General features: G+C 72.2%; 56 protein-coding genes (2 of these 56 cut by a window edge). 24 read left to right on the top strand and 32 right to left on the bottom strand.

Annotated elements, in window-relative coordinates; all coding sequences use genetic code 11:
• The 4 genes from ACGFJ7_RS21475 to ACGFJ7_RS21460 all read left to right on the top strand — a co-directional run.
• Positions 1–79: the 3' portion of a sensor histidine kinase gene (locus ACGFJ7_RS21475; protein WP_392643338.1), read on the top strand. It extends 1,037 nt beyond the left edge of the window; only the last 79 of its 1,116 coding nucleotides appear in the window; the start codon falls outside the window, past its left edge; the stop codon is at positions 77–79.
• On the top strand, positions 76–729 hold the full coding sequence (locus ACGFJ7_RS21470) for a response regulator (protein WP_392643336.1): 654 nt from the start codon (positions 76–78) through the stop codon (positions 727–729). Before ACGFJ7_RS21475 ends, ACGFJ7_RS21470 begins: the two co-directional genes overlap by 4 nt.
• A 96-nt stretch (positions 730–825) precedes the next feature.
• Positions 826–2,940, top strand: a complete 2,115-nt coding sequence (locus ACGFJ7_RS21465; RefSeq protein WP_392643335.1) for a DUF4153 domain-containing protein — start codon at positions 826–828, stop codon at positions 2,938–2,940.
• Between the two features lie 67 nt (positions 2,941–3,007).
• Complete coding sequence (locus tag ACGFJ7_RS21460; protein WP_392643333.1) at positions 3,008–3,679, top strand: DUF5701 family protein; 672 nt, start codon at positions 3,008–3,010, stop codon at positions 3,677–3,679.
• Here ACGFJ7_RS21460 and ACGFJ7_RS21455 read toward each other — a convergent pair.
• Together ACGFJ7_RS21455 and ACGFJ7_RS21450 are read right to left on the bottom strand one after the other, a co-directional pair.
• Positions 3,607–4,977 carry a permease prefix domain 1-containing protein gene (locus ACGFJ7_RS21455; RefSeq protein ID WP_360256235.1) on the bottom strand — a complete coding sequence of 457 codons (1,371 nt, stop codon included), beginning with the start codon at positions 4,975–4,977 and terminating at the stop codon, positions 3,607–3,609. The two genes, ACGFJ7_RS21460 and ACGFJ7_RS21455, sit on opposite strands and share 73 nt — an antisense overlap.
• On the bottom strand, positions 4,974–5,324 hold the full coding sequence (locus ACGFJ7_RS21450) for a helix-turn-helix transcriptional regulator (RefSeq protein WP_360256232.1): 351 nt from the start codon (positions 5,322–5,324) through the stop codon (positions 4,974–4,976). Before ACGFJ7_RS21450 ends, ACGFJ7_RS21455 begins: the two co-directional genes overlap by 4 nt.
• A 142-nt stretch (positions 5,325–5,466) precedes the next feature.
• Between ACGFJ7_RS21450 and ACGFJ7_RS21445 the strand changes: the two genes are divergently transcribed.
• From ACGFJ7_RS21445 to ACGFJ7_RS21420, 6 genes are all read left to right on the top strand, one after another.
• On the top strand, positions 5,467–6,048 hold the full coding sequence (locus tag ACGFJ7_RS21445) for a sigma-70 family RNA polymerase sigma factor (RefSeq protein WP_360256230.1): 582 nt from the start codon (positions 5,467–5,469) through the stop codon (positions 6,046–6,048).
• Complete coding sequence (locus ACGFJ7_RS21440) at positions 6,002–6,730, top strand: anti-sigma factor (RefSeq protein ID WP_360256228.1); 729 nt, start codon at positions 6,002–6,004, stop codon at positions 6,728–6,730. The genes ACGFJ7_RS21445 and ACGFJ7_RS21440 overlap by 47 nt, the downstream gene beginning before the upstream one ends.
• Before the next feature lie 80 nt (positions 6,731–6,810).
• Positions 6,811–7,452 carry a fasciclin domain-containing protein gene (locus ACGFJ7_RS21435; protein ID WP_360256226.1) on the top strand — a complete coding sequence of 214 codons (642 nt, stop codon included), beginning with the start codon at positions 6,811–6,813 and terminating at the stop codon, positions 7,450–7,452.
• Positions 7,453–7,599: 147 nt separating this feature from the next.
• Positions 7,600–8,079: an AAA family ATPase gene (locus tag ACGFJ7_RS21430; protein WP_392643632.1), complete on the top strand. Its 480-nt coding sequence runs from the start codon at positions 7,600–7,602 to the stop codon at positions 8,077–8,079.
• Positions 8,013–8,384, top strand: a complete 372-nt coding sequence (locus ACGFJ7_RS21425; RefSeq protein WP_392643331.1) for a hypothetical protein — start codon at positions 8,013–8,015, stop codon at positions 8,382–8,384. The genes ACGFJ7_RS21430 and ACGFJ7_RS21425 overlap by 67 nt, the downstream gene beginning before the upstream one ends.
• Positions 8,324–10,279, top strand: coding sequence for a LuxR C-terminal-related transcriptional regulator (locus tag ACGFJ7_RS21420; RefSeq protein ID WP_392643330.1), 1,956 nt, complete (start codon positions 8,324–8,326; stop codon positions 10,277–10,279). The genes ACGFJ7_RS21425 and ACGFJ7_RS21420 overlap by 61 nt, the downstream gene beginning before the upstream one ends.
• Here the strand turns inward: ACGFJ7_RS21420 and ACGFJ7_RS21415 are convergent.
• Positions 10,190–10,759, bottom strand: a complete 570-nt coding sequence (locus tag ACGFJ7_RS21415) for a TetR/AcrR family transcriptional regulator (protein WP_392643328.1) — start codon at positions 10,757–10,759, stop codon at positions 10,190–10,192. The two genes, ACGFJ7_RS21420 and ACGFJ7_RS21415, sit on opposite strands and share 90 nt — an antisense overlap.
• Before the next feature lie 146 nt (positions 10,760–10,905).
• Between ACGFJ7_RS21415 and ACGFJ7_RS21410 the strand changes: the two genes are divergently transcribed.
• Genes ACGFJ7_RS21410 through ACGFJ7_RS21390 form a run of 5 tightly spaced genes read left to right on the top strand, consistent with a single transcriptional unit; the run spans position 10,906 to position 15,287 of the window.
• Positions 10,906–11,709 (top strand): alpha/beta hydrolase, encoded by an 804-nt coding sequence (locus tag ACGFJ7_RS21410; RefSeq protein WP_360256222.1) that lies wholly within the window; start codon positions 10,906–10,908, stop codon positions 11,707–11,709.
• Positions 11,706–12,485, top strand: a complete 780-nt coding sequence (locus tag ACGFJ7_RS21405) for an alpha/beta fold hydrolase (protein ID WP_360256220.1) — start codon at positions 11,706–11,708, stop codon at positions 12,483–12,485. Before ACGFJ7_RS21410 ends, ACGFJ7_RS21405 begins: the two co-directional genes overlap by 4 nt.
• Positions 12,482–13,438, top strand: a complete 957-nt coding sequence (locus tag ACGFJ7_RS21400; protein ID WP_360256218.1) for an alpha/beta hydrolase — start codon at positions 12,482–12,484, stop codon at positions 13,436–13,438. Before ACGFJ7_RS21405 ends, ACGFJ7_RS21400 begins: the two co-directional genes overlap by 4 nt.
• Positions 13,435–14,235 (top strand): NAD(P)H-binding protein, encoded by an 801-nt coding sequence (locus ACGFJ7_RS21395; RefSeq protein ID WP_392643327.1) that lies wholly within the window; start codon positions 13,435–13,437, stop codon positions 14,233–14,235. Before ACGFJ7_RS21400 ends, ACGFJ7_RS21395 begins: the two co-directional genes overlap by 4 nt.
• Complete coding sequence (locus ACGFJ7_RS21390) at positions 14,235–15,287, top strand: aldo/keto reductase (RefSeq protein WP_392643325.1); 1,053 nt, start codon at positions 14,235–14,237, stop codon at positions 15,285–15,287. The genes ACGFJ7_RS21395 and ACGFJ7_RS21390 overlap by 1 nt, the downstream gene beginning before the upstream one ends.
• Positions 15,288–15,503: 216 nt before the next feature.
• Here ACGFJ7_RS21390 and ACGFJ7_RS21385 read toward each other — a convergent pair whose 3' ends face one another.
• The 13 genes from ACGFJ7_RS21385 to ACGFJ7_RS21325 all read right to left on the bottom strand — a co-directional run bounded on the left by ACGFJ7_RS21385 (position 15,504) and on the right by ACGFJ7_RS21325 (position 28,331).
• A complete protein-coding gene (locus ACGFJ7_RS21385; RefSeq protein WP_392643323.1) occupies positions 15,504–15,812 on the bottom strand; it encodes a hypothetical protein in 309 nt (102 codons plus the stop codon).
• 167 nt (positions 15,813–15,979) lie between these two features.
• Positions 15,980–16,144, bottom strand: a complete 165-nt coding sequence (locus ACGFJ7_RS21380; RefSeq protein WP_392643322.1) for a hypothetical protein — start codon at positions 16,142–16,144, stop codon at positions 15,980–15,982.
• A gap of 30 nt (positions 16,145–16,174) precedes the next feature.
• On the bottom strand, positions 16,175–16,618 hold the full coding sequence (locus ACGFJ7_RS21375) for a hypothetical protein (RefSeq protein ID WP_360256205.1): 444 nt from the start codon (positions 16,616–16,618) through the stop codon (positions 16,175–16,177).
• Between the two features lie 18 nt (positions 16,619–16,636).
• Positions 16,637–17,107: an EndoU domain-containing protein gene (locus ACGFJ7_RS21370; protein WP_392643321.1), complete on the bottom strand. Its 471-nt coding sequence runs from the start codon at positions 17,105–17,107 to the stop codon at positions 16,637–16,639.
• A gap of 30 nt (positions 17,108–17,137) precedes the next feature.
• Positions 17,138–17,632, bottom strand: a complete 495-nt coding sequence (locus tag ACGFJ7_RS21365) for a hypothetical protein (protein ID WP_392643320.1) — start codon at positions 17,630–17,632, stop codon at positions 17,138–17,140.
• 3 nt (positions 17,633–17,635) lie between these two features.
• The gene (locus tag ACGFJ7_RS21360) at positions 17,636–17,962 is read right to left on the bottom strand and encodes a hypothetical protein (protein WP_360256197.1); all 327 of its coding nucleotides are present in this window, start codon (positions 17,960–17,962) and stop codon (positions 17,636–17,638) included.
• Positions 17,959–18,387 carry a YbaB/EbfC family DNA-binding protein gene (locus tag ACGFJ7_RS21355; RefSeq protein WP_360256195.1) on the bottom strand — a complete coding sequence of 143 codons (429 nt, stop codon included), beginning with the start codon at positions 18,385–18,387 and terminating at the stop codon, positions 17,959–17,961. The genes ACGFJ7_RS21360 and ACGFJ7_RS21355 overlap by 4 nt, the downstream gene beginning before the upstream one ends.
• A gap of 85 nt (positions 18,388–18,472) precedes the next feature.
• Positions 18,473–21,670, bottom strand: coding sequence for a S8 family serine peptidase (locus ACGFJ7_RS21350; RefSeq protein ID WP_392643318.1), 3,198 nt, complete (start codon positions 21,668–21,670; stop codon positions 18,473–18,475).
• 66 nt (positions 21,671–21,736) lie between these two features.
• A complete protein-coding gene (locus ACGFJ7_RS21345) occupies positions 21,737–22,378 on the bottom strand; it encodes a hypothetical protein (protein WP_360256189.1) in 642 nt (213 codons plus the stop codon).
• On the bottom strand, positions 22,375–22,872 hold the full coding sequence (locus ACGFJ7_RS21340) for a SigE family RNA polymerase sigma factor (protein WP_360256187.1): 498 nt from the start codon (positions 22,870–22,872) through the stop codon (positions 22,375–22,377). The genes ACGFJ7_RS21345 and ACGFJ7_RS21340 overlap by 4 nt, the downstream gene beginning before the upstream one ends.
• Positions 22,873–22,930: 58 nt before the next feature.
• The gene (locus ACGFJ7_RS21335; RefSeq protein WP_360256185.1) at positions 22,931–24,394 is read right to left on the bottom strand and encodes a glycosyl hydrolase; all 1,464 of its coding nucleotides are present in this window, start codon (positions 24,392–24,394) and stop codon (positions 22,931–22,933) included.
• Between the two features lie 145 nt (positions 24,395–24,539).
• Positions 24,540–24,839, bottom strand: a complete 300-nt coding sequence (locus tag ACGFJ7_RS21330; protein ID WP_360256182.1) for a hypothetical protein — start codon at positions 24,837–24,839, stop codon at positions 24,540–24,542.
• A gap of 18 nt (positions 24,840–24,857) precedes the next feature.
• The gene (locus ACGFJ7_RS21325) at positions 24,858–28,331 is read right to left on the bottom strand and encodes a fibronectin type III domain-containing protein (protein WP_360256178.1); all 3,474 of its coding nucleotides are present in this window, start codon (positions 28,329–28,331) and stop codon (positions 24,858–24,860) included.
• A gap of 133 nt (positions 28,332–28,464) precedes the next feature.
• On the opposite strand from ACGFJ7_RS21325, the gene ACGFJ7_RS21320 reads away from it, so the two are divergent.
• Complete coding sequence (locus tag ACGFJ7_RS21320) at positions 28,465–30,108, top strand: serine/threonine-protein kinase (RefSeq protein ID WP_360256615.1); 1,644 nt, start codon at positions 28,465–28,467, stop codon at positions 30,106–30,108.
• 31 nt (positions 30,109–30,139) lie between these two features.
• Here the strand turns inward: ACGFJ7_RS21320 and ACGFJ7_RS21315 are convergent, their stop codons facing one another.
• On the bottom strand, positions 30,140–31,018 hold the full coding sequence (locus ACGFJ7_RS21315; protein WP_360256176.1) for an EamA family transporter: 879 nt from the start codon (positions 31,016–31,018) through the stop codon (positions 30,140–30,142).
• A gap of 69 nt (positions 31,019–31,087) precedes the next feature.
• On the opposite strand from ACGFJ7_RS21315, the gene ACGFJ7_RS21310 reads away from it, so the two are divergent.
• Positions 31,088–31,993: a LysR family transcriptional regulator gene (locus ACGFJ7_RS21310; protein ID WP_360256173.1), complete on the top strand. Its 906-nt coding sequence runs from the start codon at positions 31,088–31,090 to the stop codon at positions 31,991–31,993.
• Positions 31,994–32,153: 160 nt separating this feature from the next.
• Here ACGFJ7_RS21310 and ACGFJ7_RS21305 read toward each other — a convergent pair whose 3' ends face one another.
• Positions 32,154–33,155 (bottom strand): VTT domain-containing protein, encoded by a 1,002-nt coding sequence (locus ACGFJ7_RS21305; protein ID WP_360256171.1) that lies wholly within the window; start codon positions 33,153–33,155, stop codon positions 32,154–32,156.
• 109 nt (positions 33,156–33,264) lie between these two features.
• On the opposite strand from ACGFJ7_RS21305, the gene ACGFJ7_RS21300 reads away from it, so the two are divergent.
• Both ACGFJ7_RS21300 and ACGFJ7_RS21295 read left to right on the top strand, forming a co-directional pair.
• On the top strand, positions 33,265–34,452 hold the full coding sequence (locus tag ACGFJ7_RS21300; RefSeq protein WP_360256169.1) for a histidine kinase: 1,188 nt from the start codon (positions 33,265–33,267) through the stop codon (positions 34,450–34,452).
• A complete protein-coding gene (locus ACGFJ7_RS21295) occupies positions 34,449–35,138 on the top strand; it encodes a response regulator transcription factor (protein WP_360256167.1) in 690 nt (229 codons plus the stop codon). The genes ACGFJ7_RS21300 and ACGFJ7_RS21295 overlap by 4 nt, the downstream gene beginning before the upstream one ends.
• Here the strand turns inward: ACGFJ7_RS21295 and ACGFJ7_RS21290 are convergent.
• Positions 35,101–36,225 carry an acyltransferase gene (locus tag ACGFJ7_RS21290; protein WP_392643314.1) on the bottom strand — a complete coding sequence of 375 codons (1,125 nt, stop codon included), beginning with the start codon at positions 36,223–36,225 and terminating at the stop codon, positions 35,101–35,103. The genes ACGFJ7_RS21295 and ACGFJ7_RS21290 overlap by 38 nt on opposite strands.
• A gap of 133 nt (positions 36,226–36,358) precedes the next feature.
• Here ACGFJ7_RS21290 and ACGFJ7_RS21285 point away from each other — a divergent pair, with 133 nt between their 5' ends.
• Both ACGFJ7_RS21285 and ACGFJ7_RS21280 read left to right on the top strand, forming a co-directional pair.
• On the top strand, positions 36,359–37,129 hold the full coding sequence (locus tag ACGFJ7_RS21285) for an ABC transporter ATP-binding protein (RefSeq protein ID WP_392643312.1): 771 nt from the start codon (positions 36,359–36,361) through the stop codon (positions 37,127–37,129).
• Positions 37,126–39,594: an FtsX-like permease family protein gene (locus ACGFJ7_RS21280; protein ID WP_392643310.1), complete on the top strand. Its 2,469-nt coding sequence runs from the start codon at positions 37,126–37,128 to the stop codon at positions 39,592–39,594. The genes ACGFJ7_RS21285 and ACGFJ7_RS21280 overlap by 4 nt, the downstream gene beginning before the upstream one ends.
• Here the strand turns inward: ACGFJ7_RS21280 and ACGFJ7_RS21275 are convergent.
• Positions 39,586–40,599, bottom strand: a complete 1,014-nt coding sequence (locus ACGFJ7_RS21275) for a helix-turn-helix transcriptional regulator (RefSeq protein ID WP_360256160.1) — start codon at positions 40,597–40,599, stop codon at positions 39,586–39,588. The genes ACGFJ7_RS21280 and ACGFJ7_RS21275 overlap by 9 nt on opposite strands.
• A 178-nt stretch (positions 40,600–40,777) precedes the next feature.
• Between ACGFJ7_RS21275 and ACGFJ7_RS21270 the strand changes: the two genes are divergently transcribed.
• Positions 40,778–43,639 (top strand): M4 family metallopeptidase, encoded by a 2,862-nt coding sequence (locus ACGFJ7_RS21270; protein WP_392643308.1) that lies wholly within the window; start codon positions 40,778–40,780, stop codon positions 43,637–43,639.
• A gap of 70 nt (positions 43,640–43,709) precedes the next feature.
• Here ACGFJ7_RS21270 and ACGFJ7_RS21265 read toward each other — a convergent pair whose 3' ends face one another.
• The 6 genes from ACGFJ7_RS21265 to ACGFJ7_RS21240 all read right to left on the bottom strand — a co-directional run bounded on the left by ACGFJ7_RS21265 (position 43,710) and on the right by ACGFJ7_RS21240 (position 49,491).
• Complete coding sequence (locus ACGFJ7_RS21265; RefSeq protein ID WP_360256155.1) at positions 43,710–44,159, bottom strand: hypothetical protein; 450 nt, start codon at positions 44,157–44,159, stop codon at positions 43,710–43,712.
• A gap of 28 nt (positions 44,160–44,187) precedes the next feature.
• Complete coding sequence (locus ACGFJ7_RS21260; RefSeq protein ID WP_392643306.1) at positions 44,188–44,934, bottom strand: BTAD domain-containing putative transcriptional regulator; 747 nt, start codon at positions 44,932–44,934, stop codon at positions 44,188–44,190.
• Positions 44,935–45,144: 210 nt separating this feature from the next.
• Positions 45,145–45,627, bottom strand: a complete 483-nt coding sequence (locus ACGFJ7_RS21255) for a peptidoglycan-binding domain-containing protein (protein WP_360256150.1) — start codon at positions 45,625–45,627, stop codon at positions 45,145–45,147.
• 150 nt (positions 45,628–45,777) lie between these two features.
• The gene (locus ACGFJ7_RS21250; protein WP_392643304.1) at positions 45,778–48,102 is read right to left on the bottom strand and encodes a glycoside hydrolase family 9 protein; all 2,325 of its coding nucleotides are present in this window, start codon (positions 48,100–48,102) and stop codon (positions 45,778–45,780) included.
• Between the two features lie 85 nt (positions 48,103–48,187).
• Positions 48,188–48,649, bottom strand: a complete 462-nt coding sequence (locus ACGFJ7_RS21245; protein ID WP_360256146.1) for a DUF427 domain-containing protein — start codon at positions 48,647–48,649, stop codon at positions 48,188–48,190.
• 110 nt (positions 48,650–48,759) lie between these two features.
• Entirely contained in the window at positions 48,760–49,491 is a 732-nt protein-coding gene (locus ACGFJ7_RS21240) for a type II CAAX endopeptidase family protein (RefSeq protein ID WP_360256144.1), read from the bottom strand.
• Positions 49,492–49,626: 135 nt separating this feature from the next.
• On the opposite strand from ACGFJ7_RS21240, the gene ACGFJ7_RS21235 reads away from it, so the two are divergent.
• Together ACGFJ7_RS21235 and ACGFJ7_RS21230 are read left to right on the top strand one after the other, a co-directional pair.
• Positions 49,627–49,977 carry a YciI family protein gene (locus ACGFJ7_RS21235; protein ID WP_392643302.1) on the top strand — a complete coding sequence of 117 codons (351 nt, stop codon included), beginning with the start codon at positions 49,627–49,629 and terminating at the stop codon, positions 49,975–49,977.
• Complete coding sequence (locus tag ACGFJ7_RS21230; protein WP_392643300.1) at positions 49,974–51,200, top strand: RNA polymerase sigma factor; 1,227 nt, start codon at positions 49,974–49,976, stop codon at positions 51,198–51,200. Before ACGFJ7_RS21235 ends, ACGFJ7_RS21230 begins: the two co-directional genes overlap by 4 nt.
• Here ACGFJ7_RS21230 and ACGFJ7_RS21225 read toward each other — a convergent pair.
• The 6 genes from ACGFJ7_RS21225 to ACGFJ7_RS21200 all read right to left on the bottom strand — a co-directional run.
• Positions 51,195–51,992: a nitroreductase family protein gene (locus ACGFJ7_RS21225; RefSeq protein WP_392643298.1), complete on the bottom strand. Its 798-nt coding sequence runs from the start codon at positions 51,990–51,992 to the stop codon at positions 51,195–51,197. The two genes, ACGFJ7_RS21230 and ACGFJ7_RS21225, sit on opposite strands and share 6 nt — an antisense overlap.
• Positions 51,992–52,318: a hypothetical protein gene (locus tag ACGFJ7_RS21220; protein ID WP_360256135.1), complete on the bottom strand. Its 327-nt coding sequence runs from the start codon at positions 52,316–52,318 to the stop codon at positions 51,992–51,994. Before ACGFJ7_RS21220 ends, ACGFJ7_RS21225 begins: the two co-directional genes overlap by 1 nt.
• Positions 52,315–53,016 (bottom strand): class I SAM-dependent methyltransferase, encoded by a 702-nt coding sequence (locus ACGFJ7_RS21215; protein ID WP_392643296.1) that lies wholly within the window; start codon positions 53,014–53,016, stop codon positions 52,315–52,317. The genes ACGFJ7_RS21220 and ACGFJ7_RS21215 overlap by 4 nt, the downstream gene beginning before the upstream one ends.
• 108 nt (positions 53,017–53,124) lie before the next feature.
• Positions 53,125–54,240 (bottom strand): AI-2E family transporter, encoded by a 1,116-nt coding sequence (locus ACGFJ7_RS21210; RefSeq protein ID WP_360256129.1) that lies wholly within the window; start codon positions 54,238–54,240, stop codon positions 53,125–53,127.
• A gap of 50 nt (positions 54,241–54,290) precedes the next feature.
• Positions 54,291–54,815 (bottom strand): hypothetical protein, encoded by a 525-nt coding sequence (locus tag ACGFJ7_RS21205; protein WP_392643294.1) that lies wholly within the window; start codon positions 54,813–54,815, stop codon positions 54,291–54,293.
• Positions 54,812–55,206 carry the 3' portion of a LuxR C-terminal-related transcriptional regulator gene (locus ACGFJ7_RS21200; protein WP_360256125.1) on the bottom strand. 592 nt of this gene lie beyond the right edge of the window, so only the last 395 of its 987 coding nucleotides appear in the window; its start codon lies beyond the right edge, outside the window; its stop codon occupies positions 54,812–54,814. Before ACGFJ7_RS21200 ends, ACGFJ7_RS21205 begins: the two co-directional genes overlap by 4 nt.

Genomic DNA, 55,206 nt, shown 5'->3' with positions numbered 1-55,206 from the left:
GGTCACCGCGGGCCCCGATCCGCGCGGCGGCTGGCGCGTGCACGCCGACCTGGCCCTCCCGGCCGAGGCTCCGGGATGACGATCCGCCTGCTGCTGGTCGACGACCAGGCCCTCATCCGGGCCGGGTTCCGGATGATCCTCGAGGAGACCGACGGCATCGAGGTGGCCGGTGAGGCGCCGGACGGGGCCGAGGCGGTGCGGTTGACCGCCGAGGTACGCCCGGACGTGATCCTGATGGACGTCCGGATGCCCGGCGTCGACGGGATCGAGGCCACTCGCCGGATCATGGCCCGGGATCCGGCGGCCCGGGTGCTCATCCTGACCACTTTCGACCTGGACGAGTACGCCTTCGCGGCGTTGCGCGCCGGCGCGAGCGGCTTCGTCCTCAAGGACGTGCCGGTCGACGAGCTGACCCGGGCCGTCCGGGCGGTGGCCGCCGGCGACGCGGTCGTCTCCCCGCGGATCACCCGGAGCCTGATCACCGCCTACACCTCTCATCGGCCCGTGCCGGCCGGCCGCGCCCGGACGGTCCTCGACCAGCTGACCCCTCGCGAACGCGAGGTGCTCCGGGCGGTGGCGGCCGGCCTGTCCAACACCGAGATCGCCGGCCGGCTGGTGGTTTCCGAGGCGACGGTCAAGACGCACGTGGGCAGCGTTCTGTCCAAGTTGAACCTGCGTAACCGCGTCCAGGCCGTCATCCTCGCCTACGACATCGGCCTCGTGGGGTAGGCGGGGTTGTTTCTATGGTTTACGCTCCTGGCGTCGCGGCGATACGGACCCGTCCTCACGTAGATGTCGCCGCTCCGATCAACTCAGGAGGGTGCAATGGCGGACCTGCCACCGAAGCAGCCCGGTCCACCGGACCAGGCCGAAGACGTTCCCGCGCCGGCGCCCCAGCTGCTGGTCATGCCGCCGACCGACGCCATCCCGTCGATCGTCTGGCCCGGCGCCGACGGGGAGACGGCCTGGGCCATCCCGGTCCAGATCCCGTCGGGCACCCGGGGATTCGCGGTGTTCCTCCCGATGGTCCAGGTCGAGACCACGCCCTCACAGCCGGCCGCCCCCAAGCCGGTCACCCAGCCCACGCCCACACAGGCCGCGCCGCAGCCGACGCCCGCACAGGCCGCGCCGCACCCAACGCCCGGGCAGCCCGCGCCGCAGCCGACGCCCGCACAGGCCGCGCCGCACCCAACGCCCGGGCAGGCCGCGCCGCAGCCAACGCCCGCAAAACACACGCCCGCACCGCAGGCGGCGCCCGTGCAAGCGGCGCCCGTGCAGGCGGCGCCCGTGCAGCCCGTGGCGGCGCCAGCCGGCGCGGCTCAGGAGCCCCGGGTGGTTCCGCCGCCGAACCCGCAGGCGGTGCTCGCCCAGCGCCCGCAACCCCAGCCCTACCCGCAGCCGTTGCGCCCGTTCGGCACCTACGAGAGGCAGCCGAGCGCCTGGTCGACCTTCCGCAAGAAGCACTGGCCCGGCCCCAAGCAGGCCCGCGGCAAGGCCGTACCGGCCGGTGTCCTCGCCGGCGCCGTCGGCTTCCTGGCCTTCCTGCCGCTGAACCGGGTCGGCATCGGCTGGTTCCTCGGCTGGCTGGCGCTCACGCTGGGCGTCGGCTTCGCGGTCCGCCAGGCCAAGGATCTGTCCCGCCAGGAGCGGCTGATCCGTTCCGGCTGGGCCGCGGCCGCGCTCGCCCTGCTGCTCGTCCCGGCCTTCCGCAACGCGTGGTGGCTGGTCACATTCAGCGTGCTGGGCGCGATCGGCTGCACCGCGCTGGCCATCGTCGGCGGCCGGCAGGTCCGGTCGATCCTGTTCAGCCTGGTCGCCGCCCCGTACGCCGCGCTCGCCGGCATCCCCTGGGTCCGCCGGCATCTGACCGCCGGCCGCAACCCGGGGATCACCCGGCGGATCTTCTTCTCGGTCGCCCTCACCGTCGTCGTGCTGCTCGTCTTCGGCGCGCTGCTCTCGTCGGCTGACGTCGCGTTCTCGCAGCTGCTGGACGACGCCGTGCCCGATTTCAACGTCGGCGCGATCTTCAAGTGGATCTTCCTGGCCGCGGCCGGCGGCCTGCTCGCCGTGTCCGGGATCTACATGCTCACCGCTCCCCCGGCGACCTCCAGCCTGGACACCGGCGGCCGGGGCCGGTTCGGCCTGATCGAGTGGGCCCCGGCCGGCGCCGCGCTGGTGCTGCTCTTCGCCGGTTTCGTGGCGGTGCAGTTCACCGTGCTGTTCGGCGGGAGCCGGCACGTGCTGAAGACGGCCGGGCTCAGCTATTCGCAGTACGCCCGCAGCGGCTTCTGGCAGCTGGTCGCGGTCACCCTGCTGTCGCTGGCCCTGATCGCGGCCCTGGCCCGCTGGTCGAAACGGGACACCCGGGCGGAACGGCTGCTGTTGCGCGTACTGCTGGGCCTGCTCTGTGCCCTGAGTGTCGTCATCGTGGCCTCGGCACTGTCGCGCATGTGGGAGTACCAGCGCGTCTACAGCTTCACCGGCGAGCGGATCTTCGTGATGGCGTCCGAGATGTTGCTCGGCGTCATCTTCGTGATGATCGCCGTGGCCGGTGTCAAGTGGCAGGGCCGCTGGATCCCGGCCTCCACCGTCGGCCTGGCCGTCCTGATGCTGCTCGGCCTGGCTGCCCTGGACCCCGAGGGCTATGTGGCCAGCCGTAACGCGGCCCGCTACGAGGGCTCGGGCAAGATCGACGCCTGGTACCTGCGTGCCCTCTCGGCCGACGCGACTCCCGCTCTGACCAAATTGCCCGACCCGGTACGCCGGTGCACGCTGAGCTGGATCGCCGAGGATCTGAAGGAGCCCGATCCCTGGTACGCCTGGAACCTCGGCCGCCAGCGGGCCCGCGAAGCCCTCGACAAGCTGGGCCCGGCCGCCATCGGAAGCCAGAAGGACTGCAAGGCGGCCGACCAGTTCGACCTGCCCAAGACGCGCCGCTGAAGGAGGTGCTCCGGCTTTCGGGCCGGAGCACCGGAATAACTCCGTGTGGCGTACGTTGTATTGCCCTATGAGCCTGAGCCATCAGCTGAACCGCCTGATCGAAGCCGGTCTGACCGACGTCACCGGCGTAAGCCCGGCCGAACTCGCCGCCCACGTCGCCGAGCTGCCCGACGAACCCCACGGCGTGCTGGCCGTGCACGCCACGCTGGCCACCGCCCGGCAACTGGCGCCGCTGCTGCGCCACCGCGACAAGCCCGGCTTCGTCGTCGAGGACCTGACCGACCTGGAGGATTTCGTTCCCCTGGACGGCCTCGACGTGCCCGCCGGGCCGCTCTACGTCATCCATGATCCCGACCGCGGCGACGACATGCGCAACTGGAGCCCGAACGAGGCGCTACCGGCGATCCTCCAGCGGGGACGGACGCCGCTGACCGTCAACGAGGGCATCAGCTGGCTGCTGCAGGAGCCGAAGGTGCTCGAGCCCAACCACTGCTTCATGACCATCGGCTCCCGCAAACCGAAGGGCGGCGCCCTCGACGCCCGAACCCCCGCCATCTGGATCAGCAACGGGACCGGCCGCGACGGCGCCACCCACCGCCGGGCCCCGAAGGTCGGCTGGTGCTGGGCCGGCAACCGGCACACGTGGCTCGGTTTCGCGTCCGCTGGTCAGCGGAAGCCGAACACCGGGGGCAGGATCAGCACGACGGTCCAGAACCACACGGCGTACACCGGCAAGTAAAGGGTCTGCCATCGTTCGATGGCGGCGAATCCGCCGCGCCGGCGGACGAATCTCAGCAGCAGCCACGCCGACCAGGCGAGGTTCACCAGCAGCACGATGTTCTGGCCGATCGCCGTCACGTTGTTGGGGGTGGTGCCGTACTCGGCGATCCGGCCGGCCATCGTGTAGAGCACCAGAGCGTCGATGAGCAGGGCGCTGAGCACGAGGGCGAGCTGCATCACGTCGAACGGCCCGCGCGGGGCCAGCGGGTCACGGGCCGACTGGGAGTACAGCAGCAGGCCGAGGACCACCGCCAGCAGCAGGTCGAACATGACCAGCGCGCTGCGGTCGACGTCGATGCCGCGGCCGTTCCAGCCGATGACCACGAGGTAGCCCAGCAGGGCGGCGGTGAACAGCGGGGTGAACAGCCGGGTGAGCACCGGCGCGATGTTCTCGATGACGCCCTGTTTGACCTCGACCAGCCATCCGCCGACGACGACCGCGGCCACCATGCCGCACGGCACCACCCAGTCCTCGATGAGGGGGTCGGCCTGGACGCCGATCGCCTCGAAGATGCCGTACAGGAAGGCGATGAGGACCCCCCCGCCGAGCATCATCAGGACGACGTAGACGAACCATTCGCCGGTGAAGCGGATGAAGTCCATCCGCCGGCGTGTCGAGCGCGGGTCGTCGGAGACGTAGGCCAGGCCCAGCACCAGCCACAGCGCGGCCGGCAGATGTGTCATGATCAGGCCGACCGTTTGGGAGTCGCCCTCGGGCGGGTAGACGTTGGCCACGACCGCGCCCAGCGCGAACAGGGCCACCAGCACCCCGTACACCCAAGGGGCGGGCCGGCGCCGCCAGAGCAGGAAGCCGGCCAGCCACGGGAAGGCGAACAGGCTCAGGTTGGCGCCGTAGAAGACGCCGAAGTCGGTGAACGAGCGCCCGAACAGCGCCGGCACCTTGATCGAGACGATGGCGCCGGCCACGCAGATCAGCATCGCGTACAGGTCGCGCCGCTTGGCCGGGTCGCCGGAGCGGCCGGACTCGCCGGTGAACATCAGCTGCTTCCACAGCCGTTCGGAATGCTCGCGGGCGAACTCCCGGGACAGGTCGTCGAGCCCGCCCATCCGCTTGACCGCGACCAGGAACGCCTCGTCGCGGCTCAGCCCGAGCGTGACCAGCTCGTCGACCGAGTCGCGGAGGTGGTCCTCGAGCTCGTCGGCGTCGGACTCCACCAGCTCGGGCCGTCGGCGCACGTACTGCCGCCACTGCACGAACTGGTCCTCCAGCTCGTCCTTGCCGTTCGTGACCGTCACGCGGTGCCCTCCAGAGAAATGAACAGTGGCCAGACCTGCTTGAGCGTGCCGACCACCGCCTGCCATTGACGTTGTTGCTCGGCCAGTTCGGCCCGGCCCTGCGGGGTGATCCGGTAGTACTTGCGGCGGCGCTCCCCGGCGACCGCCTGCCAGCTCGCCTCGACGTGGCCGAGGCGCTCGAGCCGGTGCAGCAGGGGATAGAGGAAACCCTCGGTCCAGTCCAGCTCACCGCCGGACAGGTCGTTGATACGCCGCAGGATGGCGTACCCGTAGCTCTCGCCTTCGGCGAGAATGCCCAGCACGATGGGTGTCGCCGAGGCGGCCACGAGGTCCTTCGTCACACGCACGGGCACCTCCCTGATACCTAGAAGTACGAGGCATAGTAGTTCTAGGCGTCAAGGAACGGAATACTTTTCCGCCGGCGGGTGCAACCGCGGCGGGCCTGCCGAGCGAACTGACAGGTGAACCCTTATCGGAGGAAGGAGGTCGATGAGCTCCGACGACGAGCTCGCCGAGCGGTTACGCGACGGCGACGAGACGGCATTACGTACGGCGTACGACAGACATGGCTCAGCCGTGCTGTACCTGGCGCAACGGCTGCTGGGCAACCGGGCCGACGCCGAGGACGTCACCCAGCTGACGTTCGTGGCGGCCTGGACCGGCCGGGACAGCTTCGATCCCCAACGCGGGAGCCTGCTGGGCTGGCTGCTCGGCATCGCCCGGCGCAAGGCGGTCGACCGGCTGCGGTCGGCGGCGCGCGAACAGCGTACGGCCGAAGTGGTCCAGGCTCAGCAACCGCCGCCGCCGGATCCCGAGCACACACCGGAGCAGACTGTCGACCGGCTCGTGGTCGCCGACGAACTGTCCCGGTTGCCGGCCGAACAGCGGCGCACACTGGAACTGGCGTTCTTCGACGATCTCACTCATCCACAGATAGCGGCGGTCACCGGACTGCCGCTCGGTACGGTCAAGAGCCATATCCGCCGGGGAATGGCCAACCTGCGACGTCGTTGGGAGGTGGACGGTGCAACATTTGGATCCCGATCGGCTGGTCCTACTCGCGCTCTCTGAAGAACTCGAGGAACTGAACGAAGCCGACCACCTGACGCAGTGCGACGTCTGCCGGCACGAGATGCAGGCTCTGCGCCACGTGGCCGAGCTCGGCTCCGGCGGGCAGGAGCTGCGCGATCTGCCCCCGCCGCCGGAACACGTCTGGCAGGCCATCGAGGCCGGCATCGCCCAGGCGCCGGAACCCGCCCGCCCGGCGGCCCCGGTGGTCGACATCCGGACGGCGCGGGGACGGCCCCGCCGGGCCCGGCCCCGGTGGCTGACGCCGGTGCTGGCCGCGGCCGCCGCGGCGGTCCTCGCGGTGGCCGGTGTGATCGCCGTGGACCGGCTGGCCGGCCAGGCCCCGGACGATCAGGTGATCGCGCGGGCCACACTGGAGCCGTTGAAGACCGTGCCGCCGAACGCCGGCGGTGACGTGCAGGTGCTCTCCGACGGGCAACTGCGCATCGACGTGAGCAACCTGCCGCTGACCACCGGCTTCCACGAGGTGTGGCTGCTCGACCCGGACAGCCCGGGGAAGATGGTGGCCATCGGCAACCTCTCCGACAAGCCGGACGCGCTGCTGCCCGTGCCACCGGGCACCGACCTCAACCGGTTCCGCCTGGTCGACGTCAGCGACGAACCGCACGACGGCGACGCCACCCACTCGGGCCGCAGCCTGCTGCGCGGAACTCTCACAAGTTAGGTGCATCCATCCGGCCTCCGCCGGGCGAAGTACGGGGTGGTGGCACCGCAGCCACCCCGTACCCGGAAGGACGCACGACAATGAGGATCACCCGAGCCGCCGCCGTCGCGACCGCGGCCATCGTCGCCTCCGCCCTTACCGCCGCTCCGGCCAGCGCACATGGGACCAAGCCGCTGGGCACCAAGTCCCTGGCCGCGGTGCTGACCGCGGACAAGAGCGGCTTCGACCGCAACGGTCACGACTACGACATCCTGACCGCCGCCGTGCAGGCGGTGCTCAAGGCCAAGCCGGCCAGCCCGGTCAAGGTGCTGGCCGACGGCAAGACCCCGGTCACCGCGTTCATCCCCAACGACCTGGCCTTCCGCCTGCTCGTGGCCGACATCCAGCACACCAAGCGGCTGCCCGGCGAGAAGGCGGCCTTCACCGCCGTCGCCGGTCTCGGCATCAACACCGTCGAGTCGGTCCTGCTCTACCACGTCGTCCCGGGCAGCACGATCGACCGCAAGGCCGCCCTCAAGGCCGACGGCGCCAAGCTCAAGACGGCCGCCGGCTCCACCATCAAGGTCGACGTGTACGGCCCGCGCTGGCACAAGCGCATCGCCCTCATCGACGCCGACCGCAGCGACCGCAACCCGCGGGTCAACCGGTTCGACGTGAACAAGGGCAACAAGCAGATCGCCCACGGCATCGACCGGGTCCTGCGCCCGATCAACCTGCCCTGACCCCGCGTCACCACGACGACGGATAAAGGTGACGGCAGCCGGCCGGGGTCTCCCCGGCCGGCTCGCCCGTCTCGGCGGTCTCGGCCTCCGGGTCGTCCCGGTCGTCCGGGTCGCGCCGCTCCGGGCCGGTGAGAGCGCCGCGGTGGTCTGCACGGCGAGGCCGGCATCGGCAAGACCGCATCGGCCGGCAGCCTCGACACGAGCGGCCTGCGGGTGCTGCGGGCGGTCGGGGTGCAATCGGAGAGCGATTTCCCGTACGCCGGGCTGGATCAGCTCCTGGGCGTCCTGACCCATCGGCTCGATCAGCTGCCCGAGCCGCAACAGATCGCGCTGGAAACGGCCCTGGGGCTACGGTCGGCGCCGCCGCCCAGCCCCTTCCTCGTGGGCCTGGCCGTGCTCGGTGTGCTGGCCGAGGAGGGCCCGCTCTTCTGCCTGGTCGACGACGCCCAGTGGCTGGACGAGGCCTCGCGCCGGGTCCTGACCTTCGCCGGCCGCCGGCTCGCCTCGGAGGGCATCGCCCTCGTCTTCGTTGCCCGCTCGGCCGGCACCGACTCGAGGGCATGGACCGGCTCGAGGTCGGCGGGCTGGCCGAACCCGAGGCCCGGGCGCTGCTGGGCCGGGCGCTGAGCGAACCGGCCGGCCCCCGCGTCCTGGACCGCTCCCTGACCGAGGCCGCGGGCAGCCCGCTGGCCCCGCGCGAGCTGCCCCGGGCGCTGCGCTACACCGGCCCGGCGGCGGCGCGACCCCGCTCGCCACCCGTATCGAGCAGAGCTTCCGCTCCCAGCTCCAGCCCCTTCCCGAGCCGGCCCACCGGCTGCTCCTGCTGGCCGCCGCCGACCCCACCGGCGACCCCGATCTGCGGTAGCGGGCCATGCGCGCCGCCGGCCTGGGCCGCGAGGCGGTCGACGCCGTCGAGCGGGCCGGGGCCCTGACCGTCGGGTCCCGGGTGCTGTTCCGCCACCCGCTCGTCCGGTCCGCGGTCTACGGCGCCGCCGGCCCGGTCGACCGCCGACGCGCCCACGCCGTGCTCGCCGGCGCCCTCGACGACGACCCGGACCAGCGGGCCTGGCATCGCGGTCAGGCCGCCGTCGAACCGGACGAGCAGATCGCCGCCGAGCTGACCGCCTCGGCCGGGCGAGCGGGGAACCGGGGTGGCGCCGCCGCCGCGTCGGCCCTGCTCGAACGGGCGGCGGCCCTGAGCCCAGCACCGGCCGGCCGGGTGCGGCGCCGGCTCGCCGCCGCCCAGTCCCGGCTCGACTCGGGCGCACCGGAGCGGGCGAGCGCACTGCTGGCCGAAGTGGACGCCGACGCGCTGAGCGAGCGGGACGCGGCCGTCGCGGCCCGGCTGCGGGCGCAGGTCGAGTACCAGACCAGTCGGGACTCCGCCGTCGCGTACGACCTGCTCGCCGCGGCCCGGCGGCTGACCGGCCCGGAACCGGAACTGGCCCGCGGCACCTACCACGAGGCCATGTTCACCGCCGTCTTCGCCAGTGGCCTGCCCGGCGGCGCCGCCGACCGGCGCCGGGCCGAGGTGGGCCGGGCCGTGCTCGACGCGATCGGCGCCGACTCCACTCATCCGGTCGACATGCTCGTCCGCGGGCAGGCCCTGGTGGGCGTCGGCGACCGGGCCGCGGCGATCCCGGTGCTGCGGCGGGCGGTGGCCGGGCTGCTCGACGGGCCGCCCGGGCTCCTCGCGCCGCAGTGGCTGGGCTGCGACTGCACCGCGGCGATCGATCTGTGGGACCTCCGGTCGTTCCGCTGTCTGGCCGACCGTCATGTCGCCGCCGCCCGGGCCGGTGGCCTGCTGCTGAGCCTGCCGGTGGCGCTCTCGTTCGCCGGGTCGGCCGCGCTGGCCGAGGGGCGCCTGGCCGAGGCGACCACACTCGCCGACGAGATCGACGTGGTGAACGACCTGACGGGTCATCCGTTCCCCCGGCACATCCGCCTGCTGACGGCGGCCTGGCAGGGAGACGCCGAGTCGACCGGGCGGTACGCCGGACAGATCCGCGCCGGCGCCGAGGCCCGGGGCGACGGCAGCGTCCTGAGCATCGCCCACTTCGCCGAGGCGATCCTGGCCAACGGGCTCGGCCGATACGACGAGGCGGTGGCGGCCGGCGTCGCCGAGCTGCCGCACATCCGGGAGGTCAACTACTCGTCCCGGATCCTCGGCGAGCTGGTCGAGGCCGCGACGCGGGTGGGCGACCACGCTCTGGCCAGGCGGGCACTGGCCGAGCTGACCGATCTGACCGAGCCGGTCGGCGGGGACTGGGCGCTGGGCACCCTCGCGGCGGCCCGCGGCCTGACCAGCGCCGACGCCCAGGGCCATCACGTGGTGGCGATCGAACGGTTCGCGCGGGCCGGCATGACCGTCTATGAGGGCCGGGCCCGATTGTCGTACGGGGAATGGCTGCGCCGCGGCCGGCGCCGCGTCGACGCCCGCGAGCAGCTCCGCGTCGCCTACCGGCAGCTGTCCGAGCGCGGGGCGGCCGGGTTCGCGGCCCGGGCCGGCCTGGAACTGGCGGCCACGGGCGAGACCGCGCGCCCCCGCACCCCGGTGACCGACGGCCGGTTGACCGTGCGGGAGCTGAACGTGGCCCGCCTGGCCCGCGACGGCCTGTCCAACCGCGAGGTGGCGACCCGCCTGTTCATCAGCGTCCGCACGGTGGAGCACCACCTGCGCGGGGTCTTCCAGAAGCTGGGCCTGCGCTCCCGTACCGAACTGGCGGCGGCCCTGGAGTCAGCTCAGGCCGGCGATCCAGCGGGCGGTGCGCACGAACGTACGGCGGGCACTGTCCTTGTCGTCGAGGAAGCTGCCGATCAGCAGTGAGTCGCGCAGCATCGCCAGCGCCTCGGCCTTGAGCTCCACGTCCTCGCGGCCGGCCTCGGCCAGCATGGCGCGCAGGTCGTCGTGGAACCAGGCCCGGTGCCGGGTGACGACCTGACGGACCGCGCTCCGCGGGTCGGGGAACTCGCCGGCCGCCTTGATGAACGGGCAGCCGAGAGTGTGCCGGTCGGCGGCGTCGAAGGCGATGCCCTCGATGGCCAGCTCCAGCTTGTGCTGGGGTGAGACCGCCTTGGCCAGACCGGAGTCCCAGAGCTCTTTCATCCGGGCGTCCTCGTGTTCCAGGTACGCGACGACGAGTGCTTCCTTGCCGTCGAAGTGGCGGTACATGGTGGTCCGGGTGACGCCCGCCTCCTGCAGGATCCGCTCCACGCCGACACCGTTGATGCCCTCGGTGTAGAACAGGCGGCTCGCCGTCCGGAGGAGCTGATCGCGCGGGGCGACCGCGTGCTTTGTACTCGCCATGACCTCATCCTACAACTCGGAATGATCGTTCCTTCCGTCATAGGTAACCGGGGTCACTACTCCCTTGTTCCCGCTATCTGCCTGGTGCTTAGCTTCAGGCACCGAACGGAATGATCGGTAATTCCGCTACCGCCTGGAGGTACACCATGAACCGCACCCGCAAGGTCGCCGCCGCCGCGGCGGCCGTCGCCGCCCTCGCGGTTTCGGCCACCCCGGCCACCGCGCACGGCACGGCCAAGCCGACCGTCGTCCTCGTGCACGGCGCCTGGGCCGACGCGTCGAGCTTCGCCCCGGTCACCGCGCTGCTCCAGCACCGCGGCTACACCGTGCTGACCGCACCGAACCCGCTGCGCGGCCTGGCCGCCGACGCCGCCTCGGTCGCCGCCTTCGTCAACCAGGCCACCACCGGCCCGGTAGTGCTGGCCGGGCACTCGTACGGCGGCGCGGTCATCACCAACGCCGCCGCGCTGACCCCGCGGGTCAAGGCCCTGGCCTACATCGACGCCTACGCCCCGGACGCCGGCGAGACGATCGTCCAGCTGACCGGGGCCAAGCCCGGCTCGGCCCTGGCCGCCCCCGCCGAGACCGTCTTCGACGCCGTGCAGGACCCGTCGCTGCCGGCCGGCGACGTCGACCTGTACGTCAAGCGTGACCAGTTCCCGCGGATCTTCGCCGCGCACCTGCCCGCCGCCACCGGCCGGGCGCTCGCGGCCGCACAGACGCCGATCGCCGCCCGCGCCCTACAGGAGCCCTCCGGCGCCCCGGCCTGGAAGAAGCTGCCCAGCTGGTTCGTCGTCGGCACCCGCGACCAGGTCATCCCGGCCGCCGAGCAGCAGGCCATGGCCAAGCGCGCCCACGGCCACGTCACCACCGTCACCGCCGACCACCTGTCCACGCTCGAGCAGCCGGCCGCCGTCACCGCCGTCATCGAGCAGGCGGCCGGGCGATGACCGTCCTGTTCATCCCGGGGCTGTGGATCCACTCCACCGCCTGGGAGCCGTGGCGCGAGCTCTTCGACCGCGACGGCTACGACTCGATCGCACCGGGCTGGCCCGGCGAGGCCCCCAGTGCGGCGCTCACCCGGCAGGCGCCGGACCGGCTCGCCGGCACCGGGGTGGCCGAGCTGACCGCCCACTACGCCCGGCACGCCACGGCCCTGGCCGAGCCGCCGGTCGTCGTCGGCCACTCGTTCGGCGGGCTCGTCGCGCAGAAACTGCTCGCGGCCGGCCTCGCCCGGGCGGCGGTGGCCATCGACCCGGCTCCGGTGAAGGGCGTCAAGGCGCTCCCGTTGGCCCAGATCCGGAGCGCGTTGCCCGTACTCAGCCGCAAGGCCAACCGGGACGGCTCGGTCATGCTCACCCGGCGCCAGTTCCGGTACGGCTTCGGCAACGCGGTCAGCCGCGAGGAGTCCGACCGGCTGTACCAGCGCCACGCGATCCCCGGGCCGGGGCGTCCCATCTTCGAGCTGACCGCCGCCAAGAAGGACCCCGCGTCGCCGACCGAGGCCGGCCTCGACGACAGCCGGCGCGGGCCGCTGCTGATCCTCGGCGGCGGCAAGGACCACACCGTTCCGGCGGTCGCCGCCCGCCAGGCGGCCGCTCTCTACCGCCCCGGCCATCGCACCGAATACCGGGAACTGCCCGGCAAAGGCCACTCCCTCGTCTTCGACAGCGGCTGGCGCGACGTCGCCGGTCTCGCCCTCACCTACCTCAAGGAGCAGTCATGATCACCCCGCCGCCGTTCGACCCCGAGCTCAAGACCGTGCTCGACGTCGTCAACCAGACGATCACCCCGACCCTGCTGCCGTCGCACCTCTCGGCCCTGCGCGGGCCCGGCTTCACGCCGACGCTGGAGCAGCTGATGGAGGGCCGCGACATCACCCACGAGGTGCACGACGCCGGCGGTGTGACCGTGTCGGTGTTCCGGCCCTCGAAGCCGTCGGAATCGGCGCCCGGCTTCTTCTTCACCCACGTCGGCGGCATGATCTTCGGCGACCGGTTCGTCGGGGTCGCGCCCGTCGTCGACTACGTCGAACGGTTCGGGGCGGTCGTGGTCACCGTCGAATACCGCCTGGCGCCGGAGCACCCGGCCCCGGCGGCGCTCGAGGACTCGTACGCCGCACTGGTCTGGACCGCGAAGCACGCGGCCGAACTCGGCATCGACCCCGGCCGGCTGATCACCATCGGCGGCAGCGCCGGGGGCGGGCTGACCGCCGGGATCACCCTGATGGCCCGCGACCGCGGCTTCCCGGCCCTGGCCGGGCAGGTGCTGATGTACGCCATGCTCGACGAGCACAACGACAGCGTCTCCGCCCGGCAGATCGACGGCCTCGGCATCTGGGACCGGACCAGCAACAACACCGGCTGGGACTTCTACGTCGGCGACCGCCGGGGCACCGGCGACATCACCGCGTACGAGTCCGCGTCGCGGGCCACCGACCTCACCAACCTGCCACCCACGTACGTCGAGGCGGGCTCGGCCGAGGTCTTCCGCGACGAGGACGTGGCGTACGCGTCCGCGCTGTGGGCCGCCGGCGGTGACGCCGAACTGCACATCTGGCCCGGCGGGTACCACCTGTTCGAACTGCTCGCCCCCGACGCGACGCTGTCGATCGCCGCCCGCGAGACTCGGGCGGCCTGGATCGCCCGCCTCCTCGCCCGCCTCGCGGACCGTTCATGACCTGCCGGTTCCTGGTCACCGGCGCCACCGGCAAGACCGGAGCCGGCACCGTACGGCTTCTGCGCGAACGCCACGACAGACGCTCCGCGGCCCTGGCCGCCCTGGGCGCCGACGTCGTCGCGGGCGACCTGCGCGACCTGGCCGCGGTCACCGCGGCCACCCGCGGCGCCGAGGGCGTCTACCTCTGCTACCCCGTCGAGCCCGGCCTGATCGAAGCCACCGCCACGGTGGCTCAGGCCGCGGCCGACAACCAGGTGGCCACGGTCGTCAACATGTCACAGGTGTCCGCCCGGCGCGACGCCGTGAGCAACGCGGCCAAGGAGCACTGGCTGGCCGAGCGCCTGCTCGACCGGGGGCCGTTCCGCACCACGCACCTGCGGCCCACGTTCTTCGCCGACTGGATGATCTGGGGCTGGTCCGACGAGGGTGACGGCGGTGTCATCGGCCTGCCTTTCGGGTCGGGCCGGCACGCACCCATCACCAGCGAGGACCAGGCCCGGGTCATCGCCACGGTGCTGGACGACCCGCTGCCGCACGCCGGGCGCACCTACCAGCTCTACGGCCCGCGGGAGACGGACCACACCGGGATCGCCGCCGTGCTGACCCGGGTGCTCGGCCGGCCCGTCCGCTACGAGCCGATGGACCTCGACGCGTACCGGTCCGGGCTGCTCGCCCGGGGCCTGCCCGCCCACATCGTCCAGCACTTCGCCGGCGTCGAGGACTTCGCCGTCGCCCACCGCGACGACTTCCACGGCATCGGCCAGTTCGCCGTGCCGAACCCCGTACAGGAGAACTGATGCGCTACACCACTTTCGGCACCCGGACCGGCCTGCGGGTCTCCGAGTACGCCCTCGGCACCGCCTCGTTCGGCACCACCTGGGGCGGCGCCACCCGCGACGGCGCCCGGACCATCCTCGACCGCTTCGCCGAAGCCGGCGGCACCCTGCTCGACACGGCCGACGTGTACGGCTTCGGCGAGGCCGAACAGATCCTGGGCGACCTGCTCGGCGCCGACCGGGACAGGTTCGTCCTGGCCGGCAAGTTCACCCTCGGCGCCCAGCCCGACCTCGGCGTCACCCGGACCGGCAACAGCCGCAAGGCGATGCGGTCCGCCCTGCACGCCTCGCTGAAACGGCTCGGCACCGACCACCTCGACCTCTACCTGGTCCACCACCCCGACTCGGTCACCCCGAGCGAGGAGATCGTCGGCGCCCTGGACGACCTGGTCCGCGCCGGCGACATCCTGCACGGCGGCCTGTCGAACTTCCCGGCCTGGCGCGCCGCCCACGCCGCCACGGTGGCCGACCGGGCCGGCCGGTCGGCGACCCTGGCCGGCCTGCAGATCGAGTACAACCTGGCCGACCGCGGCGCCGACCGCGAACTCCTGCCCGCCGCCGAGGCGCTGGGCCTGGGCGTGATGCTCTACTCCCCGCTGGGCGGCGGCCTGCTCACCGGCAAATACCGCGCACGAGAGGAAGGCCGCCTGTCCGGCCCGGTCGCGATCGGCCAGCAGGAGGACACCCCCCAGAAGGTGGCCACGGTGGACGCCCTGCTCGACATCGCCGCCCGTACCGGCGAGAAGCCCGGCCGCATCGCCATGGCCTGGCTACGGCACACCAGCCGCCGCTGGTCCACAGCGATCGTCCCGGTCATCGGCCCCCGCACCCTGTCCCAGCTCGACGACTACCTGGCCGCCCTGGACCTGGACCTCCCCGCCGACGACCTGGCCACCCTGGACAGGGTGAGCGAGCCCCAGCTGGACTACCCGCAGAGCGCGCTGCGCACCTACACCGGCCCAGCCCTCGGCGGCGCCGCGGACCGCTTCACCCGCATCCGCCCGGTCGCCTGACCCTCCATCGGGTGGGGCGGCTCTACTTCTAGTTCTCGCTGCTCCACTCGTCGAACGGTGCCGCGTCGTCAGCCATCGTCAAAACATACGAAGCGACCCGGAAGAACGAGCCGAAGTCGCGGTGGTCAGCCACTCATCAAGCAGGTTGTGCTGCCGATCCTCGGCCCGGTAGACGGGACGGCGGTCCGTGGGATCGATCCGGCAAGCTGACAACACTCACCGCTGGGCGCGCCGCACAACGGCGGCGACGAGGAAGGCCGTTCCGGCGGCGCCGGCCGCCATCAACACCAGCTCGCCCGCGATCAGGGCGGGTGGCAGGTCGGTGAGGCCCGGCACGCGCCCGGCCGAAACCGGACGACCGAAACCGCTCCCCCACACCTTCCACGCCATGGGGGCGAGGTCGGCCACGGCCAGCAAAGCGAAGCCGGCCGTGGCCGGGCCGGCGGACGGCCCCAGCCGTCGCCGCCACAGCACCGAAGCGACCAGCCCGGCAACCAGAACGATCGAGTACGCCGCGCCGAACATCAGCCCTCCGCCGGCCGGGGCAGCCGCAGGAAGAGAGACCCGGCCAGGGCCGACATGCCACCCACGGCCGCCACCCCGGTGACCGTCCCGACCGTCAAGTTCCAGCGAACATAGGCCAAGATCCCGGAGCTGGACGCACCACCCTCGACCAGACCCAGCGTGAACAGCTACCACACGACGTCACCGATTGCGGCCAGGGCCAGCAGCCCCAGCCCGCCCGCCGCCAGCCACGCGACCCGCTTCAGCCGACCCCGGTGACGCATCACCCAGCCGGCCCCGACGGCCAGGACGCCCACCACGAACAGCGTCTCCAGCACGAGAAGCACCCTCACCGAAGCCCCACCAGTCTTAAGAATCGAAGGTCAGAAAAGCCGCCCCCGGTACGGGTGGGCGCGGCCCTGCCCCTCCTCCCACCGAAGAAGGTCAGCCTGCCATTCCGGTAGATCGGGACGGTACTCCCGGATGGCCGGCGGTTCCGGCTGAGCGACCAGGAATCGCCAATAGTCCTCGATCGCCGTCCGGGCGATGTCGGCGGGAAACTCACCCTCGGCGCCGGGCACCCACAGGTTGGTGATCAGCAACGCCGTCGGCGTGAACGACACGGCGTAGTTCTCGCTGCTCCACTGCTCGAACGGCGGCTCACCGCGAGCCACCTCGTCAGCCATCGCGAGCGCGTCCAGGATGACGATGAAGAAGGTGCCGAGGTCGGTGGTCAGCCACTCACCGAGCAGGTCGTACCGCTGATCATCGACCTGATAGACGGGACGGCGGAACGTGGGATCGATCCGCAGGCTGACAACACTCACCGCGAGCCTTCCGATGCGCTAAGGGACGGGCCAGCCGTGCGTGAAGCCGCCGGACTGGTTGTAGAAACCTTCGATCGTGACGCCATTGTAGGTACCGGTCCACTTGTTCCCGGACACCCGCGTCGAGTTCCTGAAAGCACCGGAGATCGCGTTGTCGACCTGTGCCGGTGTCCAGTCGTCGGGGAAGAAGGTGCTGGCGCGACCGTTTCCCGCTTTCGGTTTCCAGGCGCCGGCCGGCGGGTTCAGGGTGGGGTCGAAGAACTCGGGTTCTGCCTTGTACACACCGTTCGGGTAGGTGACCTTCGTTCCGGGCTTGAGGCGACGGCCGGGGAAGTCCTCGCCGCCCGGGCGGTAGTGGTAGCCGGAGCCTTTGGACTGGCCCGGCCGGACGTGGCCACCGCCGATGGTGTGGGTGGTGAACTGGGGGTTCATCCGGTCCGGGCGGGAACGCTTGTGCGTCTTGCGGAGGAACCGCAGCGCGGCCCGCATGAGGCGGCCTGAGCCCTTCGCCATGTTCGGTCACCCGTCCAGCAACTGGACGATGGCCTCCTGCACGAGGTTTCCGACGACCGTCCGGGTCAGCTGCTGGAAGATCGGGATCTCGGCCAGGCTCGCGCCGAACGTGGGCACCGCCGTCGCCAGCGCCTGCGCGATCGCCGCGGCCAGGATGGCGAGCTGGGCGATGACGGCCACCTTGAGGGCGAGCACGATCCCGCCACAGATCGTCAGGCCGGTACCGGTCAGCGTGGCGGCGTTCGCACCGTCCAGAAGCGTCCGGGCCGGGCTGTCCTCTCTGGCCCACCACGCCTGGAACGCGGCCACCGCCTCGCCCTCGTGATCGGTCCACACCTCGCCGGCGGTCGACGTCGCGTCCGACACGATCGCCTCGAGCCGGTCGGAGAACGAGATCCACGCCTGCCCCATCTCGACCAGCGCGGTCTCGTCGGCCTCCGGCCAGTTGTAGCCGAGTACCCCGAGCAGCGACCGGAGCTCGCCCGGGATCTCCATGCCCACGGTTCAGTCCCCCGGTTCGGTGAGCAGACCGTGGAACCGGCGGCTGGCGTTCTCGTCCGCCTCGGTGTACCGCGCGCTGATGTCCATCACGTCTTCGCCGGCCAGGGCCATCTCGTCCAGGGCGTCCTGGTAGCACTCGAACGCCCAGGAGGACACCTCGTCGTGGGCGGCACCGATCAGCGACCCGATGTCGTCGCTCCCCCAGGGCGTGCCGTAGCCCGCCAGCTCGGACCGGAAGGACGCCAGCTCCGAGGAGAGCCGCGCGGCAACGCCCCGCAGAGCGGACCCGGACGCGGCGAGCCGCTCCGGATCGATCGAGAAGCCGGTCATCGGTCACCGGCCCGGCGGGTGAGCTGTTCCTGCGCTTCGGCCAGCGACGCGGTCAGCTTCGCGAACTGGCGCTCGGCGTTGAACTGGATGTCCTTGAGCTGGTCGGTGAGGGTACCGAGATCGGCCGAACCGGCGAGGGCGCCGGCCCGGCCCTGCAGGTCGGCCAGCGCGGCGTTGACGGCCGATTCGATCTCCCGCGCCAGTTCCCCACCGGCCAGCCGTAGCACCGAAGGGTCGAGCTCGAGGTTCTCGATCCGCCCGGGCGGCACCGCCCGGACCCGGATCCGCCCGTCCGCGGCTTCGCCCGCACCGACCGGTGGGTCCGGCTCCTGTCGCTCGCCGGAGGGCGCCTGTGCGCGGCCCAGCGCGGCCACCACGTCGGCCAGCGTGCCACCCGGGCCGGACGGATCGATCGGGCTGTTCATCGTCAACCTCCTCGCGGGCGGGCAGTCTCACCCGCCCGCGACGATATCGACACTCGTCCACCCCGGCCGGAGGGTGCCGGGGCGTTCAGGCGATGCGGTAGGCGCGGATGACGGTCTGTTCGACGGTGTTGCCGGTTGAGGTGTGGGCGGTTGTGCGCAGGGAGGCGAAGCCGGCGGTCCGGGGGTGGTGGACCCAGGCCACGCGGGTGGTGCCGTGGCCCCGCACTGTGGCGTTCTGCCAGGTTCTGCCGTCGTCGTAGGAGACCTGGGCCGATACCGAAGTGACATTGCCCGGTGTGGCGCCGGGCTGGGATTCGAAGGTCAGCGGTACGGGGAACGACCGGCCCCGCGGTGTGCTGTTGGCGAGGCCCAGCGCGGGCGACATCCGTACGGTCAGCAAGGGCAGTGGTGTGGCCTTAGCCGTCGATCCGGATCGGAAGGTCCACGTGCTGGTCACCGACGTCGACAGCTCGTACGGGGCCGTCCGCTTCGCCGTCGCCGTCATCCGGTACGCGCCGGCCGCCGCGGGCACGGTGAACTGGCGGGGCTGCTCGGCGTTCTCGTCGATCGTGCCGATCGCCTGGCCGGCCCGGTAGAGCGTGATGGTGCGGGGTGCGGCGGTGACGCCGTTCACCCGTACGCCGGACGCGTCGACGTACGAGGGCAGGTCGACGCTGATGGTGTCGCCCTCGCGGGTGACCGAGCCGGCCGCCACCGACGGCGCGAACACGGCCCTGTTCCACGCCAGCCGGTAGGTCCGGCCCGGCCGGTACTGGGCCGGGGAGCGCTGCGCGAATCCGAGGTAGACGTCGGCGTCCACGTCGTACTCGCCGAAGCCGGCCGACCAGAGGATCCCGTTGTCGGTGTTGACGAAGTCGGTGCGGGACGCCGGCATCGTGATCCGCGTGTCGGGGCTGTAACCGGTCTCGACGAGCTGCCCGTCGCGGCGGGAGAGGGCGGTGAAGCCCACCATTCCGGGCGCGCGGCCGGCCGACCGGGCGTAGGTGCCGGCGATCGCGGCCAGGTCCCGGCGCTGGTACGCCTTCGCGACGCCGGTCGGGAAGCGCCCGTCGCGCGGCCAGTGCAGCCGGAACGACGAGGTGGGCGAGGTCAGGGTCGTCGTGACGGCCGAGTGGAACAGCGGTTCGGCGCTGTGGTCGCCGACCTCGGCGAAGGAGAGGCCGGGGCCGGGGCCGTTGATGGCGGTGTCGCTGAAGATCCCCTCGGGGGAGAGCCAGGTGCCGCGGATCGCGGTGAAGGTCGCCTCGGCCCTCTTGTCGGGTACGGAGACGGCTACCGGTTTCGCCCGGCGCGCGTCGAGGTCGACCGTCAGATCGTGGTCGACGACCAGGCGGGGCTGCACGAGCAGGGAGGTGGAACCGTCAGCGCCGGTGACAGTGCTGCTGACGCCGTACGTGCCGGCGGGCAGCCGGATCGTGGAGCCGGTGGCCTCGGCGTACGCGAAATTTCGCAGATCGGTGAAACCGGTGAACTGATCGGCCGGTACGGCGCCGTCGTGCCCGGTGTGGCGCAGGGTGACCGTGTAGGTGGGGCCTTCGCGGTGGACGCCGAACGGGACCTCGACCCGTACCCCGGCCGGGGCCGTGGCGACGATCCGGCCGCCGATCCACTCCTGGGTGGTCTCCACTGTGGTGTCGGCCGTGAGTTTCGCGGTGGCCGTCGCGCCCGGGGCCACGGTCAGTGTGGGCTCATCGACGGTGAACAGGCCGGCCGGCGCGGTGGTCTCGACGGCGAGCCGCAGCGTCACCGGCGAGGTGCCGTCGTTGCGGAAGGTGACCGTACGGGCGATCGGTTTGTCGTCGGCGTGCGGGAACCGCACGGTGCCGAAATCGACGCTGCCGGCGCCGGTGGCCACCGTCTGCGTGATCGCGCGCGCGACGTCGACCCGGCCGGCTCCCTGGGCGTACGTCTCGAGGCCCGGTGTCGGCTCGGCCGAGGCCATCAGGGCGGTCTTGAGCTGCCGGCCGGTCCAGCCCGGATGCTGCTGGGCCAGGATCGCGGCCGAGCCGGTCACGTGCGGTGTCGCCATCGAGGTGCCGGACAGGCTGGTGTAGGCCGGGTTCCCGGCCGGGTCGCCGATGGTGGCGTGCGCCGCCTTGGCCGCCACGATGTCCACCCCGGGGGCGGTGATCTCAGGCTTGACCAGGTCGCCCTCGACCGCGGGGCCCCAGTTGGAGAAGTCGGCGATGGCGTTGTCCCGGTCGACCGCGCCCACCGACAGCGCGGCCGCCGCCGATCCGGGCGAGCTCACCGGCGCGTGGCCTTCGTTGCCGGCCGCGACGACGAACAGCGTGTGGTACCGGGCGCTCAGCTCGTCGACGGCCGCTTCCATCGGGTCGGTGCCGGGCTCGTCGTCGCCGCCCAGGCTCATGTTGACCACCGGGGCCCGCGACGCGGCCCAGGCCATGCCGGCCAGGATCGCCGAGTCCTGGCATTCCTCGCCGGGGCAGACTTTGCCGATCAGCAGCTGGGCGCCGGGGGCCACGCCGCGGTAGCGGCCGTCCGAGGCGGCGCCCGTGCCGGCGATGGTGGAGGCGACGTGCGTGCCGTGCCCGAGGGCGTCGTCGGCGTCGGGTGCGTCGGTGAAGTTGCGCACCTCCTTGAGCCGGCCGGCCAGGTCGGGGTGGGTGGCGTCGACCCCGCTGTCCAGCACGGCGACGGTCACGCCGGTCCCGTCGAGGCCCTTCTGCCAGGCGGCCGGGGCGCCGATCTGCGGGACGCTGTGGTCCAGGTTGAGCTTCCGCTTGCCGTCCAGCCAGACCCGGTCGACGCCGGGCCGAAGGGTCCGCTGGGCCGGGCCGCCCGCGGTCAGCGCCGCCCACAGGTCGTCGCGCTGCTGCCGGTTCGCGCGCACGGCGACCATGTCGAGGTTGGGCAGGGTCGCGGTGACCTCGGCCGCCTTCGGGGCGGCCGTGCCTTCGATCAGCAGCGGCAGGGCGGCCGGCCCGGTGTAGCCGAAACCGGCCAGGGCGGTGAGGTCGAACAGCCGGCGGTCGAGACGGCCGGCCCGGACGAGCGGGAGCGCGTCGGACGGGAACACGTACCGGTGCCCGCCGTGCGCGCTCTCCACAAAGGTCACCTGGTCGCGGCCGGGCGCCCGGTCGACGCTGACGTGGCCGCCGCTGCGCACGACCCGGTCCCCCGTGATCAGCGTGAAGTCCTGCCGGCCGGGCGTAGGGGCCGCGGCGCTCGCTTCGTCCACCGCGACCGTGCCCACGGCCAGCAGGCCGGCCAGGGCCGCGGCCCAGATCCGTCGTCTCACAATGATCCTCCGAAGTGTGTGGTCCGGGGATGACGCCCGAGGGGCGCCGCCGGTTGCACACGACTTTCAGGCGGGGGCCACGGTGAATGCGACGGGGTTGCCGGTACCGCCGGCGACGAGCGCGCCGCCGTCGCCGATCCGGACCGGCGATCCACCCCAGACCAGGGAGTACGTACGGTCGCCGGCCGTGGTGAGAGTGAATCGCTGGGCGGCGGCGCCGGTCCGGCACACGCGGAGGCGGAGGACACCGCCGTCCTCCCGGCTCGCGCACACCCACCCGCCGGGCCGCTTCACCGCGAGCCGCAGGGCGCCGTCGGGCACGACCAGCCAGCGATCGCGCAGTTCCGGATCCTTGCCCTCGGTGCCGGAGACGAGAACCCGATCGTCATCGTCGTACCCGGCCATGACCGTCCCGGCCGGCGCGACCACGGTGAGGGTGACCGGGGTCCGGCCGTCGAACACGCCGGGCAGCTGCGACGCCGGGGCGGCCGGGGGCTCCGGCGGCGGTTCGGCCGGCCCGGACATCAGCCTGGCGGCGCCGCCGGCGAGCGCGAGGACGGTCAGCGCGCCCGCCACGGCCGCGCGGCGGCGCGAGCGGCGCTGCCGGCCCCGGCGGACCACCGCGTCGACCGGGCGAGGGCGCAGCGACGCGGCGCTCTCGGCCAGCAGGCCAGACAGGCGCTCGTTGAGATCGGGCCGCCGCGTCACCGGCTCACTCCCCTCACGTCGGGCTCACCCAGCAGCGAGGCCAGCGCCTTGCGCCCCCGGGACAGCCGGGCCTTGACCGTACCGGCCGGTGTCCCCGTCTCCCGGGCGATCTCGTCCACCGACAGGCCGACCAGGTGGTGCAGCACGATGTCGCGGCGCTGGGCCGGCGACAGCGTCCGCAACGCCTGCATCAGCGCGACGTGGTCGGGGCTCAGCCCGTCGAGCACCTGATCGCCGGCCTCCCGGCGGTGGGCCCGCAACCGGTTGGCGGCCTTGCGCCAGCCGCTGATGGCGATCCGCGTCGCCACCGTACGCACCCAGGCCTCCGGGCTGTCGGCCCGCGAGACCACCGCCCACCGCTGCCAGGCCCGCGCGAAGGCCTCCGCCACCGCGTCCTCCGCCTCGGCCCGGTCGCCGGTCATCAGGAACAGGTGCCCCAGCACCCGCGACGACGAGGCGGCGTAGAACTCCTCGAACTCGGAACTGCCTGGCAACTGAAGGTCCCATCGCGGTCATGATCCGCCGACGATGATAGGCACCTCCGTCCAGCGGTCACACCTCGGACAACGTCACGTCGTCGAACCAGACCGAGCCGGTGTTGCCCCCCGACTTGAGGTGCAGTTGCAGGCCGGCGGCACCGGCCGGCGCCTTCGCGGCGACGGTCAGCCGGGTCCAGCCCGTCGTGCCGGCCGGCAGCGTGGCCGAGCCGGCGCCGCCGAGCCAGCGGCCGTCCACGTCGAACCAGCTCAGCGCCACCTGGGTCGTGCCGGTGGCCGCCGTGCCGCGCGCCCACGCCTCGGCTCGCCAGGTCTTTCCCGGTTGTACGGGCGACAGGGGCGCGACCCGGTACGACGGCGAACCGGCCGCGTTCTTGCCGGTACGGCTGAGCCTCACCGACCACGTGCCGGAGTGCGCGACGTTGTTCACCCTGGTGGCGACGCCGAGCTCGGGCATGAAGGTGGTCCACGGCGTCTGCCCGGCCGGGTTCTCGAAGCCGAGGTCCATGGTGCTGGCCGGGTAGGCCTTACCCGTCCAGGCGGCCTTGACCACGGCGGCCGCCGGCTTCGCGCTGCCGTCGACCCGGTGCAGCCCGTACGCGTACTGGACCGGGGATTTCGCGACCGCCGAGGGCGGGATGGCGCCGGTACGGAAGTCGTTGAGCGTCCACGGCGCGACCGAGCGCACGCCCGCCGCGGCCGCGCCTTGGAACACCCGGGCCAGATAGGCCGCCTGCCCGCCCTCGCCGGCCGACTGCGTGCTGACGCCGGTCTCGCCGATCACCAAAGGTGACGGCGCGACGGCGGCCCGCGCCTGCCGGATCAGGGCCAGGGCGTTCTGCGAGTTGCCGTAGAAGTGGTAGTCGTAGTAGTCCAGCGGCGTGGCCGCCAGCGCGGTTTTCAGCTTCTGCAGGCCCGCGACGCCGGCCTGCCCGCTGATCGAGATGGTGACCGGGGTGGCCGGCACCACCGCCCGTACCACCGGAAGCAGTTTCTTCGCCCAGGCCACCGCGGCGGCGTTGGACGGGTCGAGCTCGTTCTGCAGCCCGATCGAGATGACACGCTTGTCGTCGCGGTACGGCTTGAGGAGCGCGGTCGCCCAGGTGCTGCTGCCGGCGACGTCGGAGTATCCGTTCCACCAGTCGAACAGGGTCAGCTTCACCGTCATGCCGTGCTCGCCGGCCAGAGCGACGAAGGTGGCCAGCTTCGCCGCGTACTCGGGCTTGGGCGTGGGATAGCCGAACACCGTGGGGAACACGATGACGCGGACGCTGTCGGCGCCCAGCGCGCGGGCCTTGGCCAGGTCGGCACCGATGACGACCGGGTCGAACGAGGTCCACATCCGCGACCAGCCGGCCGCCGACGGGTAGTAGTTGATCTGCTTGGCCGTCGTGACGGCGGCGATCCGCCCGGCGAGGGCCGGCGTGGCGGCGGCCGCCGACGCGCGGACCTCGGTCAGCGGTGAGGCCGTGAGCAGAGCGGTGGCGAGTCCCAGGGCAAGCGCGGCGGCCTTGCGCATGAACGGATCAGTCCTTCAGTCCCGACGGAGTGGTGACACCTCCTGTCGGCCGCGCGCACGGCGCGCGCGAGAAGAACTGATTGCCGTTTCGGTAGCAAGTGGGGCGCGGATCAGCTGCTGAGGGTGGCTTCGGTGAGCGCGGCGGTCAGCGGATGGGCAGCTCGACCCGCCGGCCCATGCCGACCCGCGGCGCGTTGGTGTCGGTGATCATCGCGAAGGCGCCCGGTGGCACACCCTTGCGGGTGGCCACCCGGGAGGCCGCCTCCAGCAGCGTCCGCTCGCGGCCGCCGGCGACGAAGAAGATGTACTCGCCGCCCGACTCCTCGCCGTCCTCGGCCTCCTCGATACCGAGCTCCTCCTCAAGGTCGATGAGGAAGTCGCCGACATCGTCGATCCACTCGTCGTCGGCGGTCAGCGGGAAGTGGATCTCCACCATCAAAGCCATGCCGCCATGGTGCACGACCTAGTAATGCAGCGTGATGTCGGCCCGGCGGTTGCGGGCCTTGCCGGGCTCGGTGCCGTTGCCGGTCGTGGCCTTGCCCTGGCCGACGATGATCATGCGGATGCCGAGACCGGTGGCGAGCGCCCGGCACACCACCCGCGCGCGCAGGGTGCTCACCGTTCGCGCGTAGGCGTCGCTGCCCCGGTTGTCGGTGTAGCCGGCGCAGGTCAGGGCACGAACCCCGCCCAGCCGGGCGCGCAGCCCGGTCAGGTACGCCGCCTGCTCCCGGCTCACGGCCGTCGAGCCGGAGGCGAAGTAGATCGAGCGCGGCAACTGGAAGTGCTGAAGCACCACCCGGGTGGCCGCCGTGGCCCTCAGCGCCGAGCCGGTGGTCGCGGCGACCGTGACGGGATAGCCGCCCGGTCGCGCGGTCATGGCGCGGCCCAGCGCGTTCAGCGGGACCGGCACGACGATGCTGCGGCCGGCCGGGACGGAGGCGCTGCCGAAGCTGACCCGCTTGCCCGAGACGGTGCTCCACAGCACGACAGTGCTACGACCGGTCACCGCCCCGCTGTGGGTGATACGTACCAGCGCCGTCCCGTCGACCTTGGTGATCAGGCGGGCCGGCGTGACCAGCCGGATCGGGCCGCTCGGCGCGCCCGGCCCGGGCTGGCCGGTGCCGGCCGCGGTCACCACGGCGGTGTAGCTGCCGGTGACGACCCGGCCGACGGCGTCGGTGATGCGGTACTGGACCGCGGTGGCCCGGCCGGCGAAGCCGGCGACCGGCACGAAGGTGATGACGCCGGTGGTCGTGTCGAGGGCGTACGTGCCCTGGCCCTTGACCGGGAGGGTGCCGACCGGGTCACCGGTCGTGCTCAGCAAGGTGATCGAGCCTCCGGCGGGCACCGGCAGCTTGGTGTTCTGGTTCTGGTCGCCGCCGCCCGAGCTGGTCGGGCTGGTCGGCGGGACGATGACCGGCAGGGCCATCTGCCGGACGGCGCCGCTGCCATCGACGCCCTGAGCCAGGATGGTGTGTCCGCCGGCCGGCACACCGGCCGGGACGGCCACCGTCAGCGCGAAGGCGCCGTTCGCGTCGGTGGTGACGGTGCCGAGCTCGATCGGGGCCGAGTAGAGGGTGACCTTGGTGGTGGAGTTCGGGGCGAACCCGGAGCCGGTGAGGGTGATCTCCTGCTTGGGCAGGACGAGGGACAGCGGTCCCTGGTCCGTCGTCAGCGTCGGGGGCACGTTGGCCGGCAGGCCGGGCGGGGTGATGGGCGCCGTCGGGGTGACGCTCGCCGAAGGGGCCGAGGCCGGCGAGGCGCCGCCCGGCCCGTGGGCGACGACGGTGATCGTGTACGCCCGGCCCGCCTCGGCGCCGATCACGCAGCTGGTCGAGGTCGTCGTGCAGGAGTTCCCGCCCGGCATGGCGACCGCGGTGTAGTCGGTCACCTGCCCGGCGGAGGCCGGCCACGAGACCTTGATCGACGACGTGGCGCCTCGGGCCGCCGGGGTGCCGGGCGCGCCGGGAGCGGGAGTCACCGGCACGGCGGGCGCGACCGGGGTGACCGGCGCCGAGTCGGCCGAGGCGGCGCCCGGGCCGGCGCTGGTGGTGGCGGTCACGCGCAGCGTGTACGCGGTGCCGTTGGTGAGCCCGGTGACCAGGCATGACAGCGTCGCGGTGGTGCAGGTCCGGCCGGCGGCCGGCAGGCCGGCCTGATAGGCCTGCGCGGTGTAGGACGTGATGGGCGCCCCGCCGGTGTTGCCCGGCGCGGTCCAGCTGACGGCGACCTGCCCGTTGCCGGCGGTCACCAGCACGGTGGTGGGGGCGCCGGACGGCCCGACCGGGGTGACCGGCGCCGAGTCGGCCGACTCGGCGCCCGGGCCGGCGCTGGTGGTGGCGGTCACGCGCAGCGTGTACGCGGTGCCGTTGGTCAGCCCGGTGACCGTGCAGGTGAGGGCCGGCGAGTTGACCGTGCACGTCCGGCCGGCCACGGCCTGGCCGGCGGCGTACGCCTGGACCGTGTACGAGGTGACCGGCGAACCGCCGTTGACGCCCGGCGCCGTCCAGGTCAGGGTGGCCGAACCGGAGGCGGTGGAGGCGACGTTCGCGACCGTGGGCGCGCCGGCGGCGCCGAGCGGCGTCACGGCGGCCGACGCGACCGACTCCGCGCTCGTGCCGATCAGGTTGGTGGCGGTGACCCGGTAGGTGTAGGCAGCGCCGTTGGTCAGGCCGGTGACGGTGCAGGTGAGGGTGGGCGCGGTGGCCGTACAGGTCTTGCCCGCGACCGCGTTGCCGCCGCTGTAGGCCTGCACGTCGTACGAGGTGACCGGCGAGCCGCCGTCGTCACCGGGCGCGGTCCAGCTGACCACGGCGCTCTCGTCGCCGACCTGCGCACCGGCCGCGGTCGGCGGCTGCGGCGCGGACGGCCCCGCGGGCGTCAGCTCGACGATCTGGGCCGCGTTCGCCAGCGACGCGTAGAAGTCACCGGCCGGTGAGACCCCGAGGCCCTGCGTCTGGTTCAAGCGCGCGGACAGGGCCGGCATCTTCGTGGTGGTCGGAAAAGTCCAGCCGCTACCGGCCACCACGGTGAGAGTCGCGTTGCCGTTCGTCGCTGTCGTGTCGACCTCGACGATGGTCATCTCCGTGTTGAGGCTGGCGTAGAGGTTCCCGGCGTACGGGGTGCCGACCGGGCCGATCAGGAGTGAGGACGCCTCGTGACCCGCCGGGAGGGTGACCAGGACCGACAGGGTGCCGTCCGGGGCGATCTTGTAGATCGATTCGTAGAACGCGTCCGCGAGGTAGACAGTGTCGTCCGCGGCCACCGCGATGCCGCTGAGCCAGCCCAGGGTGGAAGCGAGGGCCGGGCCCGGGACGGCGGGAGCGATGGTGGTGCTGTTTCCCGCGATGACGGTCAACTGCATCGTGTTGAGGTCGATCTTGGCGGCCTGCGCCATCTGGCAGAAGTACAGCGTGTCGCCGACCACGGCCATCTGGGTCACGTCGTAGACCGCCTGCCCGGCCGCGGGACCGTCGACCAGGGCGGGGAAGGAGCTTCCGGTACCGGCGACGACCGACAGGATGCCCTGCGGGTCGATCTGGTAGATGTAGCGGTCGGTGCCCACATAGGTGTTGCCGTTGTGCCGGGCGACGGACCGCGGAAAACCGACCTGGGTGGCCGGGCCCCCCGGAGAAATGTCGCCGCATCCCCCGCTGCCGGCGATCACGCTGATCACCTTGGCCGGAGTGATCTTGAGGACCCGGCAGCTCATTCCCTCGACTGTGTACATGTCGCCCGACGGGTCGAAGGCTATGTTCCGCGGGGACCCGAGCTTGTTGCCGCCGTCGACCGGCGGGTCGAAGGTCCCGTCTCCCACATAGACGGCGACATCCAAGGTGGGCGTGGCCGCGGCGGCGGGCGAGGGGGCGGCGAGCACGGCGGCGCCGAGAAGTCCGGCCACCGCCGTCCGCAGAAGAAGCCGGAACTTAGTGGGCACAGGGTCACGCTAAATGCGTACGCCCTCGTCCTGTCTCACTTCGGGCAACTGTCTGACGGTCCGGGCGCGGGGCTGCTAGATTGCGGCTCGCTATCGAGGACGTCGATCGTGGGAGCGAGACCACCGCGTGCAGATGAAGCCCCTCCGTACCCACGACCCGCGGGCGCTGGGCGACTACGAGCTCCTCGGACTGCTCGGCGAGGGCGGCATGGGCGCCGTCTACCTGGCTCAGGACCGCGGCGGAAGGACCGTGGCCGTCAAAATCATCCGGGCCGAGTTCGCCGCCCAGGTCGAGTTCCGCGGGCGTTTCCGCAGCGAGGTCCAGCGGGCCCGGCAGGTCCCTCCGTTCTGCACCGCCGCGGTGCTCGACGCCGACCCCGACCACGAGACGCCCTACCTGGTCGTCGAGTACATCGACGGCCCCGACCTGGCCGATCGCGTCACCCGCGACGGCCCGCTCGGCGACGGTGGCCTCTACAGCGTCGCGGTCGGGGTGGCCACCGCGCTGGTCGCCATTCACGGCGCCGGCGTCATCCACCGTGACCTCAAGCCCCGCAACGTCCTTCTCGCGCCGGGCTTCCCGAAAGTGATCGACTTCGGCATCGCGCGGGCGCTCGAGTCGACGAGCGAGCACACTCGCACCGATCAGGTGGTGGGCACGCTCTCCTACATGGCTCCGGAACGCTTGGACGGCGGCGCCGTCACCCCCGCCGTCGACGTGTTCGCCTGGGGCGTGCTGGTGGCCTACGCCGCCACCGGGCGTACGCCGTTCGCCGCCGACACGCCGACCGCCACCGCCGTGCGCATCCTGACCGCCGCGCCGGACCTGACCGGACTTCCGGACGACCTCCACGAGGTGGTCGGGCGGGCGCTGACCAAGAACCCGGCCGAGCGCCCGTCCGCCCAGGATCTGCTCGACGCGCTCCTCACCGGCCGACCCGGTGTCACGCCGCCGCCGCTCCCACCGCGCCGCCCCGGAGTCACCGCACCACCGCTTCCGCCGCGCGGTTCCGGCCCCACGCCGTCGCTCGGTTCGCCGCACCTGACCGCGGGCTCGGCCGCGCCGGCTCCCGCGCGCCGCCGGGCCGTTCACCGGCTGAGCGTCGCCGGCGCGGCGGTCGCGGCGGTTGCCGTGGCCGCGGGTGCTCTGGTGGTGGCCCTGACCGGCGGCGACGGCAGCGAAGCCGCCCCGCCCGCCGCCCGGCCGTCGTCCGGGACCCCGTCCACGCCGGCCGAGGTACGCGTCGTCGACACCCTCACCCGAGCCGGGCAGTGGCGCGACAAGCGGACCGGCGAGTACAGCTGCGAACTCGGCCAGGACGGCCTGGCCGTCGTCACCGGGCCCGGCAACGACGGCGTCACCTGTCCCGGACCGGCCACCGTCTTCGCCGGCAACCAGTCGATCAAGGTGCATTACGACGAGCTGAGCGACGACGCCTGCGCGCTCATCGGGTTCCGCCGCACCGGCCCGGCCCGCTACGAGCTGACCGCCTGCGCCGACGAGATCGCCGTCGCCGCCTACCCGCCGTCCGGCGACGTGCGCACAATCAGCAGCGCCCCGCTGAGGGCCGGCTACGCCGCCCGGCACCAGCTCGTCATCGACATCGTCGACGAGATCGCCACGGTACGGCTGGACGGCGAGAAGCTTCTCACCGCCGTACTGGACGACCCGGCCCTCACCAAGGGCACGACGACCCTGGGCCTGGTCCAGCTGGCCGACGGCGACGACGGCTTCGTCCGCTTCTCGAACATCGACATCCGGTCCGCCCGGCGATGACCCGGCTGTCAGCCGCCGCCGTCGGCGGCGGTCAGCCCGATGCCGCCCGGGACGGCGTCCGTACGGCGCCGGCGTTGGCCGCGATGACCAGCGCGATGGCCAGCCCTTCGACCGGGGTGAGCCGCTGGTGCAGGACGACATAGCCGGCGAGCGCGGCGACGGCGGGCCCCAGGCTCATCAGGACGGCGAAGGTCGTGGTGGGCATGCGGCGCAGCGCCAGCGACTCGAGTGTGTAAGGCAGTGCGGAGGACAGCAGCGCCACTGCGGCGCCCATCGCCACGACGCCCGGGTCGACCAGCGCGGTTCCGGCTGTGCCGGCGCCGAAGGGAAGAGTGATGACCGCGGCCGCGGTCATGGCCAGGGCCAGGCCGTCGGTCCGGGGAAACCGTTGCCCGGCCCGTGCACTGGCCACGATGTATCCGGCCCAGACCGCGCCCGCCGCCGCGGCGAAGCCGATCCCGGCCGGGGTGAGCCGATCGAAGCCGGCGGTGCTCAGCAACGCCACCCCGGTGGCGGCCAGGCCGGCCCACAGCCAGCTCGCCGCGCGGCGGGCGGTCAGCACCGACAGCACGAGCGGCCCCAGCACCTCCAGCATCACCACGGGACCGAGCGGGATCAGCGCGATCGCGTGGTAGGCCAGCGTGTTCATGCCGGCGAGCGCCGCGCCGAATCCGCCGACCAACAACCAGTCCGCGCGCCGATGTCCCCGTACGCGGGGGCGGCACACCGCCAGTAGCACGAGCGCCGCGATGGTCAGTCGCAGTGTCACGACTCCGTCCACCCCGACGCGGGGGAACAGCAGCGCCGCGACCGCGCCGCCGAACGGGCCCGACAGCAAGGCTCCCAGTACCAGCCCTACCGCCCCGCCGCGCCTGGTCGAAGCGGGGACGGGGTCGAGAACGTTGACCATGCGACCGACGTTATGAGCCGGGCGGCCGGCCGGGAAATGCCGAATTCAGTGTGGTTATGCTCGGCTGTCATGACCGTGGAGCTGCGGCATCTGCGCGCCTTCCTCGCCATCGCCGCCGAAGGCACCATCACCGGCGCCGCGGCCCGGCTGCACGTGACGCAACCGGCGCTCTCCCGCACCCTGCGCCAACTGGAAGCGCACCTCGGCGTCCGTCTGATCGACCGGTCCACCCATCACTTAGAACTCACCGCCGCCGGACACGCGTTCCAGCCGCGGGCCGCCGCCGCGGTCACGGCCGTCGACGAGGCACTCGACCCGGTCCGCGCCGGGACCTGGCCCCTCCGTCTCGGCCACGCCTGGTCGGCACTGGGCGAACACACCACGGCACTGCTGCGGGGCTGGAAGCGGGAGCACCCGGACACTCCCCTGCGGCTCCTGCGCGTCGACGATCGCACCGCCGGACTCGACCGTGGCTCCGTCGACGTCGCCGTCATCCGGGGCGAGCCCGGCCTGCCGGCCGAGGTGAACACCGTGGTCCTGCTGCTCGAGCCGCGCGTCGCCGCTGTCGCCGCCGACAGCCCCCTCACCGGGAGAACACGACTCACCCTGCACGATCTCACCGCCCAGCCGATCGCTCTCAACGCCATCGCCGGCACCGCGACTCTCGGCCTCTGGCCTGAGGATGACACCCCTGACCACATCATCGAGGTCGCCAACACCGACGACTGGATCGCGGCCATCGCCGCCGGCCAGGCGGCCGGCGTCACCACCACCGCCACCGCGGCCACGTACCCGAATCCGGCCGTCGCCTACATCCCGCTCGCCGGGGTACCACCTGTCCCGGTCCACCTGGCCTGGAAGCAACCACCGAGCCACCCCGCCGTACCGGATTTCCTCGCCCTGGCCCGGCGGCTCATCCGCACACCACACGACCCCGCGTGTAGCCGTCCCGCGTGGCCACCGAGGAAACCGTGAAGCGGGCACTGATACTCAACGGAGTCGCGGGCGTCGGCAAGTCCACGGTGGCTCAGGCCATCGGCGGGCTCCTCACCGCTACGGGATCCATCACCGCGGTCGTCGACACCGACGCGCTGGCCCAGTTCGGTCCGCCGCCGGCGCTCGGCGAGCGCGGCTTCTACGACGAACTCAAGTGTCTGAACCTGACCGCCGTGTGGGCCAACTTCCGGGTCCTCGGCGCCGAGCACCTTGTCGTCAGCGCGGGCATCGACAGTCTCGCCCTCCGGGCCCGATACGCGGCCGGCCTCGCCGATTGCGCAGTCCAGCTGGTCCGGTTGACGGCGGCTCCGGACACCGTCCGCCGGCGACTCCGGGACCGCGACGGAGAGGCGGGCGCCCAGCGGCACCTGAAGCGGTTGGCCGAGCAGGAGGCCCGACTCGATGACCTGTCGCTGGAGGACTTCACCGTGGTCAATGATCGTCCCAGCGTGGTGGTCGCGAGGGAGGTCGCCCTCCGAGCCGGATGGATCCGCCCCGGTTCGGGAGATTGACCAGGACGGTGACTCTGCCGTGAGGGCCGCCGGGACGAATCACGCACGCCAGGCCGGGGCCGGCGGCGGATCAGCGCCACGACGCCGCCCACCAGGGACGACAGGCCGAGCCCGATCGCGATGCCGATCAGCGGGTTCTCGGCGAAGGCGGCGCCGCCCAGCACGCCGAGGCCGGCGTGGTAGGCCGCCCACGCCACCGCGGCGAGTGCCGAGGCCGGGCTGAACCGGGACAGGGGCAACCGGGCCGTGCCACAGGCGAGGTTCGTCGCGAGGCGGCCACCCGGCAGGAAACGGGACATCAGGATCAGCAGGCCGGGGCGGCGTTCGATCCGCCGCCCGGCCACGGCCACGGCCCGGCCGATCCGCGGGAAACGGCCGAGCAGCCGCGGCCCGGCGGCGGTGCGGCCCAGCCCGTACACCACGTGGTCGCTGACGAACACGCCGACCGCGGCCGCCGCGATGACCAGCAGCAGGTTCGGTGTGCCGGCGCGGGCGAACACGCCGGCCGTCAGCACCGCCGCCTCGGAGGGGACCACCGGCACGACGCCGTCCACGCCGACCAGCGCCACCAGCAGCGGGTACAGCATCGGCGAGGTCATCATCGGGGTGAGCAGGCTCATCAGGTCCATGCCGGCAAGCGTGGATCTCGGGCACCGGCCACGGCGTCATCCTCGGGTAGGGGGTCGTGTCCATCGCCGGCCGGACGCCGGACGTGGATCTTCCGGATACGGTGTGCACGTGACAGCGCCGAACGAATGGTTGCGGTGGTGGCTGGTTGCCGGCGGGCTCGCGCTCGTCGCCCTGCCCGTGAACGCGACGCTGTCCGCCCTGGTGTTCGGCGTTCCCCCGCTGGTCGCGGTGCTCACCGGCATCGCCCAGGCCGCCGCGCTGCCCCTGGTCCTCGTCCGGCCGCGCGCGGCGACCGCCCTGCAGCTGCTGGCTGTGGTCGTCGTCGCGCTGGCCCTGCCGCCCGACTCGGTGTCGACGTGGCCGCTCACCGTGCCGGGGCTGCTGACGCTGATCGCGCACGCCGGGCTGGTCGCGGCCCGCTGCAGCGACCGCGACGCCGCGCTGACCTGGTGCGTGAGCTCGGTGCTGCTGCCCATCGTGGCGCTGCTCGATCCGTACGGCCGTTCGGCCGGCGACGGCCTGCTGATCGAGATCCTGTACCCGGCGTTGTCGGCGCTCGTCGTCGGCGCCGTCCTGCTGGTCCGCCGGTGGCGGGCGGTCCGCCGGGAACTCGCCGACGCCCGCCGCGACGTCGAGATCGAGCAGAACCAGCGGGCGGTCGCCGAGGAGCGCACCCGGATCGCGCGTGAACTGCACGACGTCGTGGCGCACGGCATGTCGGTCATCCACATGCAGGCCACTTCCGCCTCGTACCGGATCGAGAACCTGGATCCGGTGGCGGAGGCGGAGTTCACCCGGATCGCCACCGGCGCGCGGGCGGCCATGCGCGAGATGCGGCAGTTGCTGTCGGTGCTGCGGGCGGAGGACGCCGACGCGGAGCTGGCCCCGGTGCCCGGCCTGGACGGGGTGCCGGACCTGGTGGCGTCGGCGCAGCGGGCAGGGCTGCCGGTCGAGGTTGCCCAGGCCGAGGCCGTACGGACGGCGGCCGTGCCGGAGACGGTGGCCCTGACCGCGTACCGGCTCATCCAGGAGTCGCTGAGCAACGTCATCCGGCACGCGCCCGGAGCCCGTACGCGAATCGAAATCGATGTCGAAGGAAGTGATCTGGTGCTGTCCGTGCTGAACGATGCCGCGCCGCGACCGGCCGAGCCGATGGAGTCCTCCGAGGTGACCGGGCACGGGCTGACCGGCATGCGGGAACGGGTCCGGCAGGCCGGTGGAACCTTGGAGACCGGCGTCCGCGCCGGCGGCGGCTACCGGGTCGCGGCTCGCCTGCCGATCGGCGCCGAGCAGTGATCCGCGCCCTCATCGTGGACGACCAGGCGATGATCCGGATGGGCATCCGGGCCATCCTGCAGGCGCAACCCGACATCGAGGTCGTCGGCGAGGCGGAGAACGGGCAGGCCGGCCTGGACAGCAGCCGCCGGCTGCGGCCCGACGTCGTTCTGATGGACGTACGGATGCCGGTGCTCGACGGGCTCGCCGCCACCCGGGCCCTGCTCGGCCCGGATCGCCCGGCCGGGCACACGCCGCGCGTGCTGATGCTGACGACGTTCGACCTCGACGACTACATCTACGAGGCCCTGCAGGCCGGCGCCAGCGGGTTCCTGCTCAAGGACAGCGAGCCCGACGAGCTGGTCCAGGCCGTCCGGGTGGTGGCCGGCGGTGACGCGCTGCTGGCGCCGCGCATCACCCGCCGGCTCATCGAGAACTTCGTCGAGGCGCGACCGCGCCGGCCGGCCGGCGCGGTCGCGCTGAACGCCCTGACCGACCGTGAACGGGAGGTCCTGCGCCTGCTCGCCCAGGGCCGGTCCAACACCGAGATCGCCGGCACGCTGTTCATCTCGGAGCCGACCACCAAGACCCACGTCAGCCGGATCCTGCAGAAGCTCGGCTTGCGCGACCGGGTCCAGGCCGTGGTGTTCGGCTACGAGAACGGTCTGGTCACACCCGGGCGGCCCGGTCCCTCCGAGGCTCGATAGGCGCCGGCGCCGGGTTCTCGAACCGGCGCACCAGCACGACGAGGCCGGCCAGCGCGAGCCCGAGCACCGGATACCAGGCGAGGCGGGCGGCGACCCAGCCGCCGTCGATCGGCGCGTCACCGAGGCCGGGCAGCGTGCCGAGCCGGCGGGCGGCCTCGGAGACGCCCACGAGCGCCACCTGATGCCAGCAGAACACGCTCATCGCGCTCAGGTTCAGGACGGTCACCGCGGCCCAGACGCGCGGCCGGCGCAGCAGCCGCTCGATCCGGGCGCGCAGCAGCAGCGCGGCGCCGGCCTGGATCGCGGCGAGGGCCGGGACCATCAGCGACGGCGGGTTCGAATTGGACCGTACGGATCCGGGCACGCTCACGATGCTCACCGGGTAGTCGAGGACGGCCAGCAGGACCACGAACGTCGCCAGGCCACCGGCGAGCAGACCGGCCGCCACGCGCCGGCCGACCCGTCCGGCCGACCAGGCCATCCCCAGCTGGTAGGCGAAGAACCAGGCCGGCAGCACGCTCAGATAGCCGACGGCGGCCGGTTCGGCGGCCGGGCCGAAGCGCAGCAGGTCCACCACGGCGACCGCACCGGCGAAGGCCAGGACGACTCGCAGGCCACCGATCCGGTCGAGCTTGAGGGCGTACGGGGTGAGCGCGGTGATCACCGCGTACACGCCCATGAACCACAACGGCTGAAGGAACAGGACCACTGTCGTACGGGCGGTCCCGGCGCCCAGCCCGAACAGGCTCAGCACCGGCAGGGCCACGGCCAGGATCACCGCCGCGGCGGCCACCGGCCGGCCGATCCGCCACAGCCGGCGGCGTACCCAGTGGGCGTCGGTCTCGCCCCTCTCCCGGGCCCGGCGCAGCCCCTGCGCCGCCGTGTAGCCGCCGACGAGGAAGAACAGTCCCAGCATCTGCAGGAACCAGGTGGCCGGGTGCAGCCACTCCAGATGACGCATCGGGCTGTCGATCCGCAGCCCGCCGGCCGGGGTGGCGACCAGCGCCCCGACCAGCCAATGTCCACTCACGACCCCGAGGATGGCCAGCGCCCGGAGCCCGTCGATGAATCTATCCCGTTGCCGCATGGCGCCCCTCCGCTGTTGACGAGGCACCGAAGCTACGAACCACCGGGCCGCGACCGCGTCGGGCGCGAGGTGTATCCCGCATGGTCCCGCGGACTGACGACGGGCGCGTGGTGGGTTCTCCACGCTTGTCCACATGAACGCTCTTGGTGAAACCACTCTCGCGGTCGAGCTGACCGGGGTCCGGCGACGATACGGCCGGGGGCCACGGGCGGTGACCGCGCTCGCGGGAATCGATCTGGCGCTGTCGCGGGGCACGTTCACGGCCGTCATGGGTCCCTCGGGATCGGGCAAGTCCACTTTCCTGCAGTGCGCGGCGGGGCTCGACCGGCCGTCGGAGGGCTCGGTGCGGCTGGGCGGTACGGAGATCACCGGAATGAACGAGAACGAGCTGACCGAACTGCGCCGCCGCCGGCTCGGGTTCGTCTTCCAGGCGTTCAACCTGCTGCCGTCGCTGACGGTGGAGCAGAACGTCCTGCTGCCCACGCGCCTGGCCGGGCAGCGCCCGGACCGCCGCCGGGCGGCCGACGTGCTGGGGAAGGTCGGGCTCGCCGACAAGGCGCGGCGCCGCCCCGGCGAGCTGTCCGGCGGCCAGCAACAGCGGGTGGCCGTCGCCCGTGCTCTCATCGGCGATCCGGACGTGATCTTCGCGGACGAGCCCACCGGCGCCCTCGACACCGGCACCGCCGCCGAAGTCCTCGGCCTGCTCCGGAACGCGGTGGACGTCCTCGGCGCCACCGTCGTCATGGTGACCCTCGACCCGGTCGCCGCCGCGTGGGCCGACCGGGTGCTGTTCCTCGCCGACGGCGCGTTCGCCGACAGTCTGGAGGGTGGTTCGCCGGCCCGGATCGCGGCGCGGATGTCAGCACCTTTTCGCTCGGGTGTGACGGCGGGGGCGGCGGCATGAGGCGTCCCACCGGGCTCGCCCGCGCGGCCATCCGGTTCAAGCCGGCGTCGTTCGCGGGCACCTTCCTCGCCCTGCTGATGTGCGCGCTGATCGTCTCGGCCTGCGGCATCCTGCTGGAGACCGGCCTGCGCGCGTCGGTGCCGCCGGTCCGCTACGCGAACGCGCCGGTCATCGTGGCCGCCGACCAGTACGAGTACGTCGTCACCGGCAGCGGTGAGGACGAGGAGCGGGAAGCGGTGCCGCTGCCGGACACCGCGCGGCTGGACGCCGGGCTGGCGGCGAAGGCGGCCTCGGCGCCGGGTGCGGCCGCGGCGGTCGCGGACTACACCTTTCCGGTACGGGCGGCGACACTGCCCGGCGGCGTGCTCACCGGACACGGATGGGGCTCCCACCTGTTCACCGGCGTCACGGTGACGGCCGGCGCCGCCCCCGGTGACGGCGAGGTCGTGCTCGGCCGGAACGCGGCCGCCGTCGGCGACACCGTCACCCTCGAGACCGCTTCCGGGCGGCGGGAGTTCCGCGTGTCCGGCGTCGCCGGCGCGGACGGCCCGCTCGCCTGGTTCGCCGACGGCCAGGCGGCCACGCTCGCCGGGCATCCCGGCCGCGCCGACGCCATCGCCGTGCTGCCCGCGCCGGGGACCGATGCCGCCGAGCTGGCCGCTTCGGTGACCGCGGCGCTGGCCGGCTCCGGAGTCCGGGTGCACGCGGGCGACGACCGCGGCGCCGTGGAGGATCCCGGCCTCGGCTACGCCAAGGAGACCCTGTTCGGCATCGGCGGCTCGTTCGGTGGCATCGCCGCCATCGTGGCCGTCTTCACCGCCGCCGCCACCGTGGCCCTGTCCGTGTCGCAGCGGGCCCGGGAGTTCGCCCTGCTGCGCGCCGTCGGGGCCACCCCGCGGCAGATCCGCCGCGCGGTCGCCGCCGAGGCGTTGCTGATCGCACCGCCGGCCGGGATCGCCGGCCTGCTGCCCGGCCTCGGTCTCGCGACGTGGTGGTTCGAGCAGTTGCGGGACCGCGGCGCCGTCCCGGCCGCGGTGCAGCTGCACATCTCGGCGATGCCCATGCTCATCGCGGTCGCTGCCGGGCTGCTCACGGCACTAGGAGCCGGCTGGATGGCGGGTCGCCGGCCAGCCCGGACCAGGCCGGGCCAGGCGCTCGCCGACGCGTCGGCGGAACGGCTGCGGCCGGGCGGCGCCCGCACCGTCCTCGGTCTCGCCGCTCTCGCCGGCGGCCTCGCGCTCACCGGTGTCTCGGCCCGCTCCGCCGGCGACGACGCGGCCGGCGCCGCGCTCGGCGTGGTCATGCTGTTCATGCTGGCGGTCGGCCTGCTCGGCCCGCTGCTGGCCCGGCTGTCCGCCGGCCTGTTCGGCCTGCCCCTGCGCGGCGGCGGCCCGGCGGCCGGACTCGCCGCCGCCAACTCCCGTACGAACGCCCGCCGGCTCGCCTCGGCCTTCACCCCGATCGTGCTCGCCATGGCCTTCGCCTCGACCCTCGTCTTCATGCACACGAGCGAGAACCATGCCGCCGGCAAGCAGCTGCGCGCGGGCCTCACGGCCGACCACGTCGTCACGAACCCGGCCGGGCTCGCGGCGGACGCGAGGTCGGAGGCAGCCCGTACGCCCGGTGTGGAAGCCGTTGTGGCGGTGCTCGACACCCAGGTGCTGGTGCCGATCGGCGCCGGCGAGTTCACGTCGTTGCGAGGGGCGTCGGTCCAGGGCATCACCGGCTCCGGCGCCGAGCTCGCCGAGGTGCAGGACCTGGACGTCCGCGAGGGCAGCCTCGACGCGCTCGGCGGCGACCGGATCGCCATCGACACCACACTGGCCACCGCGGCCGGCCGGGGCGTCGGCGACCGGCTCCCGCTCTACCTTCCCGACGGCACCCGGGCCAGCCCCGAGATCATCGCGGTGTACGGCCGCGGTCTCGGGCTCGGCACGGTGACGATGGACCGGGCGTCGCTGGCCGGGCACGTGACCTCGGGCTTCGACGACGCCCTGCTGGTGCGGGGCGGCCCGGCCGAACCGCTGACCGCCCTCGGCACGGTCACCGGCGCCGCCGGCTACGCCAGCCGGCCGAGCCCCGACGCGGAACTGGGCGCGTGGACCACCAACACGATGGCCGCCGTCCTGGGTGGTTTCGCCGCCATCGCCGCCGTGAACACCCTGGTCATGACGGTCCTCGACCGCCGCCGGGAGCTGCGCATGCTGCACCTGGTCGGCTCCACCCGCCGCCAGATCCTCACCATGCTCCACTGGGAAAGCCTGCTCGTCTCCCTGGCGGGCGTCATCCTCGGTTCCGCGATCGCGGCGGCCACCCTGTTCCCGATGATGCGCGGCACCACCGGCGAGGCCCCCTACATCCCGCTTCTGACGTACGGCTCCTTCACCGCCGCCGCCATCGGTCTGGCCCTGCTCGCGGTCACTCTCCCGGCCCGAGCCGTCCTGCGCCGCCGGCGCTCAGGGTAGCGGCGGCGTGCTGTCGTCCTGGTCGTTCAGCCAGCCCCGCTTGGCGGCCAGGACGGCGATCTGGAAGCGGGTTCGGGCGCCGAGCTGGACGCCCACGTCGCTGATGTGCTGCTGGACCGTGCGGCGGCTGATGTCGAGGACTCGGGCGATCGTCTCGTCCTTCATGCCGACCGCCATCATCCGCAGGATCTCCCGGGTCCGCGCGTCCCGGCCCGAGGTCCCGTCGGACAGTTCGCGCCGCTTCGTCAGGGACACCGGCTCGGCGCGCTCCCACACGCTCTCGAACAGCGCCACCAGCGCCGTCACCAGGGTGGGCGAGTGCACCACGAGCGAACCCGACGACGGGCGGTCGCCCCAGATCGGCAGCAGGGCGGCCGTCCGGTCGAAGATGACCAGCTTCACCGGGATCTGCGAGGTCAGCCGCAGCGTGCCGCCCCGGCCCGTGCCGCGCAGCGCCGTCATGAGGGAGACCGCGTCGGTGAAACCGTCCGACTCGTACACCGATCGCATCCGCAGGCCCGGCTTCACCGCGACCGCGCCGTCCGAGGCCGACCCGCCCGTCACGTACGGCGGCTTCGCCAGGTGCAGCACCTCGAAGGAGCTCTCGGTCAGCAACTGGAGGTAACGCGCCGGTACGTCGTCCTGGCTCCTCAGCACCTCCACCATGTCCGTGGCGCGCGGCCCGGACACCGCGTCGTGCGCTTCGACGAGCCGTTCCACGACGTCCTCGACCAGGGCCAGCTCGGCCCGCCGCCGGGCCAGCAGGGCACCGAGCGACGGCCGGGGCGGCGCCGCCGCCCACCGTGGCACCGCACCGCCGATCCGCGACGCCAGGGCCTCGTCGACCAGCAGCCGCAGTGCTCGTTCCGCCTCCGCCGGTGACACCCCGGCCGCGGCCGCCACCTCGTCGCGGCCGGCCGACCGTACGGCCATCAGGTGTTCCAGCACCCGGCCGGCCAGCGGGTCGAGACCGGTCGCCGACCAGGGTATGTCCGTTTCGTCCATGCGTTGGTGCGTCCCTCCGATGTGATCATCTCAGGACACCATGAATCGGAGATTACGGATGTGTAAGAAGGCCGTCGGGGTGGATCTGCGGGTTTGCGCAACTGCACAAGATCGTCCTTGTGGCGGCCGCCGGCATCGGGGTGAGGTGAGCGGACCGACAACTTCGCAGGAGCACCAATTGCGTAGAGCCAAGGCACTACCCGCGATCGCCGTCCTGGCGGCGGCCACCATCCTCGGAACCACCGCCCAGGCCGCGAACGCGGCGCCCCCGGCCGACGAGCCGATCCCCGTCACGGTGGCGCCCGACACGGACACCCCCGCTCTCGTGGACGACGTGGCCGACCCGGTCGACGCCACCGCCGCACCGGACCAGGCGGCCAAGGCCCACCTCGCCGGCCACCAGGACCGCTACAAGATCGGCGATCCGGCCGGCACGCTCACCACCGCGAGCGTCGAGACGGAGGGCGAGCGGGAGACGGTCCGGCTGAACCAGAAGTACAAGGGCCTGCCGGTGTTCGGCGCGCAATACGTGGTCCGTACGGAGAAGGCGGCCGGCAAGCGCACGGTCACCGGAACCTCGGGCAGCTACTTCACGAACCTGGACGTCGACACGACCGCCACCCCGATCCCCACGGCGCTCGCCATTTCGCGGGCGGTCGAGGAGGTACGCCGGAGCCTGAACCCGGGCGCGGCGGTCGTGGCCGGCGACGCCAAGGCCGACCTCACCGGCACCGACCAGGGACTCATCGTCATGCCGACCGGCACCGGCGTGCTCGCGCGGCGGGTGCTGGTCAAGGGCCGGGACGCCGCCAACGGCCGGCCCGTGCTCCGCGACGTGTACGTGGGCGCGACGAACGGCGTACCGCTGCTCAGCGTCAGCCGGATCAAGTCCTTCGTGGCCGATCAGAAGGTGGCCACCACACCGCAGTCCGCGAAGACGCCGGGCGCGGCGGCTTCCGGGACAGCGTCCGTCGCCGGTCAGGGCACCACCCTGCACGGCGCCACCGTGGCGCTTCCGCTCGTGCGGTCGGACGACGGGTCGTACCTCATGAAGGACCTGACCCGGACCGTGCCGATCACCACCTGGGACGCCCGGGGCCGCGACTACTACGACCTGATGGGCGACCAGTGGCCGGAGGGCCTGGCCCCGTTCGCCTCACCGTCGGCCACGCTGGGCGCCGACCTGACCGAGGCCGGTGCCGTGGACGCCGCCTGGGACGCCGCGAAGGTGGTCGACTGGTACAAGTCGAAGCTCGGGCGTAACAGCCTGGACGACAAGGGCATGCCGATCGACTCGGTCGTCGGGATCACGTACGGCGGCTCACCCTGGGTCAACGCGTACTGGGACGGCACCCGCATGGTGTACGGCAGCGGCGACGCCGAGTACCTGCCGCTGGCCGCCGACCCGGACGTCGTGGGCCACGAGATGACGCACGGCGTGGTCGAGCACACCGCGAGCCTCGTCTACGCCGGACAGCCGGGCGCGCTCAACGAGGCGATCGCCGACTACTTCGGCAACGCGATCGACGTCGACGCGTCGGGCACCTCGATGTCCGACCCGCGGGCCAGCCTGCTCGGCGGCGACCTCTGCCGCACGCTCGCCCCCGCCCAGTGCGCCCTGCGCGACCTCGACGACGGCGCCACCACGGCCGACTTCCAGCACCTCATCGACACACCGTCGATGGACGACGGCGGCGTGCACCTCAACTCGACGATCGTCTCCGGCGCCCTCTGGGACCTGCGCCAGAAGCTCGGCAAGACGGTCGCCGACAAGGTCGTCTACCGCGCCCTCACCGACTACCTGACGCCGATGTCCGACTTCGTCGACGCGCGTGACGCCGTACTCGCCTCCGCCAAGTCCTTCCGTTTGAAGAAGGACGACCTCAAGGTGGTGGAGAAGGCGTTCGACTCCCGCGGGATCACCGCGAAGTGGAAGAAGAACCTGTACGGCAAGGGCACCGACGTCCTGATCGACCGGCTCAACACCGGCATGTACGCCGACATGAGGGCGGGCGTGGGCGGTGGCTGGTTCGCCGTACCGCGCTCGGACGCGAACCGCACCGAGCCGACATCGATCTGGGTCGGCCGGACGAACGGCAAGGGCACGCCGTACCGCATCTCCCCCGACGACGGCAGCGTCAACAACTTCCCGCACACCGACGGCAAGCGGGTCGTGTGGCTGTCGACGGTGGTGAACCTGGACTCGCCGACGTACGAGACCAACCGCATCCTGTCGGCGCCGATCGGCGGTGGCCCGGTCAAGGAGCTCTACAGCTCCCCGTACCGCGTCGACGGCCTGGGCTTCGACGGCGACATCGTCGCCTGGAGCCAGTACGACCCGGACCAGGGCTACCTCGACGTGGTGCGCTACCTGCGCGGCAGCTCCAAGACCGTGCACACCCTCGCCCACCCGGACTGGCGGGGAAGCGCGACGGCGCCGAGCGTCAGGAACGGCAAGATCTCCTACGTGCGCTACGAGAACTTCGAGCAGCCCGACGCCAACGGCGTCTACTGGTCACTGGGCGTCGAGGTGCACGACGTGGCGACCGGGCGGACGACGTACGCGGGCGGCGACACCGGCGCCGAGCGGATGAGCTACCCCGACCTGTCCGCCACCGGCGTCGCCTGGATGACCGACCGCGACTACGGCACCATCGTCGACGGCGAATGGACTCAGGGCGCCTACTACGATTCCGTACGCCTTTTCGACTTCGCCACCCGCACCAGCCGCCTGCTGTTCGACGAGACGTCGCCGCAGGCGATCCGCGCCGTCACGGTCGCGCTGTCCGACACGACCGTCACCGTCACCGAGGAGGCGCCGGTGAAGGCCTGGCTCGAGACCGGCGGCTACCCGAACAACGTGCTGAACCCGAAACTCAAGCAGTACACGTTCCAGGGCAAGTCCCTCGGCCCGGCATCGTGCAGCCCCGGCGCCCAGATGTACGCCACGGCGGCCAAGGGCCGTGAGGTCGTCTACATGGACTCCGCGGCCTCCGGCTTCGGCCTGGCCCACGCTACGGGAGCCAAGTCCTGTAAGTAGCGCACCGCGGGAAAGCCGCAACAGCCGGTGGCGCACCGGAGCCTCTGGTGCGCCGCCGGCCTCGGCATGGTCACCCAGTGGCCGCGACGACGCGAATGATGCTTGCGCCGCCGACGACGGTTCCGCCCCGCTTTTCGGAGTAGCTCACGTTGTAGTAACCCGGCCCGGCATCAGCCGGGATGACAACCTTGCTGACGGGTTTCGCCGCGGACGAGCCGGAAGGCCGGACCGGCGGGGCGTCGAAGGTGACGGACGACGGTGAACCGCTGGGCGAGCTTTTCAACTCGGTGACGCTGCCGAAAGGTCCGACCACCCGCACATTCAGCTCCACCGGAGAGTCGTCCGGCGTCCCTTCCTGAGTCTGCGCCGTCCAATGAAGGGTCAGTGTGTCGCCGGGCCGATAAGGCCTGTCGACATCATCTTCGGCGCAGCACGAGAACGTGACGATTTCTCCCGCCGGCCGGCTGGGCGAATCGTTCCCGCAGGCCGTGAGGAGCGCCAACAGCAGCGTGGTCGCCACTGCTCGCTCTCTCCTCACAGCCAAGATCTTAAGCGGACCGCACGCTCGCACGAGCGTGGTCGCCATTCATCGCCCCCGCGCGCATGGGGGCCAGCAGGCTCCGGTAGGCGTCCTCGAGCTCGGGTCCCGGATCGAGCCCGAGGATGTCGGAAAGCTGACGGCGTGCGCTCAGGTACACGTCGACGGCGGCCGACCGGCAGCCGATCTGCCGGTACACGGCGATGAGCCGGGCCTGCGAGTCCTCGTCCAGCGGCCGCAGCGCCGCCTGCTCGCGGACCAGCCCGACCACCTCGTCCGCCCGCCCGGCGGCGATCCGCAGGTCGGCGTACCAGTCGACGAGCTTGGCCTGCTCGGCCTTGACCGCGAGCACCCGCGGCGACTCGCCCAGCAGCGGCACGTCCAGTGCCACCGGCTCGTCCGCGTAGTCGATCACATCGGCGAGCGCGGCCTCGTACTCCGGGTCGCGCGCCCCCCGCAGGGCCGCCACATGGGCGAACCGCGCGCGGAACCGCGAGACGTCCACCTGTTCCCGCCCGATCGACAGCGCGTACGTGTCGCCGCAGGTCCGCAGCACGTGCCCACGCTGCCGGGGCGGGCACTCGGGCCCGAGCGCCGCCCGCAGGCGCTGCACGTATTTCTGCACGGTGGCCCGCGCCGAACGCGGCGGATCATCCGGCCACAGCGTAGCCACGATCGACTCGTACGGCGCCGCGGCCGGGGCGTAAAGGGCGAGAAGCCCGAAAAGGGCCCGCTGGGCGGGCGGTCCGAGGTCCACGGTACGAGCCCTGACCTCAACGGACACACGGCCGAACAACATCACGTCCACCAGAACCCCCGTTCACCGGTGTTGCGATGGCCCCCACGATAGCCACGGATTCCGTGCGGGGTGACCCATAGACCGGCATTTATCACGGTTCGGGGTTTCTGGTGCGCGAACCCGACACAAGGCCGCCCCACACATGTGGGGCGGCCTCGTGTCGGCGAATCAGGGCAACGGCACGTTACGGCAGGTGAGCGTGTCGTTGTCCGGCCACTGCATCGTCCTTCGCGTCTCCGGCCCCCAGCCGCCGTCAGCCGAGATGCCGCCGTGCCACTGCTGCACGGCCTTGACCGCCGCGTACGTCTTCGGCCCGTACCGGTCCGGGGAGGCAAGACTCAGCGGGGTGGTGATCCCGAACCGGGAAAGCCGGCCCTTCTGGATGTAACAGATGTTGATCGCCGTCTGCATGGTCCTCAGGCTGGAGGTGTCCACCTTTCCGTCGTTCTGCTGCATGTAACAGGTCTGGTTGGTGCCGTACGCCGGAACCGGAACGGGATACCCGCTCTGGTAATTCACCACAACGCTGTTGCAGATCGGATAGGGAAGCGCCAGCGACGCCGGCCCACTCGCCGACGCCGCGGCCGCGGGCGCCACGGCCAGTCCCAGTCCAGCCGCACCGACCACCAGAGACGTAAGAATCTTGCGCATGTGGTTCCTCCAGGTCCGGGCGGCCGACCACCGGCCGCCACAACCTCGAGCCTGGCCGACCCCTCCGTACACCCCGTCCCACCGCAGCGACCACCTTCCGGCCGCCCCGCCGACCAGCGACCGGTACACGACCGGTACGCGGCCTGTCGATCAGGCCACCGTGCAGGCGCCTCCGTTGACCAGGAAGGAGGCCGGTTTCGGGTTGCTGCCGCTGTACGAGCCGTTGAAGCCCATGGTGACCGTCGCGCCGGGGGCCACGGAGCCGTTCCAGGACTGGTTGGTCACGGTGACGCGGGCGCCGCTCTGACTCCACTGGCCGGACCATCCCTGGGAGACCTTCTGGTTGCCGGGGAAGTCGAAGACCAGGGTCCAGCCCGTCCAGGCCGACGCGCCGGTGTTGGTGACGGCCACCGCGCCGCTGAAGCCGGAGCCCCAGTCGTCGGTGCTGTACGCCACCCGGCAGCCCGCGCCCGGCGTACCGGTGGGCGACGGCGTGGGCGACGGCGACGGTGACGGTGACGGCGACGGCGACGGCGACGGGGTGGTGGGCGTCGTCCCGTCGGGTTCCTGGCCCCAGATGCGGGTGCCCGCCTCGTACAGCGGAACCTTGGGGTTCACCGCGGTGCCCGGCAGGTAGGACGGATCGTTCGCCGGGTCCCAGGTTCCGCCCTCGGGCACGCCGATCTTGAACTGCACCTCCATGCGGTACGCCGACTGGCCCGCCGGCGCGATCGTGTACCCGGCGCAGTTCACCTCGACGTACCAGATGTCGCCCGAGTACTGCTTCGCGGTGGCCGGCGCCGGACAGCCCTGCGTGTAACCCGGTGTGACCTGCGGGGCCGCGGTCCCTTCCCGGCGGAAGTAGTACCGGTACGAGGACTGGGTCAGCGCCCGGGCCGGGAAGGCCGACTTGTTGTAGATCATCACCTTGAGGCCCGTGGCGCGGGGCTCGTTCTGCATCACCGTGGTCTCCACAGTGACCTCGTCCAGGTCCGGCTTCTCGGCCACCGGGAAGCCGGCCGCGGGCGCGCCGCCGTACTCGCCGTAGAGCCGGGCCACGGCCGAGGTGAAGCCGGCGTTGTAGTCGACGGCCACCTCGTTCATCACGTAGTCGGTGCGGACGTCCTGGTAGGCGTCATTGGGCGAGGACGGGCCACCGACCAGGGCCCCGTACAGCACGTGCCGGGTGTCAGCCGGGGTGCTGCTGTTGTCCCACCAGGATCCGTGGGCCGTACGGTGGTGCGGGTTCTGCGGCGAGTTGGCGCCGAAGCCGATCAGGTAGCTGGACCCGCGCGGGTTGTCACCGAGCGCGTAGTTGATCTGCCGGACCGCGAAGTCGTGGTAGCGGGCCTTGCGGACCGGGTCGGTGAGCCGGTCGCTGTAGACCAGCGCGGCGAACGCCGTATTGGCCGCGTACCGCAGCGATCCCCAACTGTCGAGCACGGCCTCCCCGCCCGGCGAGTAGCGCACCTTGTCGCCGTTGACCCCGACGGTCCACCAGTCGAGCCAGCGGTTGGCGTCGTCGGCGTACTTCTGCTTGCCGGTCAGGTTGGCCAGCAGCACGTACGCCCCGAATTGCTTGTTGTCCCAGGCCAGAGTCCACTTGTACGAGCGTGTGGTGCTCTGCGGCTCGGTGCCGAGGGCGTCGTACTCACTCTCCGCCTTGGCCAGGTAGGCGGCGTCGCCGGTCGCCCGGTACAGCCAGATCGCGCCCCACACGAGCTCGTCCTGATATCCGCTCCACGACTTGTAGAAGGCGGCGGCGTCGGTGATGCAGTCGCTGTACGCCTTACGGACCGTGTCGGCGAAGGTGTAGAGCTGCCGGGCGTGGGTGAGCAGCTTGTCGGCGTACGCCGCGTCGGTGGGCCGGAACACCATCGAGCTCGCCGCCATCGCGGCCGCCGTCTCACCGGCGAGGTCCGCCCCGCCACAGCTGGCATCGATCTTGTACGCGGGGCGCGCCATCGGCATCACCTCGGCCGGGCCCCACCATTTGTGGTCGTCGTCGCCCTTGCCCACCTGCCCGTAGAGCACGTTGGGCGCGGGGTGCGCCTTGATGAAGTAGTCGTTGGGCACCCGCAGGTTGTCGAGGAAGGTGCCGAGCTGGCCCGAGGCCGCGTACGCGTCGCGGTTCTCGACCGCGCCCCAGGCCAGCATCGTGGTGGTGAACGCCATGGGGAAGCCGAACTTGACGTGGTCGCCGGCGTCGAACCAGCCGCCGGTGAGGTCGAGCCCCACATCGGAGCCGTCCTTCATGGCCGCGTCGCCGCGCCACGACACCTGGCTCCACGCGGGCTTCTTGCCCGCGATCTGGGCCTGGTAGAAGAACATCGACTTCTGCAGCGCCTCGCCGTAGCTGAACGCGGGAGCCGCCGCGGCCGGGTCTGCACCGTGTCCGACGACGAACGCCGCGGCCGTGAGGGTGAGGGACAGGGCCGCCACGGCGGCGCGCCGGTACCAGGGGTTCGACCGCATGAGATCCACCTCGTTATCGACACTCTTCAATGGGAGCGCTCCCACATCGTACGGGCGCGTTTCCCATCTGTGAAGACGGTGACGATTACCAGCCCATCGTGCCGGGACCACCCTTGAAGGGGCCGACAATGCCGGAGGTGATCCAGCCGCCGTAGAAGTCACCCTCCTGCGGCCGGACGAGCTCGCCGTCGACCCGGCATTCGCCGACCCGGCTGGGATAGAAGGCCACGGCCCCGGCCATCTCCACGTACGCCGGTGTCGGCTGCTCGTAGGACCAGCCGGCCCGGGGCACCCGGACGTCACCGGCGATCAGATCCCAGTAGGTCGCGTCGCCCTTGAACTCGCAGTACGAACTCCCGGCGGCCGGCGCCAGCACCCCGGTCGCGATGTCGTCGCGGGGCACGTAGAAGACCGGCGGATGCGAGGTCTCCAGCACCCGCCAGCAGCGGACACTGTCGGCGATCACCTGCCCCGCGTGGACCACCGACACACGAGCGGCAGTGCGCTCGAGGCGCGGCGGCCGGGGATAATCCCAGACCGATTCCATCAGCTCACCTCCCTGAGTACTTCGCCGGGCGACCGGCCTACGGATGCACCGGTCCTCACCCGCGGATCTCCGGATAGTCCTCGAGCCCCGGCGCTGGCCGTCCGGCCCACTCACTGGTGGATCAAAGCCGGCAAAGCGAACAGCATGGTGGTGGACCAGGTGATGTGGGTCAGGATCGGGGCCAGGACCCCGCCGGTGACCCGGCGCTGGATCCCGAGGACGAGACCGAGAAGCGCGGCGGCGAAGACCAGCATCGCGTTGCCGGTGGCCACGGTCGCGGCGGCGTACACGACGGTGGAGATCGCGACCGGATGCCGCCGCCCGATGGCGGCGAACAGGGCGCCGCGGAAGAAGATCTCCTCGGCGATCCCGTTGAGCACGGTGACGGCTGCGATGAGGGCCGCTTCGCCGTAGCGGGCGTGGGCGAGCACGTCGTTGACCAAGTCCCGCAGGGCCGGGATCTCCCGAACGGCGAGCGCGCCGGCAATGAAGACGGCCGCGATGACCAGGCCGGTGACGACGGGCACGACGACCGGGCGCCGCCGTCGGCCTCGCCGCGGCGCTGATCCCAGGTGCAGCGGCCCGGACAACAGGGCGCCGATGATCCAGACGGCGGCCACCAGGACGGTGAGTGGGTAGAAGACCGCGTCACCGGGCCGCACCGAAAGCGAGAGACCGAGCAGGGTCGCGCCGACGGCGAGGGTGACCGCCGCGACGACCCGGCGCCGCCGAAACTCGCTGTCGCTCTGCCGGTGGTCGCGCTCGACCGGTTCAGCCAGCGCGGCCACAACCGCCCGCCCGGCTCGGATCAGCCGGCTCATCGGGTCCGCAGTTTTGGTCACCGCCGTTTCCTACCCGATGACGCCGCTCGGGAACGGTCTACATTTTTTGCGGGCGGTGTCCCGTACGGGCCGGTCCCGATCGTCCTTGTGCTGAGAGCCCCCGGCAGAGGCGGGGCTGCGATGGAGGAGAACACCATGGCCCAGTACGTCGCACTGACCTACACCGCCGACGTCGACTGGTCGGACCCGGAGCACGCGGAGGCGATGCGGGAGTACAGCCGGTTCGGCGCCGAGCACCGGGACGTCATCCGCGGCGGCGCGCCGCTCTACCCGACCAGCACGGCGACCACCGTACGGGTCGTCGGCGCCCGCGGCGGCGATGTGGTGACCGCCGACGGCCCGTACGCGGAGACCAAGGAGGCGCTGACCGGGTTCTACCTGATCGAGGCGGCCGACCTGGACGAGGCCGTGCGCGTCGCGGCCGAGATCCCGGCCGCGTGGAACGGCGCGGTCGAGGTCCGGCCCGTCATCGAGCTGGGCGGATGAGCGAACCGCACCACGCGCTCGCCGAGATCGTGCGGGCCGAGGGGACGCGCATCGTCGCGACCCTGGCCCGCACGCTCGGTGATCTGCAGTCCGCCGAGGACGCGATGCAGGAGGCCGCCGTCCGCGCGTTGCGTGAGTGGCCGCGCACCGGCGTACCGGAGAGTCCCCGGGCCTGGCTGATCGTGACCGCCCGGCGGGCGGCGATCGACCGGATCCGCCGCGAGAGCGCCCGGGCCGGAAAGGAGCGGGCCGGCATGGAGCTGATCCTGCCCGGCGATCTGCCGGACACCGTGGTCCGCGACGACCAACTGCGCCTGATCTTCACCTGCTGCCATCCCGCGCTCTCGCTCCCGGCCCAGGTGACGCTCACCCTGCGGGTGCTGTGCGGCCTGGACCTGCCCCAGATCGCCGCGGTGCTGCTCACCACCGAGTCGGCCGTCGCCAAACGGCTCACCCGCACGCGGGGCAAGATCGCGCGGGCGCGTATCCCGTACCGCGTCCCCTCCGACGAGGAACTGCCCCAGCGCCTGGCCGCGGTGTGCGCGGTCATCCACGCCTCGTACACGGCGGCCCACAGCCGGCTCGGTGGCGACACGGTCCGCGACCCCGGGGCGACCCGGGAGGCGGTCCGGCTGGCCCGGCTCGTGCAGGCCGCCATGCCGGACGAGGTGATGCCGGCGGCCGTACTGGCGCTGATCCTGCTCACCGAGGCCCGCACGCCGGCGCGCCTGGACGAGCACGGCGACCCGGTGATCCTGGCCGAGCAGGACCGGACCCGGTGGGACCGCGGGCTGATCGCCGAGGGCCTGCGGCTGCTGGATCGTTCGCTGCGCCGCTCCGGCGGCGTGGCCGACCCCTACCAACTGCAGGCGGCGATCGCCGCCGAGCACGCCCGCGCCGCCGATTACCGGGACACCGACTGGGCGGAGATCGTGCGGCTCTACGACCTGCTGCTGTCGGTACGCCCGGACGACGCCGCCCGGCTCGCCCGGGCTGTCGCGGTGGCCGAGGCCCACGGCCCGGCGGCCGGGCTGAGTGCCCTCGACGCGATGCCGCGGGGTCCGGTCACGCATCGCTGGCAAGCTGTCCGGGCCGAACTGCTGGCCCGCGACGGCCACCTCACCGAAGCGGCCGACGGCATGCGGCGCGCGCTCACCCCGGACGTCAACGCGGCCGAGCGCCGGTACCGGGAGCGCCGCATCGCCCTCTGGGAGCAGTCATGACCGGGTGTCCCATCCCTGCTGCGGCGTGGCGCAGGTGCCGCGGAAGACGTACTGGGACGGCAGGCGGCGCTGCTCGCTGGTCCAGTCGATCGCCGGGCGCCGCTGCTCGGGTGGCAGGTAGCCGAGCCGGTAGACGGCCATCAACTCGAGGTCGCCGGGCACCTCGAGCAGGCGGACGATCTCGTCCCAGCGCCCCGGAACCTCCATCGGGAAGGAGACGAACTGGATGCCCATGCCGAGCTCGACGGTCGCGAGCCAGAGGTTCTCCATCGCCGCGCCCATGCTGAACACCGAGTAGAACGAGGACAGCTCCCCCGGCCGGTACTCCGACCGGTCGAGCATCACGCCGAGCAGCAGCGGCGAGCCGGCCACGAGCTTGCGGTTCTCCTCGCCCAGCGTCTGCGGCACCCGCATGGCGTTCATCAGCTTCTGCCCGCGAGCGGTGAAGACCTGGCTCGTGAACGGGCGCAGCGGCGCCGGCAGCTTGTCGAACAGCATCCCGTCGCGCCGGCGTTCCATCTCCTGCTTGCTGAATCGGAAGTACGGTTTGTAGCGTTCGAAGAACGTGCCGTTGGACATCGCCTCGGTCATGCTCTCACCGCTGATCCGGGCGATGGCGTCGATGGTGGAGCGTTCCTCCACGATGACGAACCGCCAGGGCTGACTGTTCAGCTGCGACGGGGCTCGCCCGGCGACCTCCATGAGCAGCCGCTGGTGCTCCTCGGACACCGGGTCGGGCAGGAACGGGCCGTTGGTCGTCCGGCGACGGCGCACCGCATCGAGAAACTCCATCAGCGACTCCTCCAGGCGAGAACGACAGCGGCGGCGAAGGCGGGAGCCGCCGAGGCGGCGAGGGTGGCATGCCGGCGGATGCCCGCGCCGGCGTACGGCAGCGCCGACAGCGGCCCGACGGCCGGGAGCAGCGCGAGACCGGCCGGGCGGCGCTCGACCGCGGCGGCGGCCAGGGCGAGGGCGGTCAGCGAGGACGTCGCCACGAACAGGCCGTGGTGGACCCAGCGCAGGCGCCGGTTGTCGATCACCTTGGCCGCGACGGCCGCACCGAACGCGGCGTTGGCCGCGTAACTCGCGGCGGCCGCGGTGACCAGGGTCCGGGTCATCGGCCGGCTTTCTCGTACGTGAGCAGCAGTCGCTGCGGGACCATCGGGGTGACCTGCCATCCGGGCGGTACGAGTTCCCGCAGCTCCGCGCGCCGGTAGCTGCGGCGGATGGACAGCAGGCCGTCCTGGTGCACGAAGGAGCCGCGGGCCAGGGGCAGCGTGGCGGCCGCGTACAGGCCGTACCCGAGCCGCCCTCGGGAAAGGTCGTTGTGGACGACGAGGTCGCGGGTCAGCGTCTCGCTGTCCGCCAGCAGAGCGGTCAGCTCGGCGGTGCCGAGATGGTGCAGCAGATGGTTGGAGATCACCACGTCGTAATGATCGCCCCGGGCGACCAGATCCGCACTCGACGCCCGCTCGAAGCGGACACCGGCGTCGGGCCGCCGCCGCACATGACGCAGAGCACGCTCGTCCGGGTCGATGGCCGTCGTCCGCAGCGCCAACCCGTCGCGCCGGGCCCACGTCGCCAGCGCGCGAGCGATGTCCCCGCCGCCGAACCCGATGTCCAGCAGCGTGGTGGGCCGGCGCGGGTCCAGCCGCGGCCGGATCCGGCGCAGGTAGACCCGCCGCCAGCCGGACACCAGCCGATTGATGGTGGTGAACTGACGGTAGGTGCGTTCCAGCCGGTCGAGGTCGCAGCCGGGGTCGTCCATCAGCTCCCGTACCTCGGTGTTCCGCCGGGCCAGCCCCGCCCCTGTCATGCCGCCATCCTCATCCCTTCCGATCTTTCGGAGGGAGTTGATACCCCGTTCTCGGCCGACAGACGCGTCCAGGTGAGCTTTCTTCATTTGTCCGGCCGCGCGGCCCCGCTAGGCCGTCTGTTCGTTGCGGCCCGGGGCGTCGACCGGTACCTGGTTCTCGCCGACGGTCGGCTCGGTCTTCGGCCGGCCACGGCGAGCGTCCCAGAGATCGCGGGCGATGATCTGGATGATGCCGGCGACCGGGATGGCCAGCAGCGCGCCCAGGATGCCGGCCAGCTCGACCGCTATGAGAATGGCGATCAGGACGGTCAGCGGGTTGACCTGCACCGTCCGCGCGAAGATGAGCGGCTGGAGCAGGTGGTTCTCGAGCTGCTGATAGAGCACGAAAAAGACGATGACCACGATGCCGGCGGTGATGGACTGGACGAAGGCGGCCAGGGTGGCGACGACCGCGCCCAGCGTGGCTCCGACCAACGGGATCAGGTCGGCCAAACCCACGAACAACGCGATCAGACCGGCGTACGGGACCCCCATGATCGCGAGCACCGCGTACGTGAGGCCGCCGCAGATGACGCTGATCAGCAGGTTGCCGGTGATGTAGCCGGTGATGGTCTTGGCGCAGTCGTGGCCGACGCGGCGGATCCGCTCGGCGCGCCGGTCGTCGAACAGGGCGAGGAAGCCGGTCACGACCTTCGGCGCTTCCAGCACCATGAGGTAGGCGAGCACGAAGACCGTCACGATGCCGGCCACGCTGGTCGCCGCGCCTCGGAGGGCGGCCAGGGTGGGCGCACCCAGACGGCCCCCGTACTCCCGGAACTGGTCGGCGTGATTCTGCGCGTACTCCAGCAGATTGAACCGCACGATGAGGCCACCGACCGGGCCACGGCCGGCCCGGGCGTCCTCGACGATCTTCGGGAAGTCGGCCACCACTTGGCTGCCCTCCCGCACCAGGGGCACGACGAACAGCGTGACCAGCGCGCCGATCAAGAGGAAGGCGACGAGGAAGACCAGCAGCGTGGCCAGCCAGCGCCGGCCGAACGCCGCCCGGCGCTGCACCCACGTCACGGCCGGGTTCAGCGCGATCGCGAAGAACACGGCGACCACGATCCAGGTCAGCACTTGGCTGGTCGCCTGAACCAGGCGATAGAGGAGGAAGGTCGCCACCACCAGCCCGATGACGACCATCGTCCGCCGGGCGGTGGATCGAATGTCTGTATCGCTCACTGTGCGTCGATACCCGGCGCGGGTCACACCAAACGGACGCCCACCCCTGGCTACTGGTCAGGGAAGACGCACACCGCGCAGTACGAGGGCTGGTCGGGGTTGGACTCGACGAAGAGGACCAGCCGGCTGATCAAGCTGTCGCCGACCGGGATCGGCGTGCCGGTCACCGTGCCGTCCACGGCGGTGTCGACCCGAAGGCAGGCGACCCGGGCCGTCCACACCCGCATCAGGCAGAGCCCGAAGACCGGAGTCGCCGGCGGCGGGCGGTAGTCGATGGTGACGCCGGTCGAGCCGGGCTGGGGGTACGGCTGGAGCTGGTCGGAATGGATCGCCGGGTTGGCGTCGCCGGGCCGGAACAGCGCCACCGCCCAGCTGTATCCCTGCTGGTAGCCGTCGCACTGCGCGATCTGCGCCGGCACCCGATAGTGCCCCTGCGCGTCGACCGTGACCGCGCCGAACGAGCCGGTCGCGCACGGTGCCTGATGCCAGGAGTTGAGCGCCTGCGCCACGCCGGGCAGGCCGAGAAGAGCGGCGACGGTCGCCACCGCCGTACAGGCAAGTATCTTTTTGATCATTTTGGTCCGTTCTCGTCGTAAGGCCGCACCGCGCCGGCCGCGCCGAGCACCAGGGCCAGTTGGAAACGGTTCTGTACACCCAGGCGGTCCATCAGGGCGCGCAGGGCGTATGCCACCGTGCGAGGGCTCAGTCCGAGCTCCTCGGCCGCCGTCTGGTCGGTGTGCCCCATGGCGAGCAGACCGACCAGCGCGCTCTCCCGCGGCGACAGCTCGATCGGAATCATCTCCTGGCGAAAAGGATCGCGGCCCTGACCCCAGAGCCGCTCGAACAGGTCGCACAAAGCGGTCACGAAGCGGGCGTCGGTGACCTCGACATAGCCCCGTTCCAGGTTCAGCGGATCGGCCGGGAACAGGGCCACCCGGCGGTCGAAGACCAGCAGCTTGAGCGGCG

This window comes from Actinoplanes sp. NPDC048988 (assembly GCF_043197815.1).
Classification (GTDB): domain Bacteria; phylum Actinomycetota; class Actinomycetes; order Mycobacteriales; family Micromonosporaceae; genus Actinoplanes.
The sequence above is the reverse complement of the archived record's forward strand: the minus strand, read 5'-3'. Positions and strand labels throughout refer to the sequence as shown.

What these genes read in the sequence shown, in the direction of transcription:
- ACGFJ7_RS21470 (WP_392643336.1), top strand. Translation starts at nt 76, where the DNA reads ATGACGATCCGCCTGCTGCTGGTCGACGACCAGGCCCTCATCCGGGCC.
- ACGFJ7_RS21465 (WP_392643335.1), top strand. Translation starts at nt 826, where the DNA reads ATGGCGGACCTGCCACCGAAGCAGCCCGGTCCACCGGACCAGGCCGAA.
- ACGFJ7_RS21460 (WP_392643333.1), top strand. Translation starts at nt 3,008, where the DNA reads ATGAGCCTGAGCCATCAGCTGAACCGCCTGATCGAAGCCGGTCTGACC.
- ACGFJ7_RS21445 (WP_360256230.1), top strand. Translation starts at nt 5,467, where the DNA reads ATGAGCTCCGACGACGAGCTCGCCGAGCGGTTACGCGACGGCGACGAG.
- ACGFJ7_RS21435 (WP_360256226.1), top strand. Translation starts at nt 6,811, where the DNA reads ATGAGGATCACCCGAGCCGCCGCCGTCGCGACCGCGGCCATCGTCGCC.
- ACGFJ7_RS21425 (WP_392643331.1), top strand. Translation starts at nt 8,013, where the DNA reads ATGGACCGGCTCGAGGTCGGCGGGCTGGCCGAACCCGAGGCCCGGGCG.
- ACGFJ7_RS21420 (WP_392643330.1), top strand. Translation starts at nt 8,324, where the DNA reads ATGCGCGCCGCCGGCCTGGGCCGCGAGGCGGTCGACGCCGTCGAGCGG.
- ACGFJ7_RS21415 (WP_392643328.1), bottom strand. Translation starts at nt 10,759, where the DNA reads ATGGCGAGTACAAAGCACGCGGTCGCCCCGCGCGATCAGCTCCTCCGG.
- ACGFJ7_RS21410 (WP_360256222.1), top strand. Translation starts at nt 10,906, where the DNA reads ATGAACCGCACCCGCAAGGTCGCCGCCGCCGCGGCGGCCGTCGCCGCC.
- ACGFJ7_RS21405 (WP_360256220.1), top strand. Translation starts at nt 11,706, where the DNA reads ATGACCGTCCTGTTCATCCCGGGGCTGTGGATCCACTCCACCGCCTGG.
- ACGFJ7_RS21400 (WP_360256218.1), top strand. Translation starts at nt 12,482, where the DNA reads ATGATCACCCCGCCGCCGTTCGACCCCGAGCTCAAGACCGTGCTCGAC.
- ACGFJ7_RS21395 (WP_392643327.1), top strand. Translation starts at nt 13,435, where the DNA reads ATGACCTGCCGGTTCCTGGTCACCGGCGCCACCGGCAAGACCGGAGCC.
- ACGFJ7_RS21390 (WP_392643325.1), top strand. Translation starts at nt 14,235, where the DNA reads ATGCGCTACACCACTTTCGGCACCCGGACCGGCCTGCGGGTCTCCGAG.
- ACGFJ7_RS21385 (WP_392643323.1), bottom strand. Translation starts at nt 15,812, where the DNA reads ATGTTCGGCGCGGCGTACTCGATCGTTCTGGTTGCCGGGCTGGTCGCT.
- ACGFJ7_RS21370 (WP_392643321.1), bottom strand. Translation starts at nt 17,107, where the DNA reads ATGCGGGCCGCGCTGCGGTTCCTCCGCAAGACGCACAAGCGTTCCCGC.
- ACGFJ7_RS21360 (WP_360256197.1), bottom strand. Translation starts at nt 17,962, where the DNA reads ATGACCGGCTTCTCGATCGATCCGGAGCGGCTCGCCGCGTCCGGGTCC.
- ACGFJ7_RS21355 (WP_360256195.1), bottom strand. Translation starts at nt 18,387, where the DNA reads ATGAACAGCCCGATCGATCCGTCCGGCCCGGGTGGCACGCTGGCCGAC.
- ACGFJ7_RS21335 (WP_360256185.1), bottom strand. Translation starts at nt 24,394, where the DNA reads ATGCGCAAGGCCGCCGCGCTTGCCCTGGGACTCGCCACCGCTCTGCTC.
- ACGFJ7_RS21330 (WP_360256182.1), bottom strand. Translation starts at nt 24,839, where the DNA reads ATGGCTTTGATGGTGGAGATCCACTTCCCGCTGACCGCCGACGACGAG.
- ACGFJ7_RS21320 (WP_360256615.1), top strand. Translation starts at nt 28,465, where the DNA reads ATGAAGCCCCTCCGTACCCACGACCCGCGGGCGCTGGGCGACTACGAG.
- ACGFJ7_RS21315 (WP_360256176.1), bottom strand. Translation starts at nt 31,018, where the DNA reads ATGGTCAACGTTCTCGACCCCGTCCCCGCTTCGACCAGGCGCGGCGGG.
- ACGFJ7_RS21310 (WP_360256173.1), top strand. Translation starts at nt 31,088, where the DNA reads ATGACCGTGGAGCTGCGGCATCTGCGCGCCTTCCTCGCCATCGCCGCC.
- ACGFJ7_RS21305 (WP_360256171.1), bottom strand. Translation starts at nt 33,155, where the DNA reads ATGGACCTGATGAGCCTGCTCACCCCGATGATGACCTCGCCGATGCTG.
- ACGFJ7_RS21290 (WP_392643314.1), bottom strand. Translation starts at nt 36,225, where the DNA reads ATGCGGCAACGGGATAGATTCATCGACGGGCTCCGGGCGCTGGCCATC.
- ACGFJ7_RS21285 (WP_392643312.1), top strand. Translation starts at nt 36,359, where the DNA reads ATGAACGCTCTTGGTGAAACCACTCTCGCGGTCGAGCTGACCGGGGTC.
- ACGFJ7_RS21280 (WP_392643310.1), top strand. Translation starts at nt 37,126, where the DNA reads ATGAGGCGTCCCACCGGGCTCGCCCGCGCGGCCATCCGGTTCAAGCCG.
- ACGFJ7_RS21275 (WP_360256160.1), bottom strand. Translation starts at nt 40,599, where the DNA reads ATGGACGAAACGGACATACCCTGGTCGGCGACCGGTCTCGACCCGCTG.
- ACGFJ7_RS21255 (WP_360256150.1), bottom strand. Translation starts at nt 45,627, where the DNA reads ATGCGCAAGATTCTTACGTCTCTGGTGGTCGGTGCGGCTGGACTGGGA.
- ACGFJ7_RS21250 (WP_392643304.1), bottom strand. Translation starts at nt 48,102, where the DNA reads ATGCGGTCGAACCCCTGGTACCGGCGCGCCGCCGTGGCGGCCCTGTCC.
- ACGFJ7_RS21245 (WP_360256146.1), bottom strand. Translation starts at nt 48,649, where the DNA reads ATGGAATCGGTCTGGGATTATCCCCGGCCGCCGCGCCTCGAGCGCACT.
- ACGFJ7_RS21235 (WP_392643302.1), top strand. Translation starts at nt 49,627, where the DNA reads ATGGCCCAGTACGTCGCACTGACCTACACCGCCGACGTCGACTGGTCG.
- ACGFJ7_RS21230 (WP_392643300.1), top strand. Translation starts at nt 49,974, where the DNA reads ATGAGCGAACCGCACCACGCGCTCGCCGAGATCGTGCGGGCCGAGGGG.
- ACGFJ7_RS21225 (WP_392643298.1), bottom strand. Translation starts at nt 51,992, where the DNA reads ATGGAGTTTCTCGATGCGGTGCGCCGTCGCCGGACGACCAACGGCCCG.
- ACGFJ7_RS21220 (WP_360256135.1), bottom strand. Translation starts at nt 52,318, where the DNA reads ATGACCCGGACCCTGGTCACCGCGGCCGCCGCGAGTTACGCGGCCAAC.
- ACGFJ7_RS21215 (WP_392643296.1), bottom strand. Translation starts at nt 53,016, where the DNA reads ATGACAGGGGCGGGGCTGGCCCGGCGGAACACCGAGGTACGGGAGCTG.
- ACGFJ7_RS21205 (WP_392643294.1), bottom strand. Translation starts at nt 54,815, where the DNA reads ATGATCAAAAAGATACTTGCCTGTACGGCGGTGGCGACCGTCGCCGCT.